The following is a 56,692-nucleotide window of genomic DNA, read 5'->3' as shown; positions in this document are numbered from 1 at the left end:
ACCGCGACTCCCGCGACCGTCAGCGAGCTCGATCGCCAGCTCGGTCTGAACGAGTCGGTGCTGCGTACCAAGGTTCTGCGCAAGTAAGCGCGGAGCGTCGTCCACCGCCCGTGGATTGACCCTCGTGCATGTCGTAGGCGGCCGATAGGGTGGGTTTCGACTCATCCAGCCGTCCGCGGACGCCCGGGGCGCAACCACACGAACTCAGGGGATCCTCATGACTGACACGGTCATCACCGTCGTAGGCAATCTCACCGCCGATCCGGAGCTGCGGTTCACCGCATCCGGCGCGCCGGTCGCCAACTTCACGGTGGCCTCCACTCCGCGCACCTTCGATCGTCAGACCAACGAGTGGAAGGACGGCGAAGCGCTGTTCCTCCGCTGCAGCATCTGGCGTGACGCCGCGGAGAACGTGACCGAGTCGCTCACCAAGGGCACCCGCGTGATCGTGCAGGGCAAGCTCAAGCAGCGGTCGTACGAAACCCGTGAAGGGGAGCGCCGGACCGTCGTCGAGCTCGAGGTGGACGAGATCGGTCCCTCGCTGCGCTACGCGACCGCCAAGGTCACCCGCACTCCGCGCGGTGGCAACAGCGGCGGTGGCGGCGGGAACTTCGGCGGTGGCGGCGGCTACGGCGGAGGCAACCAGGGCGGCGGCTACGGCGCGCCGGCCGGTGGCAGCCGTCCGCAGCAGGCCCAGCCCGCCGACGATCCCTGGGGCAGCGCACCGCCCGCCGGCGGAGGTTTCGCCGGTGGGGACGACGAACCACCATTCTGATAACGGGCTCGCCGGCCCGACTGCATCAAACGGAGCAACAAAATGGCAAAGCAAAAGGGGCGTAAGCCCCGCGTAGAGAAGGTCACCAAGGCCAAGGCCTGCACCTTCTGCAAGGACAAGAAGAAGGACAAGCCGTCCGGCATCGACTACAAGGACACCGCGCTGCTGCGTCGTTTCCTGTCCGACCGCGGCAAGATCCGGTCGCGCCGGGTCACGGGCAACTGCGTCCAGCACCAGCGGGACATCGCGGTGGCCGTCAAGAACGCGCGTGAGGTGGCCTTGCTGCCCTTCACCTCGACCGGTCGCTGAGCGGGAAAGGAATCACTGACATGAAGCTGATCCTGACCACCGCCGTGGAGAACCTCGGCGAAGCCGGCGACACCGTCGAGGTGCGTGACGGTTACGGCCGCAACTACCTGCTGCCCCGCGGCCTGGCGATCGTCGCCACCCGTGGTGCCGAGAAGCAGGTCGAGGGCATCCGCCGGGCCCAGGCGGCCCGCGTCGTCCGCGACCTGGACCACGCCAACGAGCTGAAGCAGGCCCTGGAGGGCCTGGAGAGCGTTTCGCTCACCGTGAAGACGCACGACTCGGGCAAGCTCTTCGGTTCGGTGACGGCGTCGGACGTCGTCTCCGCCATCCGCGCGGCCGGCGGCCCGGCCGTCGAGAAGCGCAACGTCGAGTTCCCGAAGGGGCACATCAAGGCCACCGGGGCGCACCCGATCGTCGTGAAGCTGCACCCGAAGGTCGAGGCCAAGTTCGACGTCGCCGTCGTCTCCGCCTGACGCGTTCTGTGCGCTGCGAGCGCCGGTTCCCTCCGGGGACCGGCGCTCGTCGCATCCCCTGGGATCGGACGCCGCGAAACCGTCGTATCCATTGGTCGCCGACCAACGGATACGACGATTACGGGCGGGGTCAGCGCAGGCGCGCGGGCAGGTACTTCGGGGCCGGGTTGGCGCTGTGGGCGCGGTCGCCGCGCGGGTAGTAGAACTTGTGCCATGCACGGCTCAGGATGAACGCGCGGTTCGGGGAGGCACAGGAGACCACATTCCGGCGCGGGACGGCACAGGTGACGTTCGCGACGGAGATCTTCTGGCCGACCTTCAGCACGGGGGCGCGGAAGCCCGCGCGCGAGCCGAAGGTGTAGTTGGTGCCCGGCGGCACCCACCAGGGGCCCTGAGCGTCGTTGGTGATGGCGACGCCCTGGGTGCCCGGCGGCGCGGTGTACGGATGTCCCTGGCAGGCGACGGAGCCCGGCCGCGGCCCGATCTGGCACCGCCACTGGCCGGCGGCGAAGAACGTGCGGCCGTCGTCGGCGTAGCGCAGCGACTGGAAACGCTGCGCCTTGACCGGGGTGAAGCTGCCGAAGGCGAGTTCGGCGGGAGGCGGCGCTGCCTGCGCCGGGGCCGCGGTGACCGCCAGCAGGGCCACGAGAGCCGCCACGACGGCGAACAGCAGAGGGCGGCGGATCGACGAATCGGGAACGCGCACGAGTCCATTCCATCACGGGGAGCGGCCGCCGCGGTGTCGTTCGAGCGAATGATGCACCTCAACCGAATATCGACACCGGTCCGGGCGTGGCGCAACGCGACACGCCGAGCGCGCGAATTTCGTCGCCTGTGGACAGTAGGAAAGGGCCTTCACCAGTGAAAACAGGGGTTGATCCGGGAGAAATTCGAGGTCCGTCCACAGATTTGTGCACAGTGCTTCTCGCAGGACGCACCGTTGTCCACAGGATTCGCACAGTGTTGTCCACACCCACCGTTTGCCGCGCGGGTGAACGGGCCCCTAACCTTCGGCGAAGGACTCGAATCACGGCTCCCCGACGACGGTGCGGGAACGGCCGCCGGCAGGAGAAGGGAGCAGTGCGGTGACGATCAACGACGACGATGACGCGTCGCTCACCGAGCCGCCTTCGACGCCGGAGGAGACGCTCCGTCAGCCGCCGCAGGACATCGCCGCGGAGCAGTCGGTGCTCGGCGGCATGCTGCTGTCCAAGGACGCGATCGCGGACGTCCTGGAGAAGATCAAGCCCGACGACTTCTACAAGCCCGCGCACCAGGCCGTGTACGACGCGATCCTCGAGCTGTACGGGCGCGGTGATCCGGCGGACGCGGTGACCGTCGCCAACGAGCTCGATCGCCAGGGCGAACTCCGCAAGGCCGGCGGGGCGCCGTATCTGCACACGCTGATCTCGACGGTGCCGACCGCGGCGAACGCGGGCTTCTACGCCGAGATCGTCGCCGAGAAGGCGCTGCTGCGCCGTCTGGTGCAGGCCGGCACCCGCATCGTGCAGTACGGCTACGCCGGGGCCGACGGCCAGGACGTCGCCGAGGTGGTGGACCGGGCGCAGGCGGAGATCTACGACGTCACCGAGCGGACGTCGTCCGAGGACTACGTGATCCTCGACGAGCTGATGCAGCCGACGCTCGACGAACTCGACTCGATCGCCTCGCGCGGCGGCATGTCGCTCGGCGTGCCGACCGGGTTCGCCGACCTCGACAAGCTGACCAACGGCCTGCACCCGGGCCAGATGATCATCGTCGCCGCGCGGCCCGGCGTCGGGAAGGCGCTCGCTCTCGACACCCCGCTCCCGACCCCGACCGGCTGGACGCGGATGGGCAAGGTGGCGGTCGGCGATCGGCTGATCGGCGCCGACGGCAGGCCCACGCGGGTGGTCGCGATCAGCGAGGTGATGACCGAGCGGCCGTGCTTCGAGGTGGAGTTCGACGGCGGCCCGGTGATCGTCGCCGATCGTGATCACCTCTGGGCGGTCGACGTCGACGGTGAGCGCAAGGTGCGTACCACCGGCGACCTGCGCGAGTACGTCGGTGCCGCCGTGGTGCCGGCGACCGAGCCGATCGAACTCCCCGAGCGCGAGTTCGCCTACGGGCCGTACACGGTCGGTGCGCTGGCCGGGATGGCGTACGACGATCCGGAGATCGGCGCGTGCATCGAGGCCGAGGGGCCCGTCGACGTGATGACCCTGATGGCCGATCTGGCCGGGCTGATCCCGGACGAGTACCTGCGCGGCTCCATCCGGCAGCGCCGGGCGGTGCTGGCCGGGCTGCTCGATGCGCGGGCGCGGGTCGACGACGACGGCACGATCATCGTGCCGGTGGTCACCCGGCACACCGACGAGGTGCTCAGCGATCTGATCGCCGGCCTCGGCCACAGCTATGAGCGCGAGCCGAACGGCTGGATCCGGATGTCCGCCGACGACGACGTGTTCACCGTCCACGAGAAGGCCGTGCGGCACAAGGAGTTGCGGGCCGGGGCCCGCGGACACCGGATCACCGCGATCCGGCCCGTCGCCTCGGTTCCGGTGCGCTGCGTGCAGGTCGACAACGCCGACCGCCTCTACCTGGCGGGCGGCGCGATGATCCCGACGCACAATTCGACGCTCGCGATGGACTTCCTGCGCTCGGCGTCGATCCACAACGGCAAGGCCGCGGCCATGTTCTCGCTGGAGATGAGCAAGACCGAGATCGTGATGCGTCTGCTGTCCGCCGAGGCGCGCGTGAAGCTCGGCGACATGCGGTCGGGCAACATGAGCGATGACGACTGGTCGCGGCTGGCCCGCCGGATGGGCGAGATCAGTGACGCGCCGCTGTTCATCGACGATTCGCCGAACCTGACGATGATGGAGATCCGCGCCAAGGCGCGCCGCCTGAAGCAGCGCCACGACCTGAAGCTGGTCGTCATCGACTACATGCAGCTGATGACCTCGGGCAAGAAGGTGGAGTCGCGCCAGCAGGAGGTCTCCGAGTTCTCCCGGTCGATCAAGCTGCTCGCCAAGGAGCTGGAAGTCCCCGTCGTGGCGATCTCGCAGCTGAACCGCGGTCCGGAACAGCGGACTGACAAGCGCCCGCAGGTCTCCGACCTGCGTGAATCGGGCTCGCTCGAGCAGGATGCGGACATGGTCATCCTGCTGCACCGGCCCGATGCGTTCGAGCGCGACGATCCCCGCGCCGGCGAGGCGGACATCATCGTCGGCAAGCACCGTAACGGCCCGACGGCGACGATCACCGTCGCCCATCAGCTGCACCTGTCGAAATTCGTGGACATGGCGCGGGGCTGAGGGCTCACCGATGATCAGCACCCGCTTCGCCGAGGAGTCCGGGATCGAGCATCCGATCGTCCGCGGCGGGAGGACGGCGGTCGGAACGGCCGGCCTGATCGCGCCGGTGGCGAACGCCGGGGCACGGGGCTTCCTCACCGCGCTCAGCCGCCTGGTGGCGGGCGACGTCGGCGTCGGCCACTCCTGACGGGCGCGGGCATGCGAGGACGACGGCGGCACCTACCGCGCCCGGACGGCGTCTTCGTGGTGACCGGTGCGGGCAACGGGATCGGGCACTGCGTGGCCGTCGAACTCCTCGCGCGCGGGGCGCGGGTGGCCGCCGCCGACCTCGACGCCGGCGCTCTGGCGCGACTCGCCGACGACGCGCGAACGGGCGATCGGCTCTCGACGCACACGCTGGACGTCGCCGATCGGGAGGCGTGTGCGGCACTGCCCGCCCAGGTGCTCGCCGCGCACGGGAGAGTGGACGGCTTGTTCAACATCGCCGGGATCGCCCAGGGTTTCGAGACTGCGTGCGGGATCGACGAGGCGCGGATGCGAACGATCGTCGACGTCAACTTCTACGGGACCGTCGAGCTGACCAGGGCGTTTCTGCCGGTGCTCGATGGCCAGCCGGACCGGGGCGTGATCATGGTGACGTCGAGCCTGGCCGCGATGGTGCCGGTGCCCGGCGCCGCCGTGTACGGGGCGTCGAAGGCGGCGGTCGCGCAGTTCGGGTACGGCCTCGCGCAGGACCTGCGGAACGCCCGGTCCTCGGTGACGGTGACGACCGCCCTGCCCGGTACCGTCTGGACGGGCCTGGTCGCCGAGAGCGCACGGACCCTCGGCACTCCCGAAGTGCTCGCCCGGAACTTCGCGATGGCCGCACCCAAGGCCGCGCACCGGATGATCGAGGCCACGTTTCGGGGCCGTCGTCGCGTGGTGATCGGGACCGACGCCCGCGTGTACGACATGCTCGGCCGGGTCAGTCCGGCCGCCGCCGAACGGGTGTCGTACGGGCAGGTCGCCCGGTTCGTCTACCGGGATCGCTGATCGACGCGCCGAAGATCGTGGGTGGCCGGCGCGGTCAGTGCCACACGACGAAACCGAGTCCGGTCAGCACCAGCAGAGCGGCCAGGAGATAGATCGGCCACGGACCGGGGAGTGGGCCGCCGCGTTTGAGGGCGGTGTCGACCATGCGCCAGCGGGCGATGCCGATGACCGCGGTCAGTGCGCCGATCACCACGAGGGCGCTGCCGAGGGTGACTCGCGCTGCGGCGTTGCCGAACGGGTCGATCAGATGCAGGACGGCGACACCGGCCGCCATCAGACCGAGGGCCGTCCGCAGCCACGCCAGGACGGTGCGCTCGGAGGCGAGGGTGAAACGGGCGTCGACGGCGCCGGGGACGAGGGCGCCTGCACTGTCCGGGTCGTCGTCGGTCGGGGCGCCGGACCCTTCGACTCGGTTCGTCACTTCGTTCCTCACCGGCTCGGGGGGCGGTCGGTTCGGGTCGTCATGTCGTTCCTCACCGGCTCAGGGGGCGGTCGGTTCGGGTCGTCATGTCGTTCCTCACCGATCATCGCGTTCCGGGTACGTCGCCCATTCTGCCGGTCCGCGGCCGGCCGGGGGTCACCCCGCGGGGGTGGCTTCGGCGCGCAGGGCCGCGGCGTTCACCTTGGTGAGTACGGCGTGGAGTTCCAGGAGGTCGCCGAGGCCCACGCCCAGGGCGGCGACCACCTGGCCGGGGATCTTCAGGGCCTCCTCGCGCAGGGCGAGCCCGGCGTCGGTGAGCACGATGTCGACGCTGCGCTCGTCGTCGTCACGTCGTCGCCGCTGGAGGAGTCCGTTCGCCTCCAGTCGCTTGAGCAGCGGTGACAGCGTCGCGGAGTCGAGTTGCAGCAGGGCGCCGAGATCCTTGACGGCGAGATGGTCGTGCTCCCACAGCGCCAGCATCACGAGGTACTGCGGGTGGGTGAGGCCGAGCGGATCGAGTAGCCGCCGATAGATCTTCAGCACCGAGCGGTTGGCGACCGCCAGGGCGAAGCACACCTGCCGGTCGAGCAGCAGCGGGTTTCCGTCCAGGGCGACCTCGGTTGTCATGGCTCACATCCTACCGCGATTGAATAGCGCACGATTGAATAGGGTGATAGGTTGTGTCGTATTCGATAGTGCACGACTTAAATGAGAGGACGCCGCCATGAGCAGTCGGCCCAACCCCATTCAATGGATCGGCTACGTGTACGGCGCCAAGCTGCCGGACAGCAAGCGGGACTGGGTCGCGAACGACCTGATGGGTCCGCACGCGGTGGCCCGCCACCTGTTCCGGTCTCAGGTCAGCTTTCTGCCGTTGTACCTGGTGATGTTCTTCGCGTTCCCGACCGGTCCGATTTGGGTGCGGGCGCTGATGGTGCTGCTCGCGGTGTGTCTGGCGCTGATCTTCTCGGGGTCATACATGGACCAGAACCGTGTGCGCCGACTCCAGAAGCACGGCCTCGGTGATTCGCCGCGGACCTACAAGCAGCAGGCCGAAGCGCAGGAGATGAAGGATCAGTACGAGGCCCTGTACGCAGCCCGTCGGTCCGGTGCCGCGGGCGAGTGAATTCTGGGTGTTCCGGCTATGGCGCCTCAACGGGAGATGACGCCTAATATTTAATACGCCTTCAGTCGGACAAGGTCACCCATGACAACCCTGATCGACGCGCTCGCGGAGTTCGCCAGGGAGACGACGGCCGAGCGGCTGCCCGCCGACGTCGTCCACGAATCGCAGCGGATCCTGCTCGACACCCTCGGCTGCGACGAATATGGGGCCGACCGGCGGCGGGGCGCTGACCGGGCCGGGCGGCACACTCCGCCGGGTCCGGGTGCATCGATGATCGCCTGATACTCGACGGCCGCGAGTGCGCCGCCGTTCGCTTCATCGGTACGAATCGGTGGGGTCGGCGTCGACCCGGGTGACCGGGACCGTCGCAGACGTGTTTGATCGCGCCCGGCTCTGGATGGCGCACAGATTGGCGTGGCGTACCGGATCCTGCCCGGCAGACCGGGCAGATAGCCGGATTGTGCAGGAACGGCCAGCGCTCAGTTGGCGCAGCGAATCTCGGTACCTTCGCCCCGAAAGAACTGTTAAGTATCGATTATATATTATCGTTTGAAGATGGTGTGACAGTTCCCATGGAAGGGCGCCGGGCGTATGGCATTGACCAAGGATGAGCGGGAGATGGTTTCGCTGGTGCGGGATTTCATCGACATCCGGGTGGCGCCCCGGGTAAGGGAGTTCGAGCAGGACGACATCTACCCGGCGGAGTGGATCGACGAGATGAAGGAGCTCGGCTTCTTCGGTCTGCTCGCGCCGACGGAGTATGGCGGGGTGGATGTGTCGATGGCGTGTTTCTCGGCAGTGTGTGAGGAACTCGCGCGGGGCTGGATGAGTCTGGCCGGCGCAGTCGGTGGCCACTCCGTCATCACCTACCTCATCAAGACGTTCGGGACGCCGGAGCAGAAGGACAAGTATCTGGCGAAGATGGCCGAGGGCGAGATCCGGGCGACGATGGCGTTGACCGAGCCCGGTGGCGGTAGCGATCTGCAGGCCATGAGGACGGTCGGGACGCCGAACGCGGAGGGATTTTCGATCACCGGGTCGAAGACGTGGATCTCCAACGCGTCGCATTCGGGTCTGTTCGGTCTGTTGTGTCTGACGGATAGAGCCGCGTCGCCGGCGCACACGGGGATGAGTGTGCTCTTGGTGGAGGCCGATACTCCGGGTTTCAGTGTGTCGAAGAAGCTCCCGAAGCTGGGGTACCGCGGGGTGGAGGCCTGTGAGTTGGTGTTCGACGCCGCGCAGGTCCCCGCCGATGCGGTGCTCGGTGGCGTGCCGAACAGAGGGTGGGCGCACATGATGCGCGGCTTGGAGGTCGGCCGTATTCAGGTCGCTTCCCGGGCGTTGGGTGTGGGTCAGGCGGCGCTGGAGGCGGCGACTCGGTATGCGCAGGAGCGGGAGTCGTTCGGGAAACCGATCTGGAAGCACCAGTCGGTGGGGAACATGATCGCCGATATGGCGACGAAGCAGCAGGCCGCGCGGTTGCTGACCCTGGACGCGGCCGACAAGCTCGATCGCGGTGAGCGGGCGGACTTGGAGGCGGGGATGGCGAAGTTGTTCGCGTCGGAGACGGCGATGGAGATCGCACTGGATGCGGTGCGGGTGCATGGGGGGTACGGGTACTCGAAGGAATACGAGGTGGAGCGGTATTTCCGGGATGCGCCGTTGATGATCGTGGGTGAGGGCACCAACGAGATCCAGCGCAATGTGATCGCGGCCCAGCACATCGCCCGTCACAAGATCTGACCGGAAGAAGCAGCACGATGAGTACTCCAACTCTGCGGCGTGCGGCGATCGTCGCGCCGCTGCGGACTCCGGTCGGCACCTTCGGCGGCGCCCTGCAGGATCTGCCGGTCGAAGACCTCGGGGCCGCGGTGGTGAAGGCGACCGTCGAGCGCAGCGGCATCGACCCGGAGCGGATCGACGACGTCGTGTTCGCGCAGTCGTACGCGAATTCGGAGGTGCCGTGCGTGGGCCGATGGCTGGCGTTGCACGCGGACCTACCGATTTCGGTGCCGGGTATGCAGCTGGATCGGCGGTGTGGTGGTGGTCTGCAGGCGCTGGTGACGGCGGCCATGATGGTGCAGACCGGGGCCGCCGACGCGGTGCTGGCCGGTGGTGTGGAGTCGATGTCGCGGATCGAGTACTACTCGATCGATTCGCGGTGGGGTAAGCGGGCGGGCAACAGTGTGTTGTACGACCGGCTCGATCGGGGCCGGGAGCGGTCGCAGCCGGAGGCCCGGTTCGGGCGGATTTCCGGGATGATCGAGACCGCGGAGAACCTGGCGAACGACTTCGGCATCAGCCGGGAGCAGGCCGATGCGTATGCGGTGCGCAGTCACCAGCGGGCCGCGGCGGCGTGGGAAGCGGGCACGTTCGCCGACGAGGTGATCGACGTCGTCGTTCCGCAGCGCCGGGACGTGCCGACGATCTTTGGCCGGGACGAGGGCATTCGCCCCGACAGCACCGTGGAGTCTCTCGGGACGTTGCGGCCGTTGATGGCCGGCGGCACGGTGACGGCGGGCAACGCGAGTCAGCAGAACGATGCGGCGGCGGCCTGTGTGATCGTGGCCGAGGATCGGCTCGATGAGCTCGGTCTGGAGCCGATCGGGTTCCTGACCGGGTGGGCCGCCGCCGGGTGTGCCCCGGACCGGATGGGCCTCGGCCCCGTCCCCGCCGTCGACAAGCTCGCCACCCGTGCGGGCCTCAGCGTGCCCGAACTGCTCGACGGCCTGGACCTGGTGGAGTTGAACGAGGCTTTCGCGGTGCAGGTCCTGGCCGTGTTGGAAGGCTGGGGCTGGAACGACGCCGACCGGGTCAACGTGAACGGGTCGGGGATATCCCTCGGCCACCCGATCGGCGCCACCGGCGTGCGAATGGTCACCACCATGCTTCACGAACTGCGCCGCCGCGGCGGCGGAACCGGTCTGGCCACCATGTGCATCGGCGGCGGGCAGGGACTGGCCGCCACCTTTGAGGCGGTGTGACGCGGCGAGCCCCGGGAAGGCAAGCGCTTCCTCGCGGTCGGCCGTGGTGGTCGACGACGACGAATCCCGACCGTACACCCATCCATCCATAAGGAATCTGGAGAACACCGTATGACCATGAAGCCGTACCGTTCCATGCTGTTCGTCCCCGGCCACAAGGGTGCCTGGGCCGACAAGGGCGTCAACTCAGGTACCGACGCGCTGATCCTCGACCTCGAGGACTCGGTCCCGCCCGTCGAGAAGGTCGCCGCGCGCGACATGGTCGCCGAGACCATCGACCGTCTCACCGGGCAGGGCGTGCGTCCCGATCTGTGGGTTCGGGTGAATCCCGAGGAGACCGGCCTGATGAACGGTGACCTGGAGGCCGTCGTCCGCCCCGGTCTGGCCGGACTCTTCCTGGCGAAGATCTACAACGAGACCGACGTGGTGCGGCTCGACGCCGTGCTCAGCCACATCGAGCGGCTGCGGGGTCTGGACGACGGACACGTGAAGCTGCTGGCCTGCTTCGAGACCGCCGAGGCCATGGGTTCCTGCGAGAAGATCGTCGCCGCCTCCGGCAGGATGGTGTCCGCGCTCGGCGCCACCGGCCCGAATGCCGACGCCGGCCGATCGCTCGGCATCGAGTTCACGCTGGAGGGCCTGGAGACCCTGTACATGCGGTCTCGGGTCAACCTGGCGCTGCGCCAGATCGGCCTGAGCCATCCGATGGCCGGTGTGTGGCAGGACATCCGGAACCTGGACGGTCTGCGGACCTTCTGCGAGGACAACCGCCGCCTCGGCTACCGCGGCCTGGTCGCGATTCACCCCTCGCACGTCGCTGTCGCCAACGAGGTGTACGGGCCGGATCCGGAGGAAGTCGCCACCGCGCGCCGTCTGATCTCCGTCTACAACGAGGCCGAGGCCGCCGGCAGCTCGGCAGTCGACTTCGAGGGTCAGCACATCGATATCGCTCACGTGAAGACGGCGCAGGCGCTGGTCGATCTGGCCGAGGCGATCGAAGCGGGTTCCTGAACCACGCGGCCGGAACCTCACCAAGCACCGACGGAATGCCGGGCGCCACGTAAAGCGTATTATATATTCTCAGGTGGGCGTGGGTCATGCCCGAGAGAGAACGGTGGCTACGGCGATGACGGTGGAAGCGCGACACGGTCAGGCTGTGGGCCGGCAGCAGTTGTCCGAGGACGTCGCCGCGTATGTGCGCGAACTGATCATCTCCGGCCAGGCCCGGCCCGGCGACTTCTTGCGCACCGAGCCGATCGCCAAGGCCGTCGGTGTCAGCAACACGCCGGTGCGCGAGGGTCTGCTCATCCTGTCGGGTGAGGGCTTCGTCGAGCTGGTGCCGCGGCGGGGGTTCGTGGTCAGCGAATTCACCAAACAGGACGTGCGCGACCTGTTCTGGGCCCAGGCCGTGCTGGCCGCCGAACTCGCCCGGCGCGCCGCGGAGAGCATCACCGATGCCGACCTGGAGCGCTTGCGGGAGATTCTGGCGGATCATCAGCGGGCGCTGGCGGCGGGCGACGACGAGGGAACCGTGCGCTACGGCCACGAATTCCACCGTTGCGTCAACCTCGCCGCCGGGTCGCGCCGCCTGGCGACCATGCTCGCCTCGATCGTGCGGCAGCTGCCGAATCGTTTCTACAACGACATCGAAGGCCACACCGACGACACCATGGAGTCCCACCCGAAGATCATCGACGCGCTCGCCGCGCGAGACGCTGCGCGGGCCGAGACGCTGATGCGCGAGCACATCATGTCGGGTGCCGACGAACTGGTCGCCACCCTGGCCAAGCAGGGGATGTGGTCCGACGGATAGTGCACGCAGCTTTGTCCGGGTGCGTCCGGAGAGCACGGGCGTGCGGGCTCCAAGAGTCGCGACGATTCGACGTTATTCCCCGCCGCCACCCGGCCCGACGACGCCGCTGCGCATCAGCGCGAGAATCGTGTCGACGGTCTTCGCCGTGGACGGCTTGGCATAGTCGGGCCACGTGACCAGCTGCTCCGAGGTGTGCGCGACGAACAGGTGCAGCACGAACGGATCGATGTCGGTCCGGATCTCGCCGGTCGCCGCCGCGGCCTGGACGAGCCGGTCCCACAGCACGGAAAAGGCCTCGAGTTCGGGGCGCAGGCGCTCGCGGATTTCCTCCGGCAGCGTGCGGTAGTTGCGGATGTGTGCGGGTGACACGGCGCCGATCTTCAGCTGCGCCTCGATGAACGCGCGGGTGGCGGCGAACAGCCGTTCGCCCGCGGTCGCCGATTCTCAGAGGGCGTCGCGTACCCGCCGGTGGGTGTACTCGGCGCCACCGCCGAGGGCCGGGTGTGTTCGTAGCCCTGGGTGGCCAGCACCTTGCCGGCCGCGGCGATGATCCGCGCGCGAGTGGCTTCGGACTCGGACATGCGCCGGCCCCGGTACATCGTCCGCCTTCGTCGCCGTCATCCTCAGTCCTCTGTGCCGGATGCCTCCCCCTGAGCGTAAACGGCCAGACGCCGCACCCCTCGGCGAGTCGCAGCGCCGCCTCGACGTCTGCCCGACTCCTCGGCTCGTCTTCAGAACCGGTAGTTCTCGAGCAGGCGGCGGCCGATGATCATGCGCTGGATGTCGGCGGTGCCCTCACCGATCAGCAGCATCGGGGCCTCCCGGTACAGGCGCTCGATCTCGTATTCTTTCGCGAAGCCGTAGCCGCCGTGAATGCGGAAGGCATCTTCCACCACGTCGCGGCAGTACTCCGAGGCCAGGTACTTGGCCATGCCCGCCTCCAGGTCGTTGCGCTGCCCGGCGTCTTTGATGCGGGCGGCGCGCACCACCATCTGGTGCGCGGCCTCGACCTTGGTGCCCATCTCCGCGAGCCGGAACAATACGGCCTGGTGCTGGGCGATCGGCTTGCCGAAGGTCTCGCGCTGCTGTGCGTACGACGCCCCCAGCTCGAAGGCACGGTGGGCGACGCCGACCCCCCGCGCGGCGACGTTCACACGGCCCACCTCGACGCCGTCCATCATCTGGTAGAAGCCGCGGCCGGGGGTGCCGCCGAGGATCTCGTCGCCGGAGATGGTGAACTCGTCGAAGATCAGCTCCGTGGTGTCGACGCCCTTGTAGCCCATCTTCTCGATCTTCCCGGGGATGGTCAGGCCGGGCGTGACCTCGCCGAAGCCCGGGGTCTTCTCCACCAGGAAGGTCGTCAGATTCTGGTGCGGCTTCTCGCCACCGACGCCGGGCGTCCGGACCAGCACGGCCACCAGCGACGATGACCCGCCGTTGGTCAGCCACATCTTCTGGCCGTTGATCGTGTAGCCGCCGTCGCCGTTGTCCGTGGCCGTGGTGCTGATCGCGGCGACGTCCGAACCGAGGGCCGGCTCGGACATGGAGAAGGCGCCGGTCAGCTCGCCGGCGGCCAGTCGCGGCAGGTACTTCCGCTTCTGCTCGTCGGTGCCGTGCTGCAGCAGCAGGTAGGCGACGATGAAATGGGTGTTGACGATGCCCGAGACGCTCATCCAGCCGCGGGACAGTTCCTCGACCACCAGCGCGTAGGTGAGAAGGGATTCGCCCAGCCCGCCGTACTCCTCGGGGATGGTCAGCCCGAAGATGTCCATCTCCTTCATCTTTGCGACGATCTCGGTGGGGTACTCGTCGCGATGCTCGAGTTCGGTCGCGACCGGGATGATCTGCTCGTCGACGAAGTCGCGAACGGTCGCGAGGATGTCGTGCTGGATGTCGGTGAGGTCAGCGGTCTCGCACAGTCGGGGCATGGGTGTCCCTCCGGGGGGTAGCGTCGGAAATGTCGCGGGGTGAGTCGGAAGAATCTTCTATCCTGATATAAAATATAATCTACAGTGATGCTAGAAACATCGTCTACCGTTGATTTCTTCTCATCTTCGGGCAAGAGAAAGGCGCGAGATGCGCGAAGCCGTCATCTGCGAACCCCTCCGTACCCCGGTCGGAGAATACGGTGGGATGTTCGCCTCGGTGCCGGCCGCGGAGCTGGCGGCGACCGTCGTCAAGGCGCTGGTCGACCGCACCGGTATCACCGGCGGCGACGTCGACGATGTCCTCTTCGGTCAGTGCTATCCCAACGGTGAGGCGCCGGCCATCGGCCGCATCGCCGCGCTCGACGCCGGGCTGGAGGTCATGGTCCCCGGAATGCAGCTCGACCGCCGCTGCGGCTCCGGTCTGCAGGCCGTGATCGACGCCGCCATGCGCGTGCAGACCGGCATCTGCGACCTGGTCCTCGCCGGCGGTGCGGAGAGCATGAGCCAGGCCGAGCACTACGCACTGGGTCTGCGTTTCGGTCTGCGCGGCACCGACACCATCCTGATGGACCGCATCAACCGCGGCCGCGTGACCTCCGGCGGCAGGTTTTACCCGGTCGAGGGCGGCATGCTGGAGACCGCCGAGAACCTCCGTGAGGAGTACTCGATCAGTCGCGAGGCACAGGACGAGCTCGCTTATCAGTCGCATCGCCGCGCCGTCGCCGCGCACGACGAGGGCCGCCTGACCGGTGAGCTGGTCCCGGTCACCGTGAGCACCCGGAAGGGCGACGTCGTCCGCGATCGCGACGAGCATCCGCGGCCCGACATCTCGCGGGAAGCGCTGGCCGGAATGAAGGCCGTGCGCCGCCGGATCGATCCGGAGTCGACCGTCACCGCGGGCAACGCCAGCGGCCAGAACGACGGCGCCGCCGTCTGCATCGTGACGACCCGGGAGAAGGCCGAGCAACTCGGTCTGCGGCCGCTGGCCCGGCTGGTCACCTGGGCCGCGGCCGGGGTCGAACCGAATCGCATGGGCATCGGTCCGGTGCCGGCGACCGATGCGGTTCTCGAACGCGCCGGCCTGACCTTCGCCGACCTCGACCTCATCGAACTCAACGAGGCCTTCGCCGCGCAGGTTCTCGCCTGCACCGCGACGTGGGGCCTGGGCGACGACGATCTCGCGCGGATGAACGTCAACGGCTCGGGCATCTCGCTGGGGCACCCGGTCGGCGCCACCGGCGTCCGGATCCTCGCGACCATGCTCCGTGAGCTGGACCGCCGCGGCGGCCGATACGCACTGGAGACGATGTGCATCGGCGGTGGCCAGGGCCTGGCCGCCGTGTTCGAGCGCGTCGCCTGACCCGCCGGTCGTCTGAATTCGAGACCGGCTGAGCGATACAGCCCGAAAGTGCCAAATCGGTGCTCGAGACGAGCAACGATCCGGCAGTCTGCGCCGCGGCGGCTCAGGGCGTGACGACCACCAGAGATTCGGCGACCAGGCACGGCTTGGCGGCACCGGTCACGGTCACCACGTACTTGACGGTGAGCATCGCGCCGGCCGGGGACTCGGCGATATCGATGATGGCGGCGGTGGCGGTCAGTTCGCTGTCGACCGGCACCGGCGATGGGAAGCGCACCTTGTTGCAGCCGTAGTTCACCCGGGCGCCACCGAACCGCATCTCGTAGAGATCGGCGCCGAAGAGGGGCAGCAGCGACAGCGTCAGGAAGCCGTGGGCGATCGTCGTGCCGAACGGGCCCGCGGCCGCGCGCTCGGGGTCGATGTGAATCCACTGGTGGTCGCCGGTGGCGTCGGCGAAAGCGTTGATCCGCTCCTGGTCGATGACGATCGGCGTGCTCGGGCCGATGTCCTCGCCGAGCGCGGCGCGCACCTCGTCGAGGGAAGAGAAGACTCGTGTCATTGTCGTTGCTCCTTGCCGGGGTCAGTTCAGGGTGAGGTCGAGCACCGTACCGGCGCCGCCCTCGACTCCCGCGGGTCCGAAGAGTTCGACGGTCTTGCCCGACGCGGTGCGCTGGGCGCGCAGCGTGGCGGTCTGACCGCAGAACAGCGGTGCGGCATTGCGGTGGATGAGGGCGGTGACGGTCTCGGCGTCGCCGGAGAGCCGATGCGTCTCGGCGAGCGAGAGCGTCATCAGCGGTCCGTGCACCACCAGGCCAGGGTAGCCTTCGACGCCGGTCGCGTACGGCCAGTCGTAGTGGATCCGGTGCGCGTTCGCGGTCGCCGCGGAGAATCGCATCAGCAGAGTCGGATCGGTGCGGAAGTCCCAGGCGCCTTCCCCGACGGGATCGAGCGGCGGACCGGCCGGAACCATCGTCGCGGCCGTCTCGGGAGCCGGGGGAGCTCCCGGCGCCGGGGTGGCGGCCTCGCGATAGATGAGGTTCTGCTTCTCGGTCACCGCGGGCGTGCCGTCCGGTGCGTACAGCACGGTCGACGTCACCACGATCGTCAGCTTGCCGCTGCGGCCCGACTTCTCGGTCACCGACTCGACGACGGCCTCGCGGCGCACCGTGTCGCCGACCCGAAGGACGCCGGTGAACGCGATCGAACCCCCGGCGAACATGCGCCGCGGCAACTCGATCGGCGGCAGGAACGACCCGCGGAACGGGTGCCCGTCGATGGATAGCTGCGACGACACGCTCCAGCGCGGGAGCGCCACCCAGTGCCACAGCGGCGGCAGCGGATCGCCAGGCGCGGGGGCGGGCAGACCGTCGTCGAACAGCGCGGCGAGAGCGGCGACCGGTGCCGGGTCGAGCAGTTCCTCGGTGACGACGGTGTGCGGCTCCCAGACGGTGTCGCTCATGCTCACATGTACCGTCCGCCGGTCACTTCCATGACGGTGCCGGTCATGTACGACGACAGGTCCGACGCCAGAAAGAGCGCGACCTTGGCGATCTCGTCGGGTTCGCCGGCGCGGCCCATCGGGATCTCCGCCATCTTCGAATCCCACGCCTTCTGCGGCATCGCCTCGGTCATCGCGGTGCGGATCAGGCCCGGCTGGATCGCATTGATGCGCACACCCTTGAAAGCGACCTCCTTGGCGGCGGCTTTGGTGAGACCGACGATGCCGGCCTTGGCGGCCGAGTAGTTGGTCTGGCCGATGTTGCCGACCTTGCCGGAGATCGACGACATGTTCACGATCGCGCCGCTGCCCTGCTCACGCATCACCGCGGCGGCGGCCCGGGTGCCGAGCCAGGTGCCCTTGAGGTGCACGTTCATCACCTGGTCGAAGTGCTCCTCGGTCATGTTGCGCATCGTCGCGTCGCGGGTGATCCCGGCGTTGTTGACCATCACATCCAGCGAACCGAACCGGTCGATCGCGGTCGCGATCAGCGCATCGACGTCGGCGGATGACGTGACGTTCCCCGCGACGCCGACGGCGATATCCTCGCCCAGAGCCGCCGCCGCGGCGGCGACAGCCTCGGCGTTCATGTCGCCGAGCACCACCCGGGCGCCCTCGGCGACGAAACGCTCGGCGATCGCCAGCCCGATGCCCTGCGCGCCGCCGGTGATGACCGCGGTCTTACCTGCGAGCAGTCCTTCTGCCATGAGATTCTCCTATTTCACAAAGGGGTTGTGGGTCATTCGCCGGCGCGGGCCAGAAGGCGCTGAGCGCGTTCGACGACCGGCTTGTCCACCATCGCATCGTCGACCTTCGCGACGCCCATGGCGTCGACGGCCGCGACGATCTTCCGCGCCCACGCCAATTCTTCTTCGGTTGGGCGGAAGGCCGCGCTGACCGGAGCGAGCTGTCGCGGATGGATGCAGAGCTTCCCGGCGAAGCCGAGCCGCCGCGCGTACGCGGTGTCGGCGCCCAGTCGCTCGGCGTCGTCGATCGCAGCGGTGACGCCGTCGATCGGCCCGGTGAGCCCGGCGACCGCCGAAGCCAGCACCACGCCGCCGCGGGTCGCCGCGAGCGCCTCGGTGTCGGCCGGGTCGACGCCGAGCTGCGCGGCGAGGTCGAAGGTGCCCAGCGCGAGTCGTACGACGCCCGGGGTGGTCGCCAGGACCGGGGCGGCGAGGACGCCGACTGCCGTCTCGATCAGCGCGATCACCGCGTGGTCGCGGCCGATCGGTGCGAGGGTCTCCCGGTACTCGGCCTTGGGGACCACGATCGCGGCCGAAGTTCCGGTGAGCGCCGCGAGATCGTCGTCGTGCCAGTCGGTGCCCGCCGCGTTGATACGCACGGCACAGTCGTGCTCGGCGGTCCAGCGGGCGACGTTCTCCCTGGCCGCGGCCTTGTTCTCCGGCCGGACCGCATCCTCGAGATCGAGGACCACCAGATCGGCCCCGGCCGCGGCGGCCTTGGCGAACCGCTCGGGACGGTCGCCCGGGACGAACAGCAGGGTGCGGGCGTCGGCCGCGCTCACTTGGCCTGCTCTTTCTTCGCGGTGCGGACGAGGCCGCCGCCGATGATGAGGCGCTGGATTTCGCTGGTGCCTTCGTAGAGGCGGAGGAGACGGACGTCGCGGTAGATGCGTTCGACGGTCATTTCGCGCATGTAGCCGCTGCCGCCGTGGATCTGGACGGCTTTGTCGGCGACGGTGCCGACCATTTCGGTGCAGAAGAGTTTGGCGACCGAGGGCGCGATGCGGCGGTCCTCGCCGGAGACGTACTTGGCCGCCGCGTCGCGGACGAGGGCGCGGCCGGCCATGATGCCGGTCTGCATGTCGGCGAGGTGGGCCTGGACGAGCTGGAAGTCGCCGATGACGGTGCCGCCCTGGGTGGTGACGGCGGCGTGACGGAGGGATTCGTCGAGGGCGCGCTGGGCCGAGCCGACGGCGAGGGCGGCGATGTGCACGCGGCCGCGGGCGAGGGAGGTCATGGCGGCCTTGTAGCCGGTGTCGACGTCGCCGCCGACCAGGGCGGAAGCCGGTACGCGCACGCTGTCGTAGTGGACGTCCGACGTCCAGGCGCCCTGCTGACCCATCTTCTCGTCGTGCGAGGCGACGGTGACGCCGGGCGTATCGGTGGGGACCAGGAAGGCGCCGATGCCGGCACCGTTCTCGTCGGCCGGGCGGACGCGGGCGAAGGTCACCAGCAGATCGGACATCGCCGCGTTGGTGATGAAGCACTTGGCGCCGTCGATCACCCAGTCGCCGTTCTCCTGCTGTACGGCCTTGGTGCGCAGACCGGCGGGGTTGGAACCGGCGCCGGGCTCGGTGAGCGCGAACGAGGCGACCACCTCTCCGGAGGCGATCCTCTCCAGCCATTCCGCCTTCTGCTCGTCGGTGCCGAAGTTGACGAGGACCTGACCGGCGATGCCGTTATTGGTGCCGAACATCGAGCGCAGCGCGAGGGTGGTGTAGCCGAACTCCATGGCCAGCTCGACGTCCTGCGACAGGTTCAGGCCGAGGCCGCCCCACTCCTGTGGAATGGCGTAGCCGAACAGGCCGATGTCCTTCGCGGTCTGCCGGATGTCCTCCGGGATCGCGTCGGTGTCGGCGATCTCGCGTTCGCGGGGGATCACGCGGGTCTGGACGAACTCGCGCACCGCGTCCCGGATCTGCTCGAAGTCGTCGTCGCTGACCTGCTGGGTCATCCGTACTCCTGGGTCGAAGGGGTGTGCCACGCTTGAAACATAATATATTCTAGGCCGTGGTTGGCCCGATATGTGAGCCACGCAACCACATTCTCTGTGCGAAAACGTCGGTTCGGAAGGGCGGAAGACAGGTGACGACATACGAGGAGTTCTCGACCCTCCGGGTCGAGCGACCGAGCGAGGGCGTGCTGCAGGTGGTCCTGACGGGACCGAGCCTGCATGCCGTCGGACCGCAGGCGCACGCCGACCTGGCCGACGTCTGGCCGGTGATCGCGCGCGACGAGTCGGCGCGCGCGGTGATCATCCGCGGCGAGGGCGAGAAGGCGTTCTCGGCTGGCGGCAGCTTCGACCTGATCCAGGACATGACCGGCGACTACACCGGGCGCACGCGGGTGCTGCGGGAGGCCCGCGATCTGGTCCGAAACCTCATCGACCTGCCGCAGCCGCTGGTCGCCGCGATCAACGGCCCCGCCGCCGGTGCCGGGCTGGTGACCGCGATGCTCGCGGACATCACCATCGCCGGCCGGAAGACCAAGATCGTCGACGGCCACGTGCGCCTCGGCGTCGCCGCCGGGGACAACGCCGCGCTGACCTGGCCGTTCTTCGCCGGAATGCCCAAGGCGAAGTATCACCTCCTGCTCAACGAGCCGCTGACCGGCGAGGAGGCCGAGCGCATCGGCATGGTCTCGATGTGCGTCGACGACGACCAGGTGCAGGCGAAGGCGCTGGACGTGGCGCAGCGCCTGGCCGGGGGCGCGACCACCGCGATCCAGTGGACCAAGCACGCGATGAACAACTGGTACCGGCAGAACTGGGCGATCTTCGACGCCTCGCTCGGCTACGAGTTCTACGGCTTCGGCGGGCCGGAGGTCACCGAGGGCGTCACCTCGCTGCAGGAGAAGCGCGACCCGGAGTTCCCGGCGCCCCCGGCCGTCTTCGAGCGGCCCGAACGGTGAGCAGGCCGCTCGACGGCATCACCGTCGTCAGCATGGAGCAGGCCATCTCGGCGCCGCTCGCCACCCGCCACCTCGCCGATCTCGGCGCCCGGGTGATCAAGGTGGAGCAACCGCGCGGTGGTGACTCCACCCGGCACTATGACAGCGTGGTGCACGGGACCAGCGCGCACTTCACCTGGCTGAACTACGGCAAGGAGTCGGTGGCGCTCGATGTCCGCGCCGACGACGACCGCGCGCTGCTGCGGCGGATCCTGGCCGGTGCCGACGTCTTCGTGTCCAACCTCGCGCCGGGTGCGCTCGGGCGGCTCGGGCTGGGACCGGACACGCTGCACCGGGAGTTCCCGCAGCTGGTGATCGTGGACATCTCCGGCTACGGCAGGGGCGGCCCGCTCGACCACAAGCGAGCTTACGACCTGCTGGTGCAGGCCGAAGGCGGTGTCTGCTCGGTCACCGGCTTCCCCGGCAGGCCGGCCAAGCCGGGCGTGCCGGTCGCCGACATCGGCACCGCCATGTACGTCTACTCCACGGTGCTCGCCGCGCTGTTCGAGAGGGAGAAGACCGGTACCGGCGCGGTCATCGAGATCGCGATGCTCGACGTGATCGCCGAGTACATGGGGTTCCTGCTGAACGGGCAGATCCACACCGGAACCTCACCCGAGCCGGTCGGCATGGGGGCGCCCATCGTCGCACCGTACAGCGCCTACCCGACCAGGGACGGACAGACCGCGGTGCTGGGCACGACCAGTGACGGCGAATGGCTGCGCCTGATCGAGATGATCGGACGCCCCGAACTCGCCGACGCCGAACACCTCACTCGCAATGAGGACCGGGTCGCCGCGCGCGCCGAGGTCGACGAGATCGTCGGCGCCTGGTGCGCCGAGCACACGCTCGCCGAGATCCAGGAATGCGCCGACGCGGCCGGTATCGGCAACGCCCGCTACAACACCGTGGCCGACGTCGTCGCGCATCCGCAGCTCAAGGAGCGCGGTCGGTGGCGGCAGATCCAGACACCGGGCGGCCCGTCGCCCGCGTTGCTGCCGCCCGGTCTGGCCCGGCACTGGGAGGCCGGTGCGGGTGCGGTTCCGGCGTTCGGCCAGCACACCGACGCGGTGCGCGCCGAGTTCGCGGTGGGACCGAGCGCATGATCCGATGATCGGGGAGAAGACCGGATCGACTCCCGCACGTGGAGAACGAGGAGAGACCACCCGCATGGCCTACGACCGCCCGCTCGCCGGGGTCCGCATCATCGAATTCGCGAGTTTCGTCGCCGGGCCGTCGGCCGGCCTGGCCCTTGCTCAACTGGGCGCGGAGGTGATCCGCGTCGACCCGCTCGGCGGCAATGCCGACTACCGCCGCTGGCCGCTCTCCGAACGCACCGGGGAGAGCCTCTACTGGAACTCGCTCAACCGTGGCAAGAAGTCGGTGACGCTCAACCTCCGCGAGCCGGCCGGCCGCGACCTGCTGCTCGGGCTGGCGACCGCACCGGGAAGCGATGCCGGCATCGTCGTCGACAACGCGGTGGGCCGGGCGTGGTTCTCGTACGACGCGCTCCGCAGCCGCCGCGAGGATGTGATCTCGGTGCGCGTCGAGGGTCGGCCCGACGGTGGCGCGGCCGTCGATTACACGGTCAACGGGGCCAGCGGGGTGGCGAACATGACCGGTCCGCAGTACTCGGCCGCGCCGGTCAACCACGTCCTGCCGGCCTGGGACTTCCTGTGCGGTCAGGAGGTGGTCAGCGGGGTGCTCGCGGCGCTGCGGCGCCGGGACCGCACGGGTGCCGGGGCGCTGGTGCAGGTGGCGCTCTCCGACGTCGCGATGGCGGCGGTCGCCGACCTCGGCTGGTACTCCGAGGCCGCCGAGCGCGGCGACCGCGCCCGGCACGGTAATCACCTGTACGGCAGCTTCGGCGTCGACCTGGTGACCGCCGACGGCGACCACATCATGATCGTCGCGCTGACCCCGCGGCAGTGGCAGGCACTCGGCACCGCGACCGGCACCACGGAGGTACTGGCGGCGCTGGAGACCTCCCTCGGCGCCGACTTCGCCACCGATGAGGGCCGGTACGCGCACCGCGAAGTGATCGAGGCGGTTCTGCGATCGTGGTTCTCCGGGCACTCCACGGCGGACGTCCAGGCGGCGCTGACCGCCGCCGGCGCGCTCTGGGGACCGTACCGGACGCCGGCCGAGGTGGCCGCCGGCTTCGCCGTGGCCCCGGGCGACGAGCCGGTGCTGACCGCCGTCGACCAGCCCGGCGTCGGCGATGTGATCTCGGCCAGTTCCCCGCTGCGGATCGATGAGGAGTACTCCGGCTCGGTTCCGGCCACTGCGCTGGGCGCCGACACCGAGGCCGTGCTGGCCGACGTGCTGGGGCTCGACGCCGTCGAACTGGACCGTCTGCGCGCCGCCGGGATCCTTTGACCGGACACGACGACGATCGGCCCGGCACCTCCTGAGAGGAGCCGGGCCGATCGTCGTCGATGTGCGCGGGTCAGCGCAGCGAGCGGACCTTCCAGATGCGGTCGACGCCGCGGTTCTGGGTGTAGCCGCCGTCGAGCACGATGCTCGACTTGTCGATCACCAGGAAGGTGTTCGGCTTCCACGCCAGCAGCTGGTTCGGGGCGAATCCGGTGGTCAGCAGGCGAGAGACGCCGAGGGTGTTCTGATCGATCACCGAGATGTAGCCGGCGAAGTAGTTCGCGGCGTACAGCTTGCCCTGGAAGATGATCATCGAGTTGGTGCCCGGTCCGGTCACCAGATCGGTGATGTGGGCGCCGGTCCGCAGGTTGTAGACCTGCACCAGGCCCTTGTAGAGGTTGTTCACGTACACGCGGTTGTGCGCCTTGGACACCTCGACGCTGCCGTGCCCGTCACCGCCCTGGTGGGTGTTCCACAGCACCTTGGTCTTCACGACGCCGTTCTCGCGGGTGATCCGGAACTGGGTGAGGCTGGAGTAGTACGAGGCGACGGTGATGGTCGCGCCGCCTGCGCTGGAATCGGTGACCGCCATGCCGGCCGCGAGCTGCTTCCCGGCGCCCGGCTGCTTGGCACGGCCGACCTCCTGCAGGGTGTTCAGGTCGTAGATGACGATGCCGCCCGGCTCGGACGCCGAGACGATCGCCAGGCCGAGGTCCTCGGCGAAGACGATGCCGTGCGCGTGGTTGACGCCGGTGAAGGTCTTGAGCAGCTTGCCGCTGCCGGTGTCCCAGACGTTCACCTCGCCGGTGGTGGCGGCCGTGGTCCACACGGTGCCGCCGCGCTTCGGCACGCCGATGTCGTACTGGGCGTTGACGGTGCCGTGGCCGCCGGTGTTCGACGCCTTCGGCATCCGGATGCGCTTCTGCACGCGCATCGTGTTCGGATCCACCTTGAGGATCGACGACTCCTTGGCGCCCTCCAGCGGCGACACGTTGGTCAGCCACAGGCTGCCGGTCTTCTGGTCGATCGCGCCGCGATAGTTACCCTTACCGACGTTGTAGCCGGTGATCTGGTAGCCCGGCTGCTGCGGCACCACCGGTGCGGGCAGCGATTCCCAGTGGCGGGCGGCGGGGTCGTGCTGCGGGGCGGCGTGGGCGGACGGTGCCGCCAATCCGCCGGCCCCCAGCGTCAGGGCCAGTGCGGCGGCCGGAACAAGTGCCTTCAGGCGAGAGGTCGTAATCATCGGAGTGTCTCCTCGTGGGGCGCCCGAATCCCCGACCCGGGCGAGTCGTACCGCGTGTCACACTAGGCCATCAGCCTTCGGTAAGGCTAGCCATAGGATTCAGTGAGAAAGGAAGATCACTGCGTCGTGGACGCCGCCGTGGCGAGGTCGATGAGCTTGGCGACGGTGCGCAGGTTGCGGGCCGTCCCCGGGTAGCCGAGGCCCTTGGCGATCGCCGGCGGGGTCAGCTTGGTCTTGCCCGCCCCGCCCGGGTACGCCAGATGCAGGTCGTCGCCGATCACCGCGAGCAGTTCCCCGGCGCCGAAATCGCGGGCGACGAATTCCGCCGCCCTCGCCGGATCCGGGGTGCCCGCGAGGAAACAGATGTGTGCCGACGGCGCCTCCGGATAGCCCGGCGGCGTGCCGAACGGATAGGCGGCCAGGGCCTTCTCTAGCTGATCGGCGCTCCGGGAGATCACTTCCCGGAAGAACCCGAATTCCTCCTCGACGGCGCGTTCCAACGCGCGCTCGAAGCCCTCCGCCGTTCGCTGGGTGCCGTCTTCCGGCCCGTGGGCGTTGTCGTCCGGCCTCTGAGCAGCCCGTCGAAGGGCGGGAGGCACGCAGATCAGATTGCCCGACGCGATGTACGTCGAGACGGCGGTGGCGCCCAGCTCGGTCGCGATCTCCCGAAGCCGGGCCATCGGCAGCTTGGCGCCCCCGACGTTCACGGCGCGGAAGAGGTAGACGCGGGGCTCGTCGTCGGACATGTCCCCAGGTTTCCACGGCCGGTCACTCGGCGTCCACGGTGGTCGTGCTTCGGTGGGCTCGGTACCCGCGGAACCCCCGGCGGCCGCCCTTCGGCCGCGCGTCGTCGCAAGCTCCGCCACGCCTGCTCAGGACCCGCGGGCTCGGCACCGTTCACCGGTAATCTGGTCCCCCGTGAGCGACGCGGTGGTGGAGATCTCGACAGACGGTGCATGCCTGGGCAATCCCGGTCCGGGCGGCTGGGGTGCGGTGCTCCGCTACAAGGGCACCGAGAAGCAGCTCTCCGGGGCGGAGCCGGACACCACCAACAACCGGATGGAGCTGCAGGCCGCCATCGAGGGCCTCGCCGCGCTGACCCGGCCGTCGACCGTGGTGATCTACACCGACTCGGTGTACGTCCGGGACGGCATCACCAAGTGGGTGGCCGGCTGGCAGCGCAACGGCTGGAAGACGGCGGCGAAGAAGCCGGTGAAGAACGCCGAGCTGTGGCAGCGCCTGGTCGACGAGGAGAAGCGGCACACGGTCGAGTGGCGGTGGGTGAAGGGCCACAACGGCGACCATTACAACGAGATCGCCGACACGCTCGCCACCAGCGCGGCCCGCACCCTCCGCGACGGCTGATCACGGGTCGTCATCCGCGGTCGCCGAGCCCCCGCCGGAGTCGTTCCCGCACGACCACGGCACTCCGGCCGCTCACGCGGCCGTATCCGGCACGTGGACCGTCAGGGCGCCGTCGTCATGCGGGGCGGCTTCACTCCGTCACGACGATCTTGCCCATCGCGCCGCGGTCGCCGTCGACCATGCGGTGATTGAGGAAGGTATAGGTGCCGGGCTCGGCGAAGGTCATCTCCACGAAGCCGCCCTGGGCGGGCTGCAGGGCCAGCGCCTGGGAGCCGCCGTGCGCCGGATCGCCGGGTGGCAGCAGGTACGCGCCCTCGGAGTACACGACGTCGAACTGGGTGCCGATCACGTGGAAGGCGAGCGGGGCGTTCGGTCCGGCGTCGAGCACCCACATGCGGATGCGGTCGCCGACCTTCGCGTGCAGCGGCCGGTAGACGTACTGGTTCGCGTAACCGTTGAACATCACCAGGTCGGGGGTGTTCGCGGCGACCTTGTCGGCGTCGACCGGATCCCCGTTCGCGCCCAGGTAGGCCTCGGCCTGGACGAACAGGTACTGCGCGGAGACGGGGGCGAGATCGGGCGGGTCGATCACGACGGCGCCGTACATGCCGGCGGCGAGGTGCGCGGCCATCGGTGCGGTGGCGCAGTGATACAGCCAGATGCCGGTGTGCTCGGCGCGGAATCGGTAGACCAGCGTCTGACCGGGGTCGATGTCGCGCATGTTCTGGTCGGGACTCACCATCCCGGCGTGGAAGTCGACGGAGTGCGCCATGGTGCCGTGGTTCACCAGGGTCACCTCGAAGACGTCGCCGATCCGGCCGCGCAGGGTCGGTCCCATCGGCTTGCCGTTGTATGTCCAGACCGTCTGCCGCACGCCGGGTGCGACCTCGGCCTGGTCCTCGGTCACCTCGAACGTCACCCGATGCAGCGTGCCGCCGGGCGCCGGTGCGAGTCGTGCGTCGCGGGCGGTGAAGCCCGGGCCGGGCTGCTTCTGCAGGTCGATGACGGGCGGGCCGCCGTGACCGGAATGCTGGTCGTGCGCGGTCGCGCCGCCGTCGTCAGCGGTGCCGCCGCTGGTCCGGATGTGCAGGACCATGCCCTGCTGGCGGTGCCCGACGATCGAGCACCAGCCCTCGATCGACCGGCCGATCACCCCGGCGTCGACTTTCGCGGTGGCGCCGGGCGCGATGCGGCCGGTGGTCGCTCCGGTGGCGAGAACCAGGTCGTGCACCTGGGAGTCCTTGTTGGCCACCTCGATCACCAGCCGATCGCCGGCCGGGACCGTGATGGTGTCCGGGGTGAACCGCATGCTCACCGCGGCGATCTTCGCGGTGGTGGTGTGGCCGGTCGGGGTCACGCCGCCGGCCGCGTCCGTGATCTGCCCGCCGCTGCCGCCGCCGAGGGCGAGACCGACCGAGACCACCAGGGCGAGCGCGGCCGCCGCGGCGACCGCCTGTAAGCCGAGTTGCGGTGTTCGGGGCGCTCGTGATTCCGGCGCGACGGGGATGTGCGAGCCCGACCGCGATTCCACCGGTTCCGGCTCGGCGAGCGCCTTCCGGGCCGTCATGGCGGCGCGCGCCGCCGCGATCATGATCGGCAGGAACATGATGAACGCCAGCATCACCAGCGACGACACCGCGACCTTGACCCAGCTGTCGAGCGGCAACAGCCACAGCACCAGGCCGCCGTTGATCACTAGCACCCGCCACAGCCACCAGCGGTCCATCCGGGCCTTCCCGGCGGCCGCGACCGGACCCGGGCCCATCATCGTCGGCATCAGATGGCTCATCACGCCGAACAGCAGCTGTCCGGCGAACCCGGCGAGGAACCAGACGGTGAGCAGGGTGATGCGGGCGGTCACGAACGGTCCGGTGACCAGCGTCGTCGCGTACGCGATCAGCGAGCCGAACAGCCACAGCAGGGCGGCGCAGATCGACGCCGGGGCGTAGCCGCGCGGCGGATTCGCCAGCGCGGCGGGCACGAACGGTCCCGCGACGATCAGCCACCCGGCCAGGTACACGCCGATCCCGGCGGCGGCGAGCACCGGGTGGTCGCTCAGCGCGCCGGCGATGGTGATCGCGATACCGGTGGGCAGCACGACGAGCGCGTACGGCCGACGTCGTTGACCGAGCTTCGCCGCGCCGAGCAGCCGCGGGAACATCAGCATCAGTACCCCGGCGGCGGTGATCCCGAGGAAGCCGAGGATGTTGAGCGCCTGGTGGGTCACCAGGAACCCGGCCTGCTCCGGATCGGCGAATCCGTAGGCCAGCGCCACCCCGAATCCGGCGCCGACCGGCAGCAATGACGCAGCGACCACGAAGAACCACGCGTTGAGCGCGTTCTCGGCCGGTCCCTCGCCGGCCGCCTCGCGATGCCGCTGCGCCTCCACGATCAGCCGCGCCAATGCCGCGCAGTGCCAGGCGACCACACCGCCGATCACGATCGCCCCGGCCATGGTGACCGGCCACCACGCGCCGAGCATGCCGACGATGGTCACCACGAGTCCGGCGTTGAGCGCGTAGATCCGGGCGAGTTGCCGGGGGCGTCGTGCCTCCGGCAGCGGATAGCCGAAGAAGCGTTCGGCGAGGGTCTGCGACCAGAGCACGATCGAATTGGTCACCAGCCCGATCGTGAAGACATGCACCAGCAGCCACCGCGCATCCGGCAGCGCCCAGTGGGCGAGCCCGATTCCGATCAGCACCACCATCCACACGCGCACCGGCAGGCCGGCCAGTCGGTGCCAGCTCTTCGGGCGACGGCGGTCTGCGGGAGTACTCACTCCTCCGATATTACGGAGGAGCATTCCGCTAAATCGGGAGGCGTTGGTCACGCTCTCATTCGACGGCACCCGCGAACTGCGCGTTGTAAAGCCGGAAGTACGCGCCGCGGGCGGCGATGAGCTCGTCGTGCGTGCCCTGCTCCACGATCGCGCCCTCCTCCATCACCACGATCAGATCCGCGTTCCGGATGGTCGACAGACGGTGGGCGATCACGAAGCTCGTACGGTCGCCGCCGGCGCCGCGCCGCAGGTTGGCCATCGCCTGGCTGATCAGCAGCTCGGTGCGGGTGTCGACCGAGCTGGTGGCCTCGTCCAGGATCAGGATAGTCGGCTGCGCCAGGAAGGCGCGCGCGATGGTGATCAGCTGCCGCTCACCAGCGCTGACGCCGCCGCCCTCGTCGTCGATCACCGTCTCGTAGCCGTCGGGCAACGTGCGGACGAAGTGGTCCACGTGACTCACCCGGGCCGCCTCCATCACCTGCTCGCGGCTCGCGGACGGATCGCCGTAGGCGATGTTGTCGTAGATGGTGCCGCCGAACAGCCACGAGTCCTGCAGCACCATGCCGGTGCGTTCGCGCAGGTCGTCCCGGGTCATCTTCGCCGCGTCGGCGCCGTCGATCAGAATGCGGCCGGAGTCCACCTCGTAGAACCGCATGATGAGGTTCACCAGGGTGGTCTTGCCCGCGCCCGTCGGCCCGACGATGGCGATCATGTGCCCCGGCTCGGCATCCAGCGACAGGTGCTCGATGAGCGGCCGGTCCGCGCGGTAGCGGAAGCTGACGTCGTCGAACACGATGTGCCCGGTGTCGGTCGCCGGGGTGATCGGCTCGGCCGGATCGGGGGACTCCTCGGGCTCGTCGAGCACGTCGTAGATGCGCTCGGCGGAGGCCACGCCGCTCTGCATCAGGTTGAACATCGACCCGATCTGGGTGAGCGGCTGGGTGAACTGGCGCGAGTACTGGATGAAGGCCTGCACCTCGCCGAGGCTCAGCTGCCCGGAGGCCACTCGCAGACCGCCGACGACGGCCACCGCGACATAGTTCAGGTTCCCGAGGAACATGATCGCCGGCATGATGATGCCGGAGATGAACTGCGCCTTCCAGCTCGAGGCGTAGAGCGCCTCGTTCTGTTCGTCGAAGACGCGCTCCACCTCCTCGCGGCGCCCGAACGCCTTCACGATCTCGTGTCCGGTGAAGGTCTCCTCGACCTGCGCGTTCAGCTTGCCGGTGGAGCTCCACTGGCCGATGAAGTGCGGTTTGGAGCGCTTGGCGATCATCGCCGTCGCGATCACCGCGAGCGGCACCGTCGCGATCGCGATCAGCGACAGCAGCGGCGAGATGGTCAGCATCATGATGAGGATGGCGATGACCGTCAGGATCGAGTTCAGCAACTGGCTGATGGTCTGCTGCAGGCTCTGCGACAGATTGTCGAGGTCGTTGGTGACGCGGCTGAGCAGATCGCCGCGCGCGGCGGCGTCGTAGTACGAGAGCGGCAGCCGGTGCACCTTGGTCTCGACGTCGGCGCGCAGCGCCGCGATGGTCCCGACCACCACCTGATTCAGCAGATACGCCGACAGCCAGCCGAGGATCGCCGAACTGACGTACAGGACCAGCACCGTCGTCAGCACCCGGCCCACCGCGCTGAAGTCGATACCGTGGCCGGGGACGACGTTCATCGACGAGACCATGTCGGCGAAGGTGTTCTGTCCGTGGCTCCGCAGCCCCTCGACGGCCTGCTCCTTGCTGATCCCGGCGGGCAGACGACTGCCGATCACGCCCTCGAACAGCAGATTGGTGGCATCGCCGAGGATGCGCGGGGCGATCGCGGTCAGCGTCACCGAGCCGACGATGGACGCCAGCACCACCAGCAACCGGACCCGGTACGCGCCGAGCTGCCCGACCAGCCGCCGCAGCGTCGGCCCGAAGCTCTTGGCCTTCTCCTGCGCCGGGGCCATCCCGGGCGGGCCGCCGCGCGTCACGACGCCTGTCCGATCGCCAGCTGGGACTCGGCTATCTCCGCATATGTCGGACACGTCGCCAGGAGTTCGTCGTGGGTGCCGATCCCGGCGATCGCACCGCGATCGAGCACGACGATCTGGTCGGCGCCGGTGATGGTCGAGATGCGCTGGGCGACGACGATCACCGCCGCCGCGCGGGTGGCCGGTGCGAGCGCTGCCCGCAGCCGGGCGTCGGTGGCCAGGTCGAGTGCGGAGAAGGAGTCGTCGAACAGGTAGATCGACGGCTTGCGGATGAGAGCGCGGGCGATGGCGAGTCGTTGGCGCTGGCCGCCGGAGACGGTGGTGCCGCCCTGGGAGACGTCGGTGTCCAGCCCGTCCGGCATGGCCCGCACGAAGTCGGCGGCCTGCGCGATCTCCAGCGCCTCCCATATCTCGTCGTCGGTGGCGTCGATCTTGCCCTGGCGCACGTTGTCGGCGACGGTCCCGGAGAACAGGTACGCCCGCTGCGGCACCAGTCCGATGTGGTGGCGGAGTTCGTCGGGGTCGGCGTCGCGCACATCCACCCCGCCCACCGACAGCGCGCCGCCGGTCACGTCGAGCAGCCGGGGGATCAGGTTGATCAGGGTGGTCTTGCCCGAGCCGGTGGACCCGACGATCGCGGTGGTGGTGCCCGGCGCGGTGGTGAAGCCGATCCCGGACAGCACGGGGGCGGTCGCCCCGGGGTAGCGGAACTCGGCGTCGTCGAACGTCACGATCGCCGGATCGCCGGTGATCGGCACGGGGTCGATCGGCGGCTTGACGGAGGTCTCGGTGTCGAGGACCTCGCAGATGCGATCGGCGCAGACGCCGGCGCGCGGGGCCATCATCGCCAGGAAGCTCGCCATCATCACCGACATCATGATCTGCATGACGTAGCTGATCATCGCGGTCAGATCGCCGATCTGCACGTTGCCCGAGTCGATCTGTTTGCCGCCGAACCAGAGCACCGCGATCAGTGTCAGGTTGGTGATCAGCATGACCGTCGGGAACATCAGCGCCATCATCCGGCCGACGCGCAGCGACGCATCGGCGAGACTGCGGTTGGCGACGTCGAACCGCTGCGTCTCGTAGCGCTCGCGGACGAAGGCGCGGACCACGCGGATACCGGTGATCTGCTCGCGCAGCACCCGGTTCACATCGTCGATACGGGCCTGCATGGCGCGGAACCCCGGGATCATCCGGGAGATGATCAGGCCCATCGTGATGCCGAGGACCGGGACCGCGACCACCAGGATCCACGAGATCGACAGCGCGATCCGCATACCCATGATGATGCCGCCGATACCCATGATCGGGGCCATGACCAGGATCGACATGCTCATCACCGCGAGCAGCTGAACCTGCTGCACATCGTTGGTGGTGCGGGTGATGAGCGACGGCGCCCCGAACTTCCCCACCTCCCGGGCGGAGAAGTCGTCGACGCGGTGCATCAGGTCATGCCGGATGTCGCGGCCGGCGCCGAGCGCGGCGCGGGCGCCGAAGTACATCGCCGACACCGAGCAGATCACCTGGGCCGCCGAGATCAGCAGCATCCAGCCGCCGGTCGAGAGAATGTAACCGGTGTCGCCCTTGGCGACGCCGTCGTCGATGATGTCCGCGTTGAGCGTCGGCAGGTACAGCATGGCGGCCGTGGCCACCAGTTGCAGGCCGACGACGGCGGCGATGTTGGGGGCGTACCTCGCCAGGTAGGTGCGCAGCAGGCGGATCAGCACTCGTCCACCCTACGCATCGCCCCCGACAGCGGCGAGGGGATTAGCGGCCGATCCGCGCGGCCGTCAGCGGGGCCGGATTCCGCTCGCCGGAGGATTGCCCGGAATGCCCGTCCGGTGTCCGCGACGGCCGCCGCGGGACCGCGACACCCGACAAGAAAGCGACACCCGCGCCTGTCGCTTCGGCGGCGGGTGTCGCTTGGGTTGAGCGGGTGTCGCTCGCGCGGGCTACTTCGCGGGGCGGAGCGGGACCGCGGCCTCCGGGGTGTAGGTCAGGAAGGTGAACGACTCGGTGAAGTACAGGTTCACTACGTCCGCGTCGTGCGAGTCGTAGCCGATCGAGACGTCCTGGCCGATGGCCAGCTCGAAGTCGCCGCCGCGGGTGCTGATCAGCACCGCGCCGCTGATGGCCGGCGCCCAGATGATCTCGCCGTCGGTGAGGATCCGCTGCAGGTGCTCGCGCACCGGGTAGCCGTCGTTGACGGTCTCGTTGACCTCGGCGTACAGGTCGGCGCTCAGGACCAGCGAGTACGGTCCGTCGACCGAACTCAGGCGCATCCGGTTGATGGCGGCGCTGACCGCGTCCGGGAAGTCGACGGCGTCGGCGGGCAGGTCGAGCGCCTCGGACGCGGCGGCCTCGGTGATCCCGGTGATACCGGCGGCGGCGAAGCCCTCGAAGACGGCGGTGTCCTCGGCGCGGGCCAGTTCGCTGGCGCCCCGGACCACCGGGTCCCAGTCACTGTCCGACGCGCCGCGGTCGACGTCGTCGATCGCCTCGCGGGTCACCGTGAACGGCACCTTCAGTTCCACCAGCGGCTGCGCCTGGCGTAGAAACGCCTGGATCCCGTCGGCGGGGGAATCGATCTTGGCACGACGGCCCCGGGTCACGGAGTCGACGTCGAGCCCGAGGGGGCCTTCGACGTCGACGACGCGCCGCGCGGCGCTGTTGCGGGCGAACGAACGGGTGGCTTCCTCTTCGATCGCGTCCCAGGCGGCGGACGAGATGGGGGCGAGTTCGCGGTGCAGATTGTTCATCGGTACTCCTGGGTTGATCGGGTAGACGGGTGTTCGGGAGGCGCCGCGGTCACCGGCGGCGGAGGCTGCCGATGCCGAGCGAGCCGTCGGCGGGCCGGACCGGTGCGGCCGGTGCGGGTTCGGCGGGCGGCGCCGGGGTGGTCGCCGGGGCCGGCGGCAGGGCGTCGAGGAAGTCGGCGCACGGTGCGAAGAACTCACAACCGGTCACCGCGGTGGTGAAGTCGAGCAGCGCGTCGTAGTTGCCGGGCGGATCGCCGATGAACATCTTCTCCAGCATGGTGTCGGTGACGTCCGGGGTCTTGGAGTACGCGATGTAGTAGGTGCCCTTCACGCCGGTGCCGGAGGCATCGCCGTACGGCATGTTGTCGCGCACGATCTGCAGCTGGTTGCCCTCGGCGTCGTTCACCTGGTTCACCGCGATGTGCGCGTTCATCGGCTTGACGTCGTCGTCCATCTCCACGTTCTCCGACTTACTGCGGCCGAAGACGTTTTCCTGCTGTTCGACGGTGAGGCCGTTCCACTTGGCCATATCGGTCTCGTAGCGCTGGACCGTGATGTAGCTGCCGCCGGCGAAGGCCGGATCGTCGGCCGGATCGACCTGGATCGTGTCGACGGCGGCCTGGCCCTCCGGATTCTCGGTGCCGTCGACGAAACCGGTCAGGTCACGCAGGTCGAAGTACCGGAAGCCGTGAATCTCCTCGATGGTGCGCACGGAGTCCCCGAAGTCGGCGGTCAGCAGCTGGCCGACCTCGTAGCAGACGTCCATCGTCTGGGCCTTGATGTGCAGCAGGATGTCGCCGGGCGTGGCCGGAGCCGTGTGCACCTCGCCCACGTAACCCTTGAACGGGCGCAGCAGTTTGGGGCGGGCGCCGGCGAACAGCCGGTCCCAGGCATCCGAGCCGATGCCGGTGACGACGGTCAGGCGCGCATCCGGATTCCGCGAACCCACCGACCGGACGCGGCCGGAGATTCCTTCCAGGGTGTCCCGGACCCGGTCCTCGCCGCCCGGTTCGATACAGAGGGTCAGAAAGATCGCGTATTTGGACTTCACGGTGAGGATGGTCTGCCCGGCTGCCATGACCCCAGCCTATCGCCAGTACGACCCGCGGAACGGCCGAGGCCGGGCAATCACTACGGATTGCCCGGCCTCGGCCGTGTCGTTGGTCATGCGTCGCGATCAGAAGAACGCGGGGCGGAAGGTGGTGGCCCAGGACTCCTTGAAACGGGCCTGCCAGTAGTCCCACCAGTGCGCGCCGTCCGGCGTGATGTGAGTGGTCAGACGCACGCCCGGCACGGTTGCGATACGCGCGATGTACAGCTGGCTCGACGTCGACGCGGCGACCTCCAGTGGCACCATCTGCGCGAACTTCACCGGGTTGAAGCCGGGGTTGCCCGGGGTCAGCGAGGAGTCGTAGCGGCTGCCGACGCCGGTGCCCGAGGACACGTAGACGCGGTGACCGGCGAGGTTGCCCGCGGTCAGGAACGGGTCGTTGGCGGCCCATTCGCCGGCGGGCCAGATGCCCCACATGTTGGTCGGGTTGCCGCCCATCTCGGCGACCGAGGCCTGAATGCCCTGGTTGAAGCCGGGCATGGTCACGGTCGGGTAGCCCGAGTACGACGCGACGGCCTTGTAGAACTGCGGGTGGCGCGAGGCCAGGTTCAGGGCCGCGGTGCCCGACATCGACAGGCCGGCGATGCCGTTGCGGCGGTTGTCCGAACCGTGGTTCTTCTTCATGTACGCCGGCAGCTCGCGGGTGAGGAAGGTCTCCCACTTGTTCAGGCCGAGGTGCGGATCGCGCTGCTCCCAGTCGGCGTAGAAGCTGCCGCCGCCGCCGAACGGAATGGCGACGTTGGTGCCCTTGCCGCGCATCCACTGCGCGACGTCGGTCTCGAGCAGCCAGCCGCTGCTGTTGTTCGGGGCGCGCAGGCCGTCGAGCAGGTACAGCGTGGGCTTGTTGTTGCCGCCCGCGCTGATGATGCAGACGGGGACCGCGCGGTGCATGGCGGCCGAGTGGACACGCTCGACGCTGCCGGGGCAGGAGCCGCGGGCCTCGGCGTGCGGCGCGACGGCGGCCGCGCCGCCGAGCGCGGTAGCCGTGGCCAGGGCGACGGCGAGCAAGCGCTTACGGGCGCTGGAGAACATAGACAATCCTTTGGCGATCTTGGCCGACGCCGGCCGCGGTCGTATCGGTGCGAAACCCCCGAAGTTTCGAGCGCGCCCCTCGGGCGTGCTTCCACAGGGTACTAGGGCCCGGGATTTCGCTCGAGTCGAAGAATAACGGACCGATAACGGCCAAGCAAAGGGCCGGACACCGCCGGACAGTGGATAGGCTGTGCGATGAGACACAGTGGTGGCGCAGAAGTTCGGGGAAGGAATGGCCGTGGGCGAACAGAGACAAGCCGATGCGATCGTCGTCGGTTCCGGGCTGGCGGGCCTGGTGGCGACCTACGAGTTGGTGCAGGCGGGTAAGCGAGTGCTCGTCGTCGATCAGGAGAACCGGAACAATCTGGGCGGGCAGGCGTTCTGGTCGCTCGGCGGCATCTTCCTGGTCGACAGTCCCGAGCAGCGGCGGCTGGGCATCAAGGACTCGCCGGAACTCGCCCTGCAGGACTGGCTCGGCTCGGCCGGCTTCGACCGCGAGGACGAGGACTACTGGCCGCGCCAGTGGGCGCGCGCCTATGTCGACTTCGCCGCGACGGAAAAACGCCAGTACCTGCGTGATCTCGGTCTCAAGTTCACCCCGGTGGTCGGCTGGGCCGAGCGGGGCGGCGGATTCGCGGACGGCCACGGCAACTCGGTGCCGCGCTTCCACATCACCTGGGGCACCGGCCCCGAGGTGGTCCGGGTCTTCGCCGAACCGGTGCTGGCGGCCGAGCGCGCGGGGCTCGTCGAGTTCGCCTTCCGCCATCGCGTCGACGAGTTGATCGTCGAGGGCCGCGAACCCGGTGCGCCGGACGCGGGCGACGGGGTGGTGGTCGGCGTCCGCGGTGCGGTGCTCGAACCGACCGACACCGAGCGCGGGACCCCGAGTTCCCGTGTCGAGACCGGGGAGTTCGAACTGCGTGCTCCGGCGGTGATCGTCACGACCGGTGGGATAGGTCACAATCACGAGATGGTCCGGGAGAACTGGCCCGTGGAGCGGCTCGGACCGGTGCCCGAGCACATGATCGCCGGCGTCCCGGACTACGTCGACGGCCGCATGCTGAAGATCGCCGAGGGTGCCGGGGCCAATCTGGTGAACCGCGACCGCATGTGGCATTACACCGAGGGCATCCACAATTGGGATCCGATCTGGACCGATCACGCGATCCGCATCATCCCGGGGCCGTCGTCGCTGTGGCTCGACGCCGACGGCAATCGGCTGTCCGCCCCGAATTTTCCGGGCTTCGACACCAACGCCACGATGAAGGCGATCCTCGCGACCGGGTACGACTACTCCTGGTTCGTCCTCACCGGCGACATCATCGCGAAGGAGTTCGCGCTGTCCGGTTCGGAGCAGAACCCCGATCTGACCGGGAAGTCGCTCACCGCCGCCGCGAAGAGCCGGCTGGCGAAGGGGGCGCCGGGACCGGTGCAGGACTTCCTGGATCACGGCATCGACTTCGTGGTGCGCGACACCCTGCCGGAACTGGTCGCCGGGATGAACGAGATCGGCCGGGGCGGGCACATCGACCTGCAGGAACTCGAGCGCACCATCTCCGCACGCGACACGCAGGTGGAGAACGGCTACGCCAAGGACGCGCAGATCATGGCGATCCACAACGCGCGCAACTACGCCGGTGACAAGATCACCCGCGTCGCCAAGCCGCACCGCATCCTCGACCCCGAGTGCGGGCCGCTGATCGCCGTGCGCCTCAACATCCTCACCCGCAAGACCCTGGGCGGGCTGGAGACCAACCTCGACGCCCAGGTGATGCGGCCCGACGGGAATCCGTTCCCCGGGCTGTACGCGGCCGGCGAGGTCGCCGGTTTCGGCGGCGGCGGCGTGCACGGCTACAACGCGCTGGAAGGAACCTTCCTCGGCGGCTGCATCTTCTCCGGCCGGGCGGCCGGGCGGGCGGTGGCGCGCCGCTCCTGATCCGGAGCGGCACGTCGAGAGGCCGCGGTCCCCGGGACCGTGGCCTCTCGACCGCGGCTACGGGCGCTCGTGCCTGCCGTGCTGGTCGGTCTCCGGGGTGTCGTAGGCCGTCGGCTCCTCCGGCGCGAGCGGTTCGCCGAAGGCGAGCGGCTCGGTGTAGGCCGCCGGTGCGTCGTACGCGGGCCGCTGGAAGACGGACGTGTCGATGACGAAGTCCTCGATCGGCACGATGACGGTCGGCTCCTCCGGCGGCAGGTCCACCGGGATCGCCGCGATGGGATTGTCCAGCGGACGGAACTCGTCGGCCGGCGCCGCCGGTTCGAGGGGATGGTCGAAGACGATGGTGTCGACGGTGTCGTCGATCTCCGGCTCGCCGCCGGGGACCGGTGGCGCCCAGTACTCGTCCGCGGCGGTCGGTGCGGCGGCGAACGCGGCGGCCGGCGCACCGGGCCCGGGTTCGGGCTGCGGTGCGGCCGCGGTCGGATCGTCGTCGACGGGCGCGGCGAGATCCGGACCGGAGCCGCCGTCCCCGCCGGTGCCGTCATCGCCCCGGCGGCGGCCGCGGAAGAGCAGCAGGCCCCACACGGCCAGCAGCAGCGCACCGACCACCCCGAGGACGATCGGCAGCGTGGTGCCGCCCAGTTTCAGCAGGCCGCGGTAGTGATCGGCGCGCTTCACCTGCTCGGCGACGGTGGTGTCGGACCACTTGAAGTCGGCCTTGAGCGCATCCATCCGGAACTCGGTCACCGCGGCGGGGACGTCGCCCGGGTCGTCGGGGGACTTGAAGTACTGGTGCTGCGCTTCGAGGCCGTCGACGATGGTGCCGGTGGCCGGCTCCACCCACACCTCGCGCACGGCCGAGGCGTACCGGTGCATGGTGACCGGGGTGTTCGGCTTGATGCCGCGGCCGGTGATGCCCCACCACTTGGCAGGCATGGTCAGGATGGTGCCCAGCGCGGCCTCACCCTGCGGATTGGGCAGGTCGGACAGATCGGTCTCGGGGACCTCGGTCTTGAAGTGGTAGACCTTCAGCCCGTCGATGGTCTTCTCGTCGACAAAGCTGGCGACGGTGTCCTGCCGGGTGTTCAGGTCGTAGTAGTAGTAATTCCGCTTCTCGACGCCGAAGCCGAACTTGTACTGGAAGCCCTTCCGGTTCTCCAGCGGCACCGAGACGTCCTTGACCGACTCGCCGTCCGCGGGCGCCTCCATCTGGAGGAAGCTCACCTTGCCGTTGGGCACCGAGGTCTTCCGGTCCACCGACACGTGGTCGATGCTCGCGGTCAGCAGACCGTCGTCACACTTGCGTTCCTCGCCGGCCGGGGCGACGCTCGGCGTCTTCTCCTGCCCGTCGGCGTCGCGGATCCGTTCCACCAGCACGGTCTGCGCGGACTGCAGCGTCGCCTGCTCGGCGTTCGACGGCTCCACGATGATCGACCGGCGCTGCTGCTTGAGGTTCACGTGCAGCTGGGCGGCCTTGGACTTGGCGATGGAGCAGCGGTCGAAGATCACCGCGGGGAAGCGGTCACCGGCGCCGCCGCTGGCGATCGAGCTCGCATCGGAGGTGATGTCGAGGTCGAGCGGGACCACCTTGAGCTTCGGCACGAGGTATGTCGGAATGGTGATCGCCGCAGCGATGCATGCGAGCCCGAGAAAGGCCAGCAGCGCCATCCAGAAACGTCTCATGTGTTCGGCTCCAAGCAGCAGGGGTCGTCGGTACGGACCACATGTGGGTCCAGACTATTAGGTCGCGGCGTTCACCGGGTCTGTCCGCCCCGGTCGGCGCGGCGGTCGCGCTCAGCTTCCTTCATGATTCCGGCCATGTAGCCGTAGATCTCCCGGTCCGAGATCGCCTTCCAGCGCGGCGCGAGGAGCTTCATGTACTTCTCCACGTACAGCAGCTGTTTGCCGACCAGCACCAGCTCACGCGGCAGCCGCGCGTCGTGCGCCTTGGCGACGGCGGCCAGCTGGCGGCCCAGATCGGTGTAGCTCATCGAGCCCATCTCGGTGGTCGAGAGCGGAACGGTCACCTTCTTCAGGTCCTCGCCGCCCTTGGCCGTCGACCCGGGCTTGTGGACGGCGCCGAGCAGGAAGATCGCCCGGCCGGCGGATTCGTAGTCCTGCTTGACGATCAGATCGACCACCAGCTGGCGCAGGATCCGGCGGGTGCGGGCGTTGAACCGCCCGACGATGCCGAAATCGAGCAGGACGAGCTTGCCGTCGTCGTCGACCAGGACGTTGCCGGCGTGCAGATCACCGTGGAACAGCCCACCGTGGAACGCCGAGTCCAGCAGGGAGAGAAGGAGATTGCGGCACAGTGCCTCGCCGTCGTGCCCGGCGGCGCGAACCGCGGCGACGTCGTCGATGCGGACCGCGTGGATGCGCTCCATGGTCATCACGCGCGCGGTGGTCAGGTCGTGGTAGACCTTCGGGACCCGCACCCGGTCGCCGAACGGCCCGGGTTGCAGGCACTCGAACCATTCCTCCATGGTGGCGGCCTCGTTGCGGAAGTCCAGTTCGGCGTTGAGGCCGTCGGCGAAGTCCTCCACCACGTGGCGGGCGCTCAGCATGCGGCCGTACTCGGACAGTTCGACGAGGCCGGCGAGTCGTTCCAGGATGGCGACGTCGGGCGCGAGCCGGTCGGCGATCCCCGGTCGCTGGATCTTGACCACCACCTCCTCCCCGGTGCGCAGGGTGGCGGTGTGGACCTGAGCGATCGACGCGGACGCGATCGGCTCGTCGTCGAAGGTCGCGAAGACCTCGTCGGCGCCCTGGCCGAACTCCTCGGCGATGATGCGGTGCACGTCCTCGGCGGACGCGGGCCGGACCCGGTCGAGCAGCGACTCGAACTCCTCGGACAGCGCCGGGGTGAAGACTCCGGGGCTCGACGCGATCAGCTGACCGAGCTTCACATACGTGGGACCGAGGTGCTCGAAGGTCACGCGCACCTCGTGCGCCACGTTCTTCTTGGTCGGCGCCTTGCCGTGGATCAGGTCGTTCGCGGTGGTCGCCAGGAACCGGCCGACCCCGAAGGCGGCGTGTGCCGCGGTGGAGGAGAATCGGGTGACCTCCGTGGCCGCGGAGACGGCCGGCAACTGCTCCCGGACGTCGTCGTCGACAGGCTTCTCAGTCATCACCGTTCCGTATAGTAGTCCGCGCCCGTGCCGATCCGGATTTTCGTGACCTGCGTCAATGCGGCGGATGCGCGACGGGCCGGTCACGCCGGCCGTCAGAAGTGCCAGGTGAAGCGATACCAGTCACCGGTCACGTGGGCGTAGCTGATGCCGCCGTCGTTCGGGTCGGAGACCGGGACGCCGACCGCGTCCGGGACGTAGGCCCAGCCGACGCTGTCGATGAATCCGCCGGGTGCGGTCGACGCGCACGGCGCCGTGCCAGGACTTTCCGCCTTCCGCGCACTCCTGCGCGGCATCGGTCAGGGTGCCGAGGGAGACGGCGAAGACCGCCCGGCCGGGTACCTCGAAGAACACCAGGGCGGTCGTCGCGACCACGATGATCGGGGCGATCAGCGTGAGCCGCCACGCCGCGGTAGCGGACGGCGCCGACGATCGCGAAGGCCAGCCAGAGGCCGCCGGCCACCAGAAGGCCGACGTAGGCGGCCAGCCAGCCGAGCAGATCGAGCCATTCGGCGTGTACGGCGAGGAGGACCACGCAGAAGACGGCGGCCAGCGCGGCGGTGGCGATCGTGGCGATCGTCCACCAGCGGGCGGCTCGGCGCTGGGACGGCACGGCGTCGGACATTGCGGTCGAGGGTAGCGAACCGGTGCACACGCGCACGCGGCTGCCGGTCTGGTCACGACGCATCAGTGCGCGGAGAGGGCACCATCGTGCCGTTTTCGATCGTGAGTCGATAACCTGGTGATCGACGTGACGAAGGGTGCAGGGCGATGAGCGGTGAGCGGCGAGCCGACCTGGTGGTGGTCGGTGCGGGCGTGGCGGGGCTGACGGCGGCGCTGACCGCGGAGGAGGCTGGGCTGCGGGTGGTCGTGCTGAACAAGGGCCGCGCGTGGCGCCCCGAGGAGCTCGAGCAGTCGACGTCGACCTTCTACGCGCAGGGCGGCATCGCGGTGGTGGAGCCGGACAATCCGGAGGACAGTGTCGGGCTCCACGTGCACGACACGCTGCTCGCTGGAGCGGGGCTCACCGCCGAGGAACCGACCACCGAGATAGTCGCCGCCGGCTGGTCCGCGGTGAATCGCCTGGTCGGCTGGGGTGCGCGCTTCGACACCGGGCCCGACGGACGCTTCCTGCGCACTCGCGAGGGCGGGCACAGCGTCCGCCGCATCATCCACGCCGGCGGCGACGCGACCGGTGCGCAGGTGCAGGCCGCCCTCGGCGCGGCGCTCGACGGCACCGGCGTCACGGTGCTCGACGATGCCCGCGCCACCGGGATCCTCGTCGCACCGGGCGGCACCGCCGCCGGGGTGGCGTACACGGGTCCCGGCGGCGACGGGGCCGTGTACGCGCCCACCGTGTTGCTCGCGACCGGCGGAGTGGGGCACCTCTACGCGGCCACCACCAATCCGGCCGGGGCGACCGGCGACGGCATCGCGCTCGCGCTGCGGGCCGGTGCCGAGGTCGCGGATCTGGAGTTCATCCAGTTCCACCCCACCATGCTGTACGTCCCGGGCGCGCGGGGACGTCGCACGCTGGTCAGCGAGGCGCTGCGCGGCGAGGGCGGGCGGCTGGTCGACGCCGACGGCGAAAGCGTCACCGCGGGCGTGCACCCGCTGGGCGATCTCGCACCCCGCGATGTGGTCGCGCGGGCGGTGACCGCCGCGATGGCCCGCACCGGCGCGCCCTGCGTCTACCTCGACTTCTCCGCGATCGCGGACTTCGAGCGCCGCTTCCCGACCGTGCTGGCCGGCGTCCGGGCGGCGGGCGTGTCCACCGACGACGGCCGACTGCCGGTGCTGCCCGGCGCGCACTACCTGTGCGGCGGCGTGGTGACCGACACGCACGGCCGCACCCGGATCGAGGGGCTGCTGGCGGCCGGCGAGGTGGCGCGCACCGGTCTGCACGGCGCCAACCGGCTCGCCTCGAACAGCCTGCTCGAGGGGTTGGTGATGGGCCGGCGGGCCGCGCGAGTCGCGGTCGCGCGCCGCGACGAGCCCCTCGCCGCCGCTCCGGTCGAGGCGCCTGCGCGCCGTGCCGCCGCCGACCGCACCGAGTTGCAGGACCTGATGTCGGCGCGGGTGGCGCTGCGTCGCGATGCGTCTGGCCTGGCGGCCGCCGCCGAGTTCCTTCGCGCCGCTCCGCTCCGGGAACAGAGCGAGCGGGCCGACACCGAGGACGCCGCCCTGACCCTGACCGCGAGCGCCGTCGTCGCCGCGGCGACGGCCCGTACCGAATCGCGCGGCTGCCACTACCGGGCCGATTTTCCGGACGCTGCGGACTCGGCGCCGTCGCGCCGCTTCCGGCTAGCCGGGGAGGAGATCGTCGCCGCCCGGTAGCGTGACCGATGCCCTGGTTGTCGGCATGTCCTACCCACTTGTCGGCCGGACTTCGTAGACTGCACCCGAGTGGGGGACTCTCGGGGCCGAGGCATGAAGTGAGGTGGAGCAGCATGGTGCGCGCTCGTTGCTGGTCGTCGATCGTCGCCGGGCCCACTGATCGTGCCGCGCTGCGGATGCCCCCGCAGTCGTCGTGGCTGCTCACTTGCGACCTGCCCGACGGGCATCCCGGATTCCATGCCAGCGACGGCGGGCGCGGTGGCACCGCCCGTCGCGCGTGGCTGCTATGGGGGGATTTCGCGCGGACCCCGCAGGCGTGCCGTGAGCTCGCCCCGTGCGAGGGCCGGTCGATCGACGCCGCGCAGTGCACACTGTTCGCCGGGCACGGCGGGATGCACCGCTTCCCGGCGCTGCGGCCGACCTCGGAACCGCTGCCGGTCTCGCCGCCCGCGCCGGAATCCCGGCCCGCGCCGCGGCCCGTGCCTGCGTCCGCACGGCCGCCCGCGCCCGCACCGCCGCCCACACCCGCACCAGAGCCGATAGCCGTGCCCGCGCCGATACCCGTGCCGCCGGCTGAAGGGGTGGAGATGACCAAACAGCACAAGGACGCCAAGCCCGGCAAGCGCCGCAAGAACAAGGACGCGCCCGCCGACCCACCGGTCGATGCCGCGTACGCGACGCCGATGATCCAGGTCAACGACTACGCGGACCTGAGCCGTACGTCGTTCATCGAGGTGATCGGCCCGGACGGACAGAGCCGGACGGTGGTGGCCCCGGTGACCTCCGCGCCCGACCCGCGGCCGCAGCCGCCGACCGTGGTGAACGGTTCCCTCGCCGAACTGGAACGGGCGACCGTCGTGGCCGCCGCGGACACGGCACTGGCCGCCACCTCGGCGGCGGTCCGGGCCGCCGACACCCTGCCCGATGAGCAGTCGCTGGTGCGCAGGCAGGTCGGTGATGCGTTGCGTGAGGTGGCGCAGGCGCTCTCGAAGCTCGCCGACAGCCTCGACCCGCAGTAGACGCCGCCAACGGGCAGACGCATTTCTAGAACGTGTTCTAGTCTGGACGGCATGAGTGGTCTGGACCTGCCCGAAATCATCTCCGTCGACGACGTTCCCGCGTTCTCCGACGAGGTCGACGTCCTCGTCCTCGGCGCCGGGATGGGCGGCTGCTGCGCGGCCCTGGAAGCCGCGCGCGCCGGAGCCTCGGTCCTGGTCCTGGAACGGTCCGCCGCGGCCGGCGGCACCAGCTGCCTCGCCGGTGGGCACTTCTACCTGGGCGGCGGCACCGCGGTGCAGCGGGCGACCGGGCACGACGACACTCCCGCCGAGATGGCGAAGTACCTGACCGCCGTCTCCCGCGACCCCGAGCACGACAAGATCGCCGCCTACTGCACCGACAGCGTCGAGCACTTCGGATGGCTGGAGGCGCTGGGCTTCGAATTCGAGCGCAGCTACTACCCCGAGAAAGCGGTGATCCAGCCGCAGACGCAGGGCCTGATGTACACCGGGAACGAGAAGGTGTGGCCGTTCCGCGAACAGGCCGCCCCGGCGCCGCGGGGCCACAAGGTGCCGGTGCCCGGCGACACCGGCGGGGCCGGTCTGGTGATCGGCCTGCTGGTGGAACGACTGGCCGAGGCCGGCGCGCAGATCCGCTACGAGACCGGCGGGCGGCGGCTGGTCGTCGACGGCGACCGGGTCGTGGGCGCCTACTGGAAAGACGTGAACGGGAACGACGGTTGTATCCGTGCCGGTGCGACGGTGATCGCGGCCGGCGGTTTCGTGATGAACCCGGACATGGTCGCCCGGTACACCCCCCAGCTGGCCGAGAAGCCGTTCACGCTCGGCAGCACCTACGACGACGGGCTCGGCATCCGCCTGGGCGCGTCGGCCGGAGCCGAACTCAAGCACATGGACCAGGCCTTCATCACCGCGCCCGCCTATCCGCCGTCGATCCTGCTGACCGGCCTGATCGTCAACGCCGAGGGCCGCCGTTTCGTCGCCGAGGACTCCTATCACTCGCGGACCTCGGGCTTCGTGATGGACCAGCCGGGAGCGAAGGCGTATCTGATCGTCGACGAGGCGCATCTCGAACGGCCCGAGTTCCCGCTGGTGCCGTTCATCGACGGCTGGGAGACGGTCGACGAGATGGCCGACGGCCTGCACCTCGACCGGGCCGCCCTGCACGCGACCCTGGACCGGTACAACACCTACGCCGCGCGCGGCGAGGATCCGGACTTCCACAAGAGCCCCGAATTCCTGGCCGCGCAGGACACCGGGCCGTGGGCCGCGTTCGACCTCACCCTCGGCACCGCGCTCTACGCCGGGTTCACCGTCGGCGGCATGTCGGTCACGGTCGACGGCCAGGTGCGCCGCCCCGGCGGGACGGTGATCGACGGCCTCTACGCCGCCGGGGCGTGCGCGGCGAACATCGCTCAGGACGGCAAGGGCTACGCCAGCGGAACGCAATTGGGCGAAGGCTCGTATTTCGGTCGGCGGGCCGGCCGACACGCGGCCTGTGCCCGGTCTTTCCCGGTGTGACCTGCGGCGTAGCCGATACACTCGGCCGGGTGCCTCCCCGTGACGCCGGCAGCCGCGCCGCCCCGCCGGAGCTGTGCCGGTATCGCTGGCATCGGTACACCGAATACGTCCGGCCCCGCATGGTGATCCCGAACGTCCTGCTGCTCTTGTTCGGCGGGGCCGTGGCCTACTACGGCGTGGTCTCGGCCGATCCTCCGGTGGTCGTGGCCGGCGTGTGCATCGGAGTCTTCCTGGTGCCCGCCTGGCTGCCCGAGCCCAGGCGCATCGACGTGATCGACGATCCGGCGGCCGGTCCCGCGGTCCGGCTGCGGCGTCTGCCGTTCCTCCTCAATCCGCTCGCCTTCCTGCTCGTCGTCGCGGTGATGCTGCTGGGTGCCGGCATCGCGGACGTCGTCGACGGCAGGCTGACCGGCGGGCGGGCCCTCGGTGCGGTGCTGACCATGACCCCGATCTTGATCGGACTGCTGGCCTGGGTCCTGTACCGGAACCGGGGCTGCCTGGTCCTCACCGATGAATGTCTCCGGACGGCCGACGGCCGGATCTGGCGATTCGGTGCCGTCCGGATCGGCACCGTGACCGGTGAGCAGGACGTCCCGCTCCTCGCCCTCGGCGACTCCGAGTCTTCGCGCCGGGGGTGGGCCGGGATGGGGGCGTACGGCGTCGACCTCAACACGATGGCATCGGTGCTGGTCGCGCTCGACGAGCGGCACGACGCGGGCCTGCGGACCCCGCCCGGGGAGATCATCGCCATGCTGACGGCGCCGCCGCCCGACCCGCTTCCGACGTTGGGCCTGGAGGCCGAGGTCTGCGTTCGGGCCGCGCGGCCGGATCGCGCCGCCGGCCGGCCGGCCGGCCCGCAAACCGCGCACATAGCCTATTCCGGACGGGTGGTGTAGGTCACGCGGCCGTGGGTGCCCGGGGGTGCGCGTGCTATCTTCGTGCCACGTTTTCCAGCAGCGGGAGCCGGACCGGCCTGCCCGTGACCTGGCGTGCCGAGTCCGACGATGTACCGGCACGTAGTGCGAGAACCGGCTCCGCCGAGCGTGCGTGCCGCATCGTGCTGCGCGCTGCGCGTCGTCGTTCCCGGTTCGCCGACGAGACCAAGGTGAAGCGAACTATGAGCACGGGAACGACATGTTGATCGGTATCCCCCAGGAGTCGAAGGCGGGCGAGACGCTCGTCGCGGCGACCGCGAAAACGGTGGCGCAGCTGCAGCAGCTCGGATACGAGGTGATCGTCGAGTCCGGTGCCGGAGCGCGGGCCGAGCAGCCCGACGACGCCTTCGCCGGGGCGGGCACCCGCATCGGTTCGGCCGACGAGGTGTGGGCGGCCGATGTCGTCGTCAAGATCAACGCTCCGACGGACGACGAGATCGCGCGCATGCGCCGCGGCGCCGTCCTCATCTCCATGATGGCGCCGGGCCGCAACCCCGAGCTGGTCGAGAAGCTGACCGATGCCGGTATCACGGCCCTCGCGATGGACGCCGTGCCGCGTATCTCGCGCGCCCAGTCGATGGACGTGCTGAGCTCGATGGCCAATGTCGCCGGCTACCGCGCCGTCGTCGAGGCCGCGCACGAGTTCGGCCGCATGTTCACCGGCCAGGTCACCGCCGCGGGCAAGATCCCGCCCGCGCGCGTCTTCGTCGTCGGTGCCGGAGTGGCCGGTCTGGCCGCGATCGGTGCGGCGTCGGCGATGGGCGCGATCGTTCGCGCCTTCGACGTCCGGCCCGAGGTGGCCGAGCAGGTCGAGTCGATGGGTGCGGAGTTCGTCAAGGTCGATTTCGAGGCGGAGAAGTCCGAGGACGGCTACGCCAAGGAGATGACTGCCGAGCAGCAGGCGGCCACCGCGGCGATGTACGACGAGGAGGCGCGCGCCGCCGACATCGTCATCACCACCGCGCTGATCCCCGGCCGTCCGGCGCCGAAGCTGCTCACCGCCGACACCGTCGCCGGGATGAAGAACGGCTCGGTGATCGTCGACATGGCGGCGGCCAACGGCGGCAACGCCGCGGGTACCGTCGCCGACGAGAAGGTCGTCACCGCGAACGGGGTGACCATCCTCGGCTACACCGATCTGGCCGGCCGGCTGGCGGCGCAGACCTCGCAGCTGTACGGCACCAACATCGTCAACCTGCTCAAGCTGCTCACTCCAGGCAAGGACGGTGAGCTGACGCTTGACTTCGACGACGTGGTGCAGCGCGGCATCACCGTCAGCAAGGACGGCGAGGGCATGTGGCCGCCGCCGCCCGTGCAGGTGTCCGCCGCGCCGAAGGCCGCGGCCGCCGACGCCGCGCCGGCCGCTGAGCCCAAGGAGCCGATGTCGGCGGGCAAGAAGGTCGGCCTGGTTCTGGTCGGCATTCTGGCGTTCTTCCTGATCAACGCCTACGCGCCGGGTCAGATCCCGGAGCACTTCATGGTGCTGATGCTGGCGATCGTGATCGGCTACTACGTGATCGGCAAGGTGGCGCACGCGCTGCACACGCCGCTGATGTCGGTGACCAACGCCATCTCGGGCGTCGTGGTGGTCGGTGCGATCCTGCAGATCGCGACCACCAACACCACCGTGCTGGTGCTGTCGACCATCGCGATCCTGCTCGCCTCGATCAACATCTTCGGTGGCTTCTCGGTCACCCGTCGCATGCTGTCCATGTTCAGCAAGGGAGCCTGAGCGACCATGATCACTATCGGAACGATCTCTGTCGCGGCGTACATCGTCGCCTCGTTGCTCTTCATCCTGTCGCTGGCCGGACTGAGCAAGCACGAGTCCGCCAAGAGCGGCCTCACCTACGGCATGGTCGGCATGGTCATCGCGCTCGCCGCGACCATCGCCCTGATGGTCGACCACTGGAACGACCTGCCGTTCGACGGCGCCGCATTCGGCAAGTGGCTGCCGATCGGCCTGCTGATCGCCGCCGTCGTGATCGGTGGCCTGGTCGGCCTCTGGCGCGCCAAGGTGGTCGAGATGACCGGCATGCCCGAGCTGATCGCGCTGCTGCACTCGTTCGTCGGTCTCGCTGCGGTCCTCATCGGCTGGAACGGTGCGATCAACGGCGTCGAGAACGTCAGCCCCGCCGACTCGGACTACGGTGCCCTGGTCGGCATCCACGCGGCCGAGGTCGCGATCGGCATCTTCATCGGTGCGGTCACCTTCACCGGATCGATCGTCGCCAACCTGAAGCTGTCGGCGCGGATCAAGTCGTCGCCGATGATGCTGCCGGGTAAGAACTTCATCAATGTCGGTTCGATCGTCGTCTTCATCGTGCTGACCGGTGTCTACGTCGCTCGCGACGTGAAGGACGACACCACCGGCTACGTGCTGCTGGCCGTCATCACGGCGGTCGCCCTGTTCCTGGGCTGGCACCTGGTGGCCTCGATCGGCGGCGGCGACATGCCGGTCGTCGTGTCCATGCTGAACTCGTACTCCGGCTGGGCGGCCGCGGCGTCGGGCTTCCTGCTCGACAACAACCTGCTGATCGTCACCGGTGCGCTGGTCGGCTCCTCGGGTGCCTACCTGAGCTACATCATGTGCAAGGCGATGAACCGGTCGTTCATCTCGGTGATCGCCGGTGGCTTCGGCATCGTCGCCGGCCCGTCCGACGACACCGACTACGGCGAGCATCGGGAGGTCAACGCCGAGGGCGCGGCCGAACTGCTCGCGAACGCCAAATCCGTGGTCATCACCCCGGGCTACGGTATGGCCGTGGCACAGGCGCAGTACCCGGTCGCCGATCTGACGGCCAAGCTGCGCGCGAAGGGCGTCGACGTGCGATTCGGTATCCACCCGGTCGCCGGCCGCCTGCCCGGTCACATGAACGTGCTGCTCGCCGAGGCGAAGCTGCCGTACGACATCGTGCTGGAGATGGACGAGATCAACGACGACTTCGGTGACACCGATGTGGTCCTGGTGATCGGTGCCAACGACACCGTGAACCCGGCCGCGTCGGAGGATCCGGGCTCGCCGATCGCCGGTATGCCGGTCCTCGAGGTCTGGAACGCCAAGGACGTGATCGTCTTCAAGCGGTCGATGGCCGCCGGATACGCGGGCGTGCAGAACCCGCTGTTCTTCCGGGAGAACACCCAGATGCTGTTCGGTGACGCCAAGGACCGCGTCGAGGACATCATCGCGGCGCTGTAGCCGGCCGGCTCAGTCGATACCGAGGGCCGCGCACCCAGCCGGGTGCGCGGCCCTCGGTAGTCTGACCACATGGGAGAGGTCACGAGGCCCGACGACTTTCTGATCGCACGCAATCCCGACGAGGCGTCGACGCTGCCGTATCTGCTTCTGATTCCAGTGGGCGACCGGGGAATCGTGCTCAAGGCACGGGACACCTGGCCGGGCGCAACCAAGGTGTACTGCCATCGTGCCGAAGGCTGGCCGGACGATCCGGAGATCGTCGAGACCGTTCCGGTCAGGTCGGTGAGCCGTCGTGGGGCGGCCATCGACCTGGTTCTCGAACGCACCCGGAAGAACCGCTCGCAGTTCGTGATCACCCGGGCCCGCGGTCGGGAGGTGATCTTCTGGCAGTCACGCCTGACCGCGAAGCAAGCGCGGCCGCAGGTTGCACTGCCGACCGCGCGTGCACACGGGGAGGTTCTGGACATCGTCGTCGACTCCGGGGAGAAGTACGCCTACGGATTCGGCCACCAGCAGGCGACGACCAGTAAGCGCAAGCTCCCGATCGGCGACTACGCGGTCTTCGACGATGACCATCTCGTGGCGGTGGTGGAACGCAAGTCCATGGGTGACCTCACCGGCAGCCTGATGAACGGAAGACTGAACTACGCGCTCGCCGAGCTATCCGGGCAGTTTCGTGCCGCGGTGGTCGTGGAGGCGTCCTACAGCCAGGTCTTCAAGCAGGAGTTCGCGGCGGGATCGGTGATCGCCGAGGCTGTCGCCGAGGCACAGATCCGTTTCCCGGCGGTGCCGATCGTGTTCTGTGACAACCGGAAGCTCGCTGAGGAGTGGGCCTACCGCTGGCTCGGTGCCGCACTGCATGAGTGGCGCCAGCGGCAGGGCACCGATGACGTCGTCGCGACGATCGCGCCGGGACCGGAGGCCTCGCCGAAGCAGATCCGGGCGTGGGCGGCGGCCCGGGGACTCGACGTTCCGGCGAAGGGTCGCATTCCCAAGGCTGTCCGTGAGGTCTGGGAGCGCCGCAACGACTGACCTCACCAGCGGGACAGTGTCCGGAAATGGCTGGTCAAGCGGTGATCGTCGATCACGTGAAAGGCCAGGCCCGGTCCCTGGGTCTCGTTGACCCACCCGGCGCCCTCGACGGGGAGATTCAGCGTGGACGCCACGCCGGGGGCGACGATCAGCGGGCGCCCGGCGAAGACGCTGGCGGCCGGCGTGTGGACGTGCCCGGTGACCACGCCGACGACGTTCGGATGTTCGGTGACCAGTGCGGCCGCGTCCGCCGCGTTGCGCAGTCGCCGCGTGTCCATCGTCGGCATCCCGATCGTGACCGGCGGATGGTGCCAGGTGAGCAGGACGTCGACGTCGCCGGCCGCGGCGATCTCGCGGCGCGCCCAGGCGAGGGTGCCGTCCGACAATTCGCCCTCGGCGCGGCCGGGTATCGAGGAGTCGAGGCCGAGGACCAGCAGATCGTTCAGGCGCAGTGCCGAGTTCACCGGCGCGATCGACGGTGTGCCGGTGAACTGAGCGGTGTAGGCGGCCCGGTCGTCGTGGTTCCCGAGAACGGCGACGATCGGGAGATCGGACACCAGGTTCGCCGCCAGTTCCGCGTACTCGGCGGCGGTGCCCTGGTCGGTCAGGTCACCGCTCAGCAGCAAGGCCGAGACGGGGGTGCCGTTCCGGCCCGTGTGATCGAGGTAGTCGAGGACGGCGGCGACCCGGTCCCGGTGCTCGGCGGTGCCGTCGAAGTGCAGATCACTGATCTGTGCGACCACGACCATCGCCGACACCACCTCGGGATTTCTCGACTCCGCCCGCCCGGACGGCCGCCACCACGCTATCGGTTCGGCAAGCTTACCGGCGCGTCAGGAGAGGCAGGTGTGACCGGCGGATCCCCGGCCCCCGTGAGGTGGTTCACGAGACTGTCGTATCTGTCGGTCGTCGACCGACAGATACGACGGTCACGGGCGGGACATCGGCCTTATCGCAGGCGACGGCCGAGCGCCGGCCCCGGGCGTCACACCCGGCTCGGGCGCGGCCACCGACACGATCACCTCGGGGGCGAAGCGGTACGGATTCGATGCGAGCACGCCGCCCAGGTGCTTGCGCAGCCGGGACACCTCCGAGCGCGCGGCGATGCGCTGACCGGGGTTGCCGAAGAGTTGCTCGGCGAGCTGCGCGGCGCTGAGCCCGCCGGGGTGGGCGGCGAGCAGCCGGAGCAACTGTGCGTGGCGCGGGGAGGGCCGGTGCACCCAGGTGCCACCGGCACCGGTGACGCGGACCAGCGGTTCGTCGCCGGACAGCAGTTCCACGTGGATCCGGCCGGGCGCGGTGTCCGTGGCGGCGACGCGCACCAGCCAGCCGCCGGGCATCGGCTCCAGATCGCAGTCGCCGATCCCGTGCAGGTAATGCCTGCCGGCCGACACCGCCCGCGGGAAGGGCAGTCGCGGCCGCGGGTCGACGCCGTCGAGCGCCGCCACCCAGCCGAACGAGTCGACCGCGAACGCCGGACCCGACGAGCGGGCCAGGATGGGCGCGGCGACCGCGCGCAGTTCGTCGAGCCGTGCCCGGTGCGCCTCGCGCAACTGTGACTGCGCGAGCCGGGCGACGGTGTCGACCAGCGCGAGCGTGGTCGGATGGATGGTGGCGGCCGGCCCGGAGACGTCGACCACGCCCAGGACCGCGCCGGTCCGCGGGTCGTGGATCGGCGCGCCGGCACAGGTCCACTCGTGGTGGCTGCGCACGAAGTGCTCGGCCGAGAACACCTGCACGGCACGCCCGGAGGCGAGGGCGGTGCCGATCGCGTTGGTGCCCACCGACCGTTCCGCCCACGACGCGCCCTCGGTGAATCCGAGCCGGTCCGCGCGGTGCAGCACGCGGTTCACCCCGTTGCGCCAGAGCACACGACCGGTCGCATCGGCGACGACGAGGATGTTCTCGCCGTCGACGATCAGCGTGTCCAGGTGATGCATCAGCGGGTCCAGCAATTCGCTGAGGCCCGACGCGGACCGTCGTTCCTGCAGGTCCGAGGTGTCCAGCGGAGGTTCGCCGTCCGAATCGGGCCGGACCCCGGCCTGTCGTACCCGGTCCCACGACTCGCCGATCACCGAGCGCGGTCGAGCCGGGGGCTTCTCCCCGGCCATCGACGCGTCGTACACGGCGTGCAGCACCGCGGCATAGGCGCGCGGATCGTCGCCGGCGGCGAGGGCCGGTTCGAGGATCGGGGCAGACGTCACGTAGCGGCCTCCGGTGTGGTTGTGGTCACAGTCGAGAGTCCTCGCGCGCACCCGTTCCGTCAACCTCCGGCGCGCTGCAACCCGCTGCAACCCTTGCCGCCCCGCCGGGCCGCGCGGTGTGCTGGCCATCACATTCCGCGCCGGTGGTCCGGCGCACCGATCCCAAGGAGCAGCAATGACGCAGACCCTCGAACCCGAGGTCGCCGCGCCGTCCGCACAGGAGCGTGTCGACGCATGGCTTGCGGCGTTCTCGGCCGCGCTGGAGGCGGGCGACGCCGAGGCGGCGGCCGCGATGTTCGCCGACGACAGTTACTGGCGCGACCTCGTCGCCTTCACCTGGAATCTCAAGACGTCTGAGGGACGGGACGAGATCACGGCGATGCTGACCGACCGGCTCGGCGGAACCGCGCCGTCCGGTTGGCACACCGTTGAGCCGGCCACCGAGACCGACGGCGTCGCGGAGGCCTTCATCGCCTTTGAGACGGCGGTCGGCCGCGGCGAGGGCCACCTGCGCATCAAGCCTGGGCCGGACGGCGACGACCAGGGCTGGACACTGCTCACCACCCTGCAGGAGCTCAAGGGTCACGAGGAGCCGGCCGGCTTCACCCGCCCGCTCGGCGCGGTCCACGGCAGCGACCCCGACCAGCGGTCGTGGGCGCAGAAGCGGGAGGACGAGGAGGCCGCCCTCGGTCGCACCGTGCAGCCGTATGTGCTGGTGATCGGCGGCGGTCAGGGCGGCATCGCGCTCGGAGCCAGGCTGCGGCAGCTCGGAGTGCCCTCGCTGGTCGTCGACAAGCACGACCGGCCCGGCGACCAGTGGCGAAAGCGCTACAAGTCGCTCTGCCTGCACGACCCGGTCTGGTACGACCACCTGCCGTACCTGCCCTTCCCGCAGAACTGGCCCGTCTTCGCGCCGAAGGACAAGATCGGCGACTGGCTGGAGTTCTACACCAAGGTGATGGAGGTCCCGTACTGGTCCAAGACCGAATGCGTCGAGGCGTCGTACGACGAGGAGGCCGGCACCTGGACCGTCCGGGTGAATCGCGACGGCGAGGAGCTGACCCTCCATCCGACGCAGCTGGTGCTCGCGACCGGCATGTCGGGCAAGGCGAACGTGCCGAGCTTCCCCGGCCAGGACGTCTTCGCCGGGGAGCAGCACCACTCCAGCCGGCACCCGGGCCCCGACGGATACGTGGGCAAGAAGGTCGTGGTGATCGGCGCCAACAACTCGGCGCACGACATCTGCAAGGCTCTGGTGGAGAACGGGATCGACACCACCATGGTGCAGCGCAGCTCGACGCACATCGTGCGCTCGGACTCGCTGATGGAGATCGGCCTCGGCTCGCTGTACAGCGAGCAGGCCGTCCGCGACGGGATGACCACCAAGAAGGCCGACTTCACCTTCGCCTCGCTGCCGTACCGGATCATGCACCAGTTCCAGATCCCGCTGTACGACCAGATCCGCGAACGGGACAAGGACTTCTACGACCGGCTGGAGGCCGCCGGTTTCGATCTGGACTTCGGCGACGACGACTCCGGGCTCTTCATGAAGTACCTGCGCCGCGGCTCGGGCTACTACATCGACGTCGGTGCGTGCGAGCTGGTCGCGGACGGCACCATCAAGCTCGCCAAGGGCGGCGTGGACCATCTCACCGAGAACTCGGTGGTGCTGGCCGACGGCACCGAGCTGCCCGCCGACGTCGTGGTCTACGCGACCGGCTACGGCTCGATGAACGGCTGGGCCGCCGACCTCATGGGGCAAGAGGTGGCCGACCGGGTCGGCAAGGTGTGGGGCCTCGGCTCGGACACCACCAAGGATCCCGGGCCGTGGGAGGGCGAGCAGCGCAACATGTGGAAGCCCACCCAGCAGCCCGGCCTCTGGTTCCACGGCGGCAACCTGCATCAGTCGCGGCACTACTCGCTGTACCTGGCGCTCCAGCTGAAGGCCCGTTACGAGGGGATCGACACCCCGGTCTACGGCCTTCAGGAAGTGCACCATCTGAGCTGACGCGGGCTCATCGTCCGCGGTGACTCCTATTCGCCGAACCGTCGTATCCGTTGGTCGCCGACCGACGGATACGACGGTTTCGCGTGTCCTACAGGTCGCCGGGCAGCTTGTCGCGGCGGATCCCGCGCCAGGCCGGGTGCCGCAGGTGCCCGGTCGACGTCCAGTCCATGAATCTGACGTCGGCGACCAGCTTGGGCAGCACCCAGATCGCGCTCGACGCGACCGGCGCGTCGACGCCGCCGATGAACGGGCAGCGGCGGATCTCCAGTTCGCGCAGCTCGGCCAGCAGGTCGGTCGCCTGGGACTGGGTCCAGCCGGTGCCGACGCGCCCGGCGTAGCGCAGACCGGTCGCCTCGGGCAGCCCGACTAGCACCGAACCGAGGTTCCGCTCGTTGCCCTCCCGGCCCATGCGGAAGCCGCCGATCACCACCTCGATGTCGTTCCAGTTCTTCTGCTTGCGCCAGTCGGGGCTGCGCGTCCCCGGCCGGTAGGGCGCCGACCGGCGCTTGGCGACGACGCCCTCCCAGCCGCGGTCGCGGGCCTCCCGGGCGGCACGGGCGCCGGGGCCGTGCAGCAGGCCGGGGATCTCGATGGCCGGCGTGCCGGCGAAGCGGGGCGCCAGATCGTCGAGCACCGCCCGTCGCGCCTCCCACGGCAGGTGCGACAGGTCGTGCCCGTCGAACTCCAGCACGTCGAACAGGTACAGCCGCAGCAGGTACTCGCCGGGCCGCCGGCGGCGGGAGGCGAGCAGCGTGAAGTCGGTCTGCCCGCTCGCGTTGATCGCCACCGCCTCGCCGTCGAGCACCGCGGTGTGCCCGGCGAGCGCGTCGCGCAGCACCCCGAACTCGGGGAAGTCCGCCGTCATGTCGACCCCCGAGCGCGAGCGCAGTCGCAGTCCGTCGCCGGTGAGCCGCGCCAGGATCCGATAGCCGTCCCACTTGCCCTCGAACGCCCACTCCTGCTCCGGCAGCTCGTCGATGGCCTCGTCGACGGCCAGCATCGGCCGCGGCGCGACGACCGTGCCCGGGCTCCGCGGCGGCTCGCCGTCGTCGGCCTGCCGGGAGGTGGCCGTCGCGTCGGCCGAACGGAGCCGCGCCCCGTCGTCGCCGCGCCGATGCCGCCGGTACACCCCCAGGTCCACGACCCCCTCGGGAAGCGGCTGCGGCGTGTCGTCCAGCCCGGCGAGCAGGTCACCGGAGGCCGAGAACCTTTCCAGCACTTCGGAATACCGCAGCTGCCGCAGGTCCGGATCGGCCAGCTCGGACCATTCGCGCGGCGCCGCCGCCCACGGCTGTTCCAGGCCGCGCAACGAGTAGGGGCTCAGCGTGGTCTTGGCCGCGCTGTTCTGGCTCCAGTCCAGGAACACCCGGCCGGGGCGGGCGGCCTTGTTCATCGACGCGGTGACCTCGTCCGGGTACGTCTTCTCGAGGGAGGCGGCGATCTCCTTGGCGACCGCGCGCGCCGAATCGCTCCGCACCGGGCCGGGCAGCCGGCCGTAGACGTGTATCCCCTTGCCGCCGCTGGTCACCGGCCACGAGGGGATCCCGGCGTCGTCGAGCAGCCCGCGGATGGTCAGCGCCACCTGCGCGCACTGGGTCAGCGGCACGTTCGGCCCCGGATCGAGGTCCAGGACCAGCCGGTCGGTGCGCCGCGCGTCGGGCGTGGACAGGTCGATCCGCCATTGCGGGACATGCAGTTCCAGCGCGGACATCTGCGCCAGCCACACCAGCACCGCCGCATTCGACGCGACCGGGTACACCTTGTCGTCGGTGGCGTGCGCGATGGTGAAACGCGGAATCCACGCGGGAGCGCCGGCCGGCATCGTCTTCTCGAAGAACGGCGCCGACCCGGTGCCGGACGGCCACCGCTTGCGCGTCACCGGGCGGGAGGCGAGGTGCGGCAGGATCGCCTCGGCGATCGCCAGGTAGTAGGTGATCACGTCGTACTTGCGGGTGCCGGTCTCCGGATAGAGGACGCGATCGAGGTGGGTCAGCGCGATCGCGTGCCCGTCGAC

At 69.5% G+C, this 56,692-nt stretch carries 52 protein-coding genes (2 of these 52 cut by a window edge); 28 read left to right on the top strand and 24 right to left on the bottom strand.

Annotated features, from left to right (window positions below; translation table 11 throughout):
• From rpsF to rplI, 4 genes are all read left to right on the top strand, one after another.
• Positions 1–87: the 3' end of a 30S ribosomal protein S6 gene (rpsF, locus tag MYK68_RS20355; protein ID WP_247865535.1), read on the top strand. It extends 195 nt beyond the left edge of the window; 87 of the gene's 282 nt are visible here — the last part of the coding sequence; its start codon lies off the left edge, out of view; the stop codon is at positions 85–87.
• A gap of 130 nt (positions 88–217) precedes the next feature.
• Positions 218–775 carry a single-stranded DNA-binding protein gene (locus MYK68_RS20350; RefSeq protein WP_247865534.1) on the top strand — a complete coding sequence of 186 codons (558 nt, stop codon included), beginning with the start codon at positions 218–220 and terminating at the stop codon, positions 773–775.
• A gap of 42 nt (positions 776–817) precedes the next feature.
• Positions 818–1,084 carry a 30S ribosomal protein S18 gene (gene rpsR, locus MYK68_RS20345; RefSeq protein ID WP_247865533.1) on the top strand — a complete coding sequence of 89 codons (267 nt, stop codon included), beginning with the start codon at positions 818–820 and terminating at the stop codon, positions 1,082–1,084.
• A gap of 20 nt (positions 1,085–1,104) precedes the next feature.
• Positions 1,105–1,557, top strand: coding sequence for a 50S ribosomal protein L9 (gene rplI, locus MYK68_RS20340; protein WP_247865532.1), 453 nt, complete (start codon positions 1,105–1,107; stop codon positions 1,555–1,557).
• Between the two features lie 130 nt (positions 1,558–1,687).
• Here rplI and MYK68_RS20335 read toward each other — a convergent pair whose 3' ends face one another.
• Positions 1,688–2,263: a hypothetical protein gene (locus MYK68_RS20335; RefSeq protein WP_247865531.1), complete on the bottom strand. Its 576-nt coding sequence runs from the start codon at positions 2,261–2,263 to the stop codon at positions 1,688–1,690.
• Between the two features lie 379 nt (positions 2,264–2,642).
• On the opposite strand from MYK68_RS20335, the gene dnaB reads away from it, so the two are divergent.
• From dnaB to MYK68_RS20320, 3 genes are read left to right on the top strand one after another with little or no spacing between them, the layout of a single operon-like run.
• Positions 2,643–4,853, top strand: a complete 2,211-nt coding sequence (gene dnaB / locus MYK68_RS20330) for a replicative DNA helicase (protein WP_371308122.1) — start codon at positions 2,643–2,645, stop codon at positions 4,851–4,853.
• A 10-nt stretch (positions 4,854–4,863) separates the two neighbouring features.
• Positions 4,864–5,040: a hypothetical protein gene (locus tag MYK68_RS20325; protein WP_502798282.1), complete on the top strand. Its 177-nt coding sequence runs from the start codon at positions 4,864–4,866 to the stop codon at positions 5,038–5,040.
• Between the two features lie 11 nt (positions 5,041–5,051).
• Complete coding sequence (locus tag MYK68_RS20320; RefSeq protein WP_247865530.1) at positions 5,052–5,885, top strand: SDR family NAD(P)-dependent oxidoreductase; 834 nt, start codon at positions 5,052–5,054, stop codon at positions 5,883–5,885.
• A 34-nt stretch (positions 5,886–5,919) separates the two neighbouring features.
• Here MYK68_RS20320 and MYK68_RS20315 read toward each other — a convergent pair whose 3' ends face one another.
• Positions 5,920–6,306 (bottom strand): YidH family protein, encoded by a 387-nt coding sequence (locus MYK68_RS20315; RefSeq protein WP_247865529.1) that lies wholly within the window; start codon positions 6,304–6,306, stop codon positions 5,920–5,922.
• Between the two features lie 156 nt (positions 6,307–6,462).
• A complete protein-coding gene (locus MYK68_RS20310; RefSeq protein WP_247865528.1) occupies positions 6,463–6,933 on the bottom strand; it encodes a MarR family winged helix-turn-helix transcriptional regulator in 471 nt (156 codons plus the stop codon).
• Between the two features lie 97 nt (positions 6,934–7,030).
• On the opposite strand from MYK68_RS20310, the gene MYK68_RS20305 reads away from it, so the two are divergent.
• The 6 genes from MYK68_RS20305 to MYK68_RS20280 all read left to right on the top strand — a co-directional run bounded on the left by MYK68_RS20305 (position 7,031) and on the right by MYK68_RS20280 (position 12,229).
• A complete protein-coding gene (locus MYK68_RS20305; RefSeq protein WP_247865527.1) occupies positions 7,031–7,432 on the top strand; it encodes a DUF5313 family protein in 402 nt (133 codons plus the stop codon).
• An 81-nt stretch (positions 7,433–7,513) separates the two neighbouring features.
• Complete coding sequence (locus MYK68_RS20300) at positions 7,514–7,714, top strand: MmgE/PrpD family protein (RefSeq protein ID WP_247865526.1); 201 nt, start codon at positions 7,514–7,516, stop codon at positions 7,712–7,714.
• 309 nt (positions 7,715–8,023) lie between these two features.
• Complete coding sequence (locus MYK68_RS20295; RefSeq protein ID WP_247865525.1) at positions 8,024–9,175, top strand: acyl-CoA dehydrogenase family protein; 1,152 nt, start codon at positions 8,024–8,026, stop codon at positions 9,173–9,175.
• 17 nt (positions 9,176–9,192) lie between these two features.
• Positions 9,193–10,416, top strand: a complete 1,224-nt coding sequence (locus tag MYK68_RS20290) for an acetyl-CoA C-acetyltransferase (protein ID WP_247865524.1) — start codon at positions 9,193–9,195, stop codon at positions 10,414–10,416.
• Positions 10,417–10,533: 117 nt separating this feature from the next.
• Positions 10,534–11,427 (top strand): HpcH/HpaI aldolase/citrate lyase family protein, encoded by an 894-nt coding sequence (locus tag MYK68_RS20285; RefSeq protein ID WP_247865523.1) that lies wholly within the window; start codon positions 10,534–10,536, stop codon positions 11,425–11,427.
• Between the two features lie 115 nt (positions 11,428–11,542).
• Positions 11,543–12,229, top strand: coding sequence for a GntR family transcriptional regulator (locus MYK68_RS20280; protein WP_247865522.1), 687 nt, complete (start codon positions 11,543–11,545; stop codon positions 12,227–12,229).
• A 72-nt stretch (positions 12,230–12,301) separates the two neighbouring features.
• On the opposite strand, the gene MYK68_RS20275 is transcribed toward MYK68_RS20280, so the two are convergent.
• Positions 12,302–12,607, bottom strand: a complete 306-nt coding sequence (locus tag MYK68_RS20275; RefSeq protein ID WP_247868127.1) for a hypothetical protein — start codon at positions 12,605–12,607, stop codon at positions 12,302–12,304.
• 353 nt (positions 12,608–12,960) lie between these two features.
• Entirely contained in the window at positions 12,961–14,157 is a 1,197-nt protein-coding gene (locus MYK68_RS20270; RefSeq protein ID WP_247865521.1) for an acyl-CoA dehydrogenase family protein, read from the bottom strand.
• A gap of 148 nt (positions 14,158–14,305) precedes the next feature.
• Between MYK68_RS20270 and MYK68_RS20265 the strand changes: the two genes are divergently transcribed.
• On the top strand, positions 14,306–15,517 hold the full coding sequence (locus MYK68_RS20265) for an acetyl-CoA C-acetyltransferase (protein ID WP_247865520.1): 1,212 nt from the start codon (positions 14,306–14,308) through the stop codon (positions 15,515–15,517).
• A 103-nt stretch (positions 15,518–15,620) separates the two neighbouring features.
• On the opposite strand, the gene MYK68_RS20260 is transcribed toward MYK68_RS20265, so the two are convergent.
• The 5 genes from MYK68_RS20260 to MYK68_RS20240 are packed head-to-tail and all read right to left on the bottom strand — an operon-like array spanning position 15,621 to position 19,715.
• The gene (locus MYK68_RS20260; protein ID WP_247865519.1) at positions 15,621–16,076 is read right to left on the bottom strand and encodes a MaoC family dehydratase; all 456 of its coding nucleotides are present in this window, start codon (positions 16,074–16,076) and stop codon (positions 15,621–15,623) included.
• Between the two features lie 21 nt (positions 16,077–16,097).
• On the bottom strand, positions 16,098–16,976 hold the full coding sequence (locus MYK68_RS20255) for an HTD2 family dehydratase (protein WP_247865518.1): 879 nt from the start codon (positions 16,974–16,976) through the stop codon (positions 16,098–16,100).
• 2 nt (positions 16,977–16,978) lie between these two features.
• On the bottom strand, positions 16,979–17,722 hold the full coding sequence (gene fabG, locus MYK68_RS20250; protein ID WP_247865517.1) for a 3-oxoacyl-ACP reductase FabG: 744 nt from the start codon (positions 17,720–17,722) through the stop codon (positions 16,979–16,981).
• A 32-nt stretch (positions 17,723–17,754) separates the two neighbouring features.
• The gene (locus tag MYK68_RS20245; protein WP_247865516.1) at positions 17,755–18,543 is read right to left on the bottom strand and encodes an HpcH/HpaI aldolase/citrate lyase family protein; all 789 of its coding nucleotides are present in this window, start codon (positions 18,541–18,543) and stop codon (positions 17,755–17,757) included.
• A complete protein-coding gene (locus MYK68_RS20240) occupies positions 18,540–19,715 on the bottom strand; it encodes an acyl-CoA dehydrogenase family protein (RefSeq protein ID WP_247865515.1) in 1,176 nt (391 codons plus the stop codon). The genes MYK68_RS20245 and MYK68_RS20240 overlap by 4 nt, the downstream gene beginning before the upstream one ends.
• A 131-nt stretch (positions 19,716–19,846) precedes the next feature.
• On the opposite strand from MYK68_RS20240, the gene MYK68_RS20235 reads away from it, so the two are divergent.
• The 3 genes from MYK68_RS20235 to MYK68_RS20225 all read left to right on the top strand — a co-directional run bounded on the left by MYK68_RS20235 (position 19,847) and on the right by MYK68_RS20225 (position 23,089).
• Positions 19,847–20,671 (top strand): enoyl-CoA hydratase/isomerase family protein, encoded by an 825-nt coding sequence (locus tag MYK68_RS20235; RefSeq protein WP_247865514.1) that lies wholly within the window; start codon positions 19,847–19,849, stop codon positions 20,669–20,671.
• Positions 20,668–21,816: a CaiB/BaiF CoA transferase family protein gene (locus MYK68_RS20230; protein WP_247865513.1), complete on the top strand. Its 1,149-nt coding sequence runs from the start codon at positions 20,668–20,670 to the stop codon at positions 21,814–21,816. The genes MYK68_RS20235 and MYK68_RS20230 overlap by 4 nt, the downstream gene beginning before the upstream one ends.
• 64 nt (positions 21,817–21,880) lie before the next feature.
• On the top strand, positions 21,881–23,089 hold the full coding sequence (locus MYK68_RS20225; RefSeq protein WP_247865512.1) for a CoA transferase: 1,209 nt from the start codon (positions 21,881–21,883) through the stop codon (positions 23,087–23,089).
• A gap of 70 nt (positions 23,090–23,159) precedes the next feature.
• On the opposite strand, the gene MYK68_RS20220 is transcribed toward MYK68_RS20225, so the two are convergent.
• Both MYK68_RS20220 and MYK68_RS20215 read right to left on the bottom strand, forming a co-directional pair.
• Positions 23,160–24,329 carry a YncE family protein gene (locus MYK68_RS20220; protein WP_247865511.1) on the bottom strand — a complete coding sequence of 390 codons (1,170 nt, stop codon included), beginning with the start codon at positions 24,327–24,329 and terminating at the stop codon, positions 23,160–23,162.
• 116 nt (positions 24,330–24,445) lie between these two features.
• On the bottom strand, positions 24,446–25,075 hold the full coding sequence (locus MYK68_RS20215) for a DUF1697 domain-containing protein (protein ID WP_247865510.1): 630 nt from the start codon (positions 25,073–25,075) through the stop codon (positions 24,446–24,448).
• A 172-nt stretch (positions 25,076–25,247) separates the two neighbouring features.
• Between MYK68_RS20215 and rnhA the strand changes: the two genes are divergently transcribed.
• Positions 25,248–25,694 carry a ribonuclease HI gene (gene rnhA, locus MYK68_RS20210; RefSeq protein ID WP_247865509.1) on the top strand — a complete coding sequence of 149 codons (447 nt, stop codon included), beginning with the start codon at positions 25,248–25,250 and terminating at the stop codon, positions 25,692–25,694.
• A 130-nt stretch (positions 25,695–25,824) separates the two neighbouring features.
• On the opposite strand, the gene MYK68_RS20205 is transcribed toward rnhA, so the two are convergent.
• The 6 genes from MYK68_RS20205 to MYK68_RS20180 all read right to left on the bottom strand — a co-directional run bounded on the left by MYK68_RS20205 (position 25,825) and on the right by MYK68_RS20180 (position 35,356).
• Positions 25,825–28,473, bottom strand: coding sequence for a multicopper oxidase domain-containing protein (locus MYK68_RS20205; protein ID WP_247865508.1), 2,649 nt, complete (start codon positions 28,471–28,473; stop codon positions 25,825–25,827).
• 55 nt (positions 28,474–28,528) lie between these two features.
• Positions 28,529–30,451 (bottom strand): ABC transporter ATP-binding protein, encoded by a 1,923-nt coding sequence (locus MYK68_RS20200; RefSeq protein WP_283255256.1) that lies wholly within the window; start codon positions 30,449–30,451, stop codon positions 28,529–28,531.
• Positions 30,448–32,181, bottom strand: a complete 1,734-nt coding sequence (locus tag MYK68_RS20195; RefSeq protein WP_247865507.1) for an ABC transporter ATP-binding protein — start codon at positions 32,179–32,181, stop codon at positions 30,448–30,450. The genes MYK68_RS20200 and MYK68_RS20195 overlap by 4 nt, the downstream gene beginning before the upstream one ends.
• Before the next feature lie 225 nt (positions 32,182–32,406).
• A complete protein-coding gene (locus MYK68_RS20190; RefSeq protein WP_247865506.1) occupies positions 32,407–33,213 on the bottom strand; it encodes a family 1 encapsulin nanocompartment shell protein in 807 nt (268 codons plus the stop codon).
• 49 nt (positions 33,214–33,262) lie between these two features.
• Positions 33,263–34,291: a Dyp-type peroxidase gene (locus MYK68_RS20185; protein WP_247865505.1), complete on the bottom strand. Its 1,029-nt coding sequence runs from the start codon at positions 34,289–34,291 to the stop codon at positions 33,263–33,265.
• A 99-nt stretch (positions 34,292–34,390) separates the two neighbouring features.
• A complete protein-coding gene (locus MYK68_RS20180) occupies positions 34,391–35,356 on the bottom strand; it encodes an alpha/beta hydrolase (protein ID WP_247865504.1) in 966 nt (321 codons plus the stop codon).
• Between the two features lie 232 nt (positions 35,357–35,588).
• Here MYK68_RS20180 and MYK68_RS20175 point away from each other — a divergent pair, with 232 nt between their 5' ends.
• On the top strand, positions 35,589–37,292 hold the full coding sequence (locus MYK68_RS20175; protein WP_247868125.1) for an FAD-binding dehydrogenase: 1,704 nt from the start codon (positions 35,589–35,591) through the stop codon (positions 37,290–37,292).
• Positions 37,293–37,349: 57 nt separating this feature from the next.
• Here the strand turns inward: MYK68_RS20175 and pgfA are convergent, their stop codons facing one another.
• The 3 genes from pgfA to MYK68_RS20160 all read right to left on the bottom strand — a co-directional run bounded on the left by pgfA (position 37,350) and on the right by MYK68_RS20160 (position 40,719).
• On the bottom strand, positions 37,350–38,975 hold the full coding sequence (gene pgfA, locus MYK68_RS20170) for a cell envelope lipid trafficking protein PgfA (protein ID WP_247865503.1): 1,626 nt from the start codon (positions 38,973–38,975) through the stop codon (positions 37,350–37,352).
• Between the two features lie 71 nt (positions 38,976–39,046).
• Positions 39,047–40,423, bottom strand: a complete 1,377-nt coding sequence (locus MYK68_RS20165) for an ABC1 kinase family protein (RefSeq protein WP_247865502.1) — start codon at positions 40,421–40,423, stop codon at positions 39,047–39,049.
• 95 nt (positions 40,424–40,518) lie between these two features.
• Positions 40,519–40,719: a hypothetical protein gene (locus MYK68_RS20160; protein ID WP_247865501.1), complete on the bottom strand. Its 201-nt coding sequence runs from the start codon at positions 40,717–40,719 to the stop codon at positions 40,519–40,521.
• Positions 40,720–40,799: 80 nt separating this feature from the next.
• Here MYK68_RS20160 and MYK68_RS20155 point away from each other — a divergent pair, with 80 nt between their 5' ends.
• From MYK68_RS20155 to MYK68_RS20120, 8 genes are all read left to right on the top strand, one after another.
• Positions 40,800–41,063, top strand: a complete 264-nt coding sequence (locus MYK68_RS20155) for a hypothetical protein (RefSeq protein WP_247865500.1) — start codon at positions 40,800–40,802, stop codon at positions 41,061–41,063.
• 131 nt (positions 41,064–41,194) lie between these two features.
• Positions 41,195–42,760, top strand: coding sequence for an L-aspartate oxidase (nadB, locus tag MYK68_RS20150; protein WP_247865499.1), 1,566 nt, complete (start codon positions 41,195–41,197; stop codon positions 42,758–42,760).
• Between the two features lie 113 nt (positions 42,761–42,873).
• Positions 42,874–43,779 carry a hypothetical protein gene (locus tag MYK68_RS20145; RefSeq protein WP_247865498.1) on the top strand — a complete coding sequence of 302 codons (906 nt, stop codon included), beginning with the start codon at positions 42,874–42,876 and terminating at the stop codon, positions 43,777–43,779.
• A 51-nt stretch (positions 43,780–43,830) separates the two neighbouring features.
• Entirely contained in the window at positions 43,831–45,300 is a 1,470-nt protein-coding gene (locus MYK68_RS20140; protein WP_247865497.1) for an FAD-binding protein, read from the top strand.
• A gap of 29 nt (positions 45,301–45,329) precedes the next feature.
• Entirely contained in the window at positions 45,330–46,196 is an 867-nt protein-coding gene (locus tag MYK68_RS20135; protein ID WP_247865496.1) for a hypothetical protein, read from the top strand.
• 238 nt (positions 46,197–46,434) lie between these two features.
• Positions 46,435–47,967, top strand: a complete 1,533-nt coding sequence (locus MYK68_RS20130; protein ID WP_247865495.1) for a Re/Si-specific NAD(P)(+) transhydrogenase subunit alpha — start codon at positions 46,435–46,437, stop codon at positions 47,965–47,967.
• Between the two features lie 6 nt (positions 47,968–47,973).
• Positions 47,974–49,434: a Re/Si-specific NAD(P)(+) transhydrogenase subunit beta gene (gene pntB, locus MYK68_RS20125; protein ID WP_247865494.1), complete on the top strand. Its 1,461-nt coding sequence runs from the start codon at positions 47,974–47,976 to the stop codon at positions 49,432–49,434.
• Positions 49,435–49,503: 69 nt separating this feature from the next.
• Positions 49,504–50,466: an ERCC4 domain-containing protein gene (locus MYK68_RS20120; RefSeq protein ID WP_247865493.1), complete on the top strand. Its 963-nt coding sequence runs from the start codon at positions 49,504–49,506 to the stop codon at positions 50,464–50,466.
• Between the two features lie 2 nt (positions 50,467–50,468).
• Here the strand turns inward: MYK68_RS20120 and MYK68_RS20115 are convergent, their stop codons facing one another.
• Both MYK68_RS20115 and MYK68_RS20110 read right to left on the bottom strand, forming a co-directional pair.
• Positions 50,469–51,215: a metallophosphoesterase gene (locus MYK68_RS20115; RefSeq protein WP_247865492.1), complete on the bottom strand. Its 747-nt coding sequence runs from the start codon at positions 51,213–51,215 to the stop codon at positions 50,469–50,471.
• Positions 51,216–51,395: 180 nt separating this feature from the next.
• A complete protein-coding gene (locus tag MYK68_RS20110; RefSeq protein WP_247865491.1) occupies positions 51,396–52,670 on the bottom strand; it encodes a helix-turn-helix domain-containing protein in 1,275 nt (424 codons plus the stop codon).
• A 175-nt stretch (positions 52,671–52,845) separates the two neighbouring features.
• Between MYK68_RS20110 and MYK68_RS20105 the strand changes: the two genes are divergently transcribed.
• Positions 52,846–54,678: a flavin-containing monooxygenase gene (locus MYK68_RS20105; protein ID WP_247865490.1), complete on the top strand. Its 1,833-nt coding sequence runs from the start codon at positions 52,846–52,848 to the stop codon at positions 54,676–54,678.
• 88 nt (positions 54,679–54,766) lie between these two features.
• Here MYK68_RS20105 and ligD read toward each other — a convergent pair whose 3' ends face one another.
• On the bottom strand, positions 54,767–56,692 hold the 3' portion of the coding sequence (gene ligD, locus MYK68_RS20100) for a non-homologous end-joining DNA ligase (protein WP_247865489.1). 21 nt of this gene lie beyond the right edge of the window; only the last 1,926 of its 1,947 coding nucleotides appear in the window; its start codon lies beyond the right edge, outside the window; the stop codon is at positions 54,767–54,769.

Origin of the sequence: Gordonia sp. PP30, from assembly GCF_023100845.1 — a bacterium.
In the GTDB taxonomy this organism is placed as follows: domain Bacteria; phylum Actinomycetota; class Actinomycetes; order Mycobacteriales; family Mycobacteriaceae; genus Gordonia.
This window is presented reverse-complemented; position numbering and strand designations above follow the sequence as displayed.

What these genes read in the sequence shown, in the direction of transcription:
- MYK68_RS20290 (WP_247865524.1), top strand. Translation starts at nt 9,193, where the DNA reads ATGAGTACTCCAACTCTGCGGCGTGCGGCGATCGTCGCGCCGCTGCGG.
- MYK68_RS20180 (WP_247865504.1), bottom strand. Translation starts at nt 35,356, where the DNA reads ATGTTCTCCAGCGCCCGTAAGCGCTTGCTCGCCGTCGCCCTGGCCACG.
- MYK68_RS20220 (WP_247865511.1), bottom strand. Translation starts at nt 24,329, where the DNA reads ATGATTACGACCTCTCGCCTGAAGGCACTTGTTCCGGCCGCCGCACTG.
- MYK68_RS20145 (WP_247865498.1), top strand. Translation starts at nt 42,874, where the DNA reads ATGGTGCGCGCTCGTTGCTGGTCGTCGATCGTCGCCGGGCCCACTGAT.
- pntB (WP_247865494.1), top strand. Translation starts at nt 47,974, where the DNA reads ATGATCACTATCGGAACGATCTCTGTCGCGGCGTACATCGTCGCCTCG.
- MYK68_RS20285 (WP_247865523.1), top strand. Translation starts at nt 10,534, where the DNA reads ATGAAGCCGTACCGTTCCATGCTGTTCGTCCCCGGCCACAAGGGTGCC.
- MYK68_RS20255 (WP_247865518.1), bottom strand. Translation starts at nt 16,976, where the DNA reads ATGAGCGACACCGTCTGGGAGCCGCACACCGTCGTCACCGAGGAACTG.
- MYK68_RS20295 (WP_247865525.1), top strand. Translation starts at nt 8,024, where the DNA reads ATGGCATTGACCAAGGATGAGCGGGAGATGGTTTCGCTGGTGCGGGAT.
- MYK68_RS20260 (WP_247865519.1), bottom strand. Translation starts at nt 16,076, where the DNA reads ATGACACGAGTCTTCTCTTCCCTCGACGAGGTGCGCGCCGCGCTCGGC.
- MYK68_RS20320 (WP_247865530.1), top strand. Translation starts at nt 5,052, where the DNA reads ATGCGAGGACGACGGCGGCACCTACCGCGCCCGGACGGCGTCTTCGTG.
- MYK68_RS20215 (WP_247865510.1), bottom strand. Translation starts at nt 25,075, where the DNA reads ATGTCCGACGACGAGCCCCGCGTCTACCTCTTCCGCGCCGTGAACGTC.
- MYK68_RS20140 (WP_247865497.1), top strand. Translation starts at nt 43,831, where the DNA reads ATGAGTGGTCTGGACCTGCCCGAAATCATCTCCGTCGACGACGTTCCC.
- pgfA (WP_247865503.1), bottom strand. Translation starts at nt 38,975, where the DNA reads ATGAGACGTTTCTGGATGGCGCTGCTGGCCTTTCTCGGGCTCGCATGC.
- MYK68_RS20240 (WP_247865515.1), bottom strand. Translation starts at nt 19,715, where the DNA reads ATGACCCAGCAGGTCAGCGACGACGACTTCGAGCAGATCCGGGACGCG.
- nadB (WP_247865499.1), top strand. Translation starts at nt 41,195, where the DNA reads ATGAGCGGTGAGCGGCGAGCCGACCTGGTGGTGGTCGGTGCGGGCGTG.
- MYK68_RS20175 (WP_247868125.1), top strand. Translation starts at nt 35,589, where the DNA reads ATGGCCGTGGGCGAACAGAGACAAGCCGATGCGATCGTCGTCGGTTCC.
- MYK68_RS20305 (WP_247865527.1), top strand. Translation starts at nt 7,031, where the DNA reads ATGAGCAGTCGGCCCAACCCCATTCAATGGATCGGCTACGTGTACGGC.
- MYK68_RS20115 (WP_247865492.1), bottom strand. Translation starts at nt 51,215, where the DNA reads ATGGTCGTGGTCGCACAGATCAGTGATCTGCACTTCGACGGCACCGCC.
- MYK68_RS20350 (WP_247865534.1), top strand. Translation starts at nt 218, where the DNA reads ATGACTGACACGGTCATCACCGTCGTAGGCAATCTCACCGCCGATCCG.
- MYK68_RS20105 (WP_247865490.1), top strand. Translation starts at nt 52,846, where the DNA reads ATGACGCAGACCCTCGAACCCGAGGTCGCCGCGCCGTCCGCACAGGAG.
- MYK68_RS20325 (WP_502798282.1), top strand. Translation starts at nt 4,864, where the DNA reads ATGATCAGCACCCGCTTCGCCGAGGAGTCCGGGATCGAGCATCCGATC.
- MYK68_RS20300 (WP_247865526.1), top strand. Translation starts at nt 7,514, where the DNA reads ATGACAACCCTGATCGACGCGCTCGCGGAGTTCGCCAGGGAGACGACG.
- MYK68_RS20130 (WP_247865495.1), top strand. Translation starts at nt 46,435, where the DNA reads ATGTTGATCGGTATCCCCCAGGAGTCGAAGGCGGGCGAGACGCTCGTC.
- MYK68_RS20120 (WP_247865493.1), top strand. Translation starts at nt 49,504, where the DNA reads ATGGGAGAGGTCACGAGGCCCGACGACTTTCTGATCGCACGCAATCCC.
- MYK68_RS20225 (WP_247865512.1), top strand. Translation starts at nt 21,881, where the DNA reads ATGGCCTACGACCGCCCGCTCGCCGGGGTCCGCATCATCGAATTCGCG.
- fabG (WP_247865517.1), bottom strand. Translation starts at nt 17,722, where the DNA reads ATGGCAGAAGGACTGCTCGCAGGTAAGACCGCGGTCATCACCGGCGGC.
- MYK68_RS20185 (WP_247865505.1), bottom strand. Translation starts at nt 34,291, where the DNA reads ATGGCAGCCGGGCAGACCATCCTCACCGTGAAGTCCAAATACGCGATC.
- MYK68_RS20280 (WP_247865522.1), top strand. Translation starts at nt 11,543, where the DNA reads ATGACGGTGGAAGCGCGACACGGTCAGGCTGTGGGCCGGCAGCAGTTG.
- MYK68_RS20165 (WP_247865502.1), bottom strand. Translation starts at nt 40,423, where the DNA reads ATGACTGAGAAGCCTGTCGACGACGACGTCCGGGAGCAGTTGCCGGCC.
- MYK68_RS20160 (WP_247865501.1), bottom strand. Translation starts at nt 40,719, where the DNA reads ATGCCGCGCAGGAGTGCGCGGAAGGCGGAAAGTCCTGGCACGGCGCCG.
- MYK68_RS20190 (WP_247865506.1), bottom strand. Translation starts at nt 33,213, where the DNA reads ATGAACAATCTGCACCGCGAACTCGCCCCCATCTCGTCCGCCGCCTGG.
- rplI (WP_247865532.1), top strand. Translation starts at nt 1,105, where the DNA reads ATGAAGCTGATCCTGACCACCGCCGTGGAGAACCTCGGCGAAGCCGGC.
- MYK68_RS20310 (WP_247865528.1), bottom strand. Translation starts at nt 6,933, where the DNA reads ATGACAACCGAGGTCGCCCTGGACGGAAACCCGCTGCTGCTCGACCGG.
- MYK68_RS20155 (WP_247865500.1), top strand. Translation starts at nt 40,800, where the DNA reads ATGATCGGGGCGATCAGCGTGAGCCGCCACGCCGCGGTAGCGGACGGC.
- rpsR (WP_247865533.1), top strand. Translation starts at nt 818, where the DNA reads ATGGCAAAGCAAAAGGGGCGTAAGCCCCGCGTAGAGAAGGTCACCAAG.
- MYK68_RS20270 (WP_247865521.1), bottom strand. Translation starts at nt 14,157, where the DNA reads ATGCCCCGACTGTGCGAGACCGCTGACCTCACCGACATCCAGCACGAC.
- MYK68_RS20265 (WP_247865520.1), top strand. Translation starts at nt 14,306, where the DNA reads ATGCGCGAAGCCGTCATCTGCGAACCCCTCCGTACCCCGGTCGGAGAA.